The following is a 57,671-nucleotide window of genomic DNA, read 5'->3' as shown; positions in this document are numbered from 1 at the left end:
AGCCTGTGTTGCCACAGCCGGCATCATCAGCGGCAGGATGATTCGGTTAAATGTGAAGAATTCACCAGATCCGTCTACACGTGATGCTTCTACGATCTCTATCGATAGCGTAGCGAGCAGATATTGGCGCATGAAGAACACCACTGCCGGTGCTGCAATCGCTGGCAGAATCAGCGGCCAGAAGCTATTGGTCCAATGCAGCTTATACATGAACTGGTAGAAACCGATAGCACTTGCCTGAGATGGGATCATCATCACACACAGAATGAAGGTAAAGAATGGCTTTTGAAGTTTCCAGCTATAAGTCACAAGGCCATATGCTGCCAGGGAAGAGAAATAGACCGTGCATATTGTTGCAGAGCTGGAGATAATCAACGAATTCAGGAACCCTTGAAGGGGATCAAAGCTCTTGTCGAGCAGCACGTGCAGGTTGCTCATCATATGGGTTGAAGGAATCAATGAAAGACCACTTTGAATCTCCGGCGTAGAACGCGTAGCGTTGATAAACATGATCCAAAACGGAAGGATGCTAAGCAACGATAAAGAGATACAGATGACGTAGATAACCGTCTTGCTTACCTTTCGATTAAAGGTTCCACTTTCCTTAATTTTTTCCATAAGTTGCACCTCCCTGCACGTTTGCTGCTTGAGCAGCTTTCCTATTTTTCTTCTCTGCTTTTTTCAATCTTTCTGCGTCGCGGTCACGCATCAAGTAGAATACGCATGCAGACAATACTCCCGCGATTATGAACATGATCATACTCGCTGCTGCAGCACGATTATACAGATAGCTACCCTTGAACGCTTGACCATAGATAAACATGGACGTGGTAAGTGTGGAGTCGTCAGGTCCGCCTGCCAGGAACAGCTGCGGAATGTCGAACATGGTCAAACCGCCAATCATCGATGTAATCAGTGTGAACAACATAATTGTTCGAAGACTTGGTAGTGTAATGCGGAAGAACGTTTGAAATCCGTTTGCACCATCAATCGCCGCAGATTCGAAGAGAGCCGGATTGATGCCCATAACGCCTGCGATAAGAATGATCATAGTGTTGCCGTACCACATCCAGAACTGGATGAACGCCACAATGCCTCGCGCTGTCGTCTTATCCTGTAAAAAGAATATTGGGTGGTCGGTCCATCCTAGCGATTGAAACAAACTGTTAATGGGACCCATCGGATAGGCAAACAACGTGCTAAAAAGCACTGCGATTGTACTTGCAGTAATAATATTTGGCATATAGAGCAGAACCTTAAAAAATCCCTGCCCCTTGATGTTGAGACGCCGGTTCGTGAACCACGCAGTCAGCAAGAGCGCAAGAAGGATCTGAGGAACAAAGTTTACAATCCAGAGCCAGCCTGTGTTGATCAGAGATTTCCTAAAAGAATCGTTCTCAAAGATGAGTTGTTTAAAGTTTTGAAAAGGATTATCCAGAATGTGGATTGGTTTCGGTATTAATCCTTGCATATCGGTAAACCCAATCGCTGCAGTATAGAGAATGGGATACAGTGAAAAAATCAAAAATGCAAGGACAAACGGAAAGGTAAAAATATAGCCGTATTTCGAATAGTTCACACCTTTGCGGCGCATGCTCTCACCTCATTAATTGATAGGAAGAGGCGGGATAACTCACCCGCCCCTTCGATTTCTTCTTATTCGCTTTCGATATTCAGTTGATCTTTGACTTGTTGTTTGAAGGTTTCGATTGCTTTATCGCGGCTCTTTTTACCTGCTGTGTACTCGCGTACTTGGTCACGCCAGAGCTTATTGATGGTTTCGTCAAACTGGGTCAAGTTCTTACCTGAAGCGTTAGCATTGGCAGGAACGAATACATCGAACATATTCTGTCCACCAAGCAGTGGAACTTCACCATTTGATTTGGCCATAACAACGGATGATGCAACGCTGTCCTTCGTACCTTGCTCGCCTGCCTTCATTGTGCCATTAGCCCAGAAGGATTGAAGACCTGTATCGGAAGTATCAAGGGTAACCCACTTCACAAAGTCAGCAACGGCTTGTTTTTTAGCATCGTCTTTAACTACGTCTTTGTTGGCGAGCAACCAAGTTCCTCCCCAGAAGAAGCCAGTCGGCGGCTCAGTAACAGCCCAGTCGCCATTGGTGTCTTTCACTTGACCGTTCATTACATAGTTAATGAGCCAAGCGGGACCGAAGAAGCCGAAGATCGGTTGTTTGCCGGTACCGGACATGTCTGCGTACCATGCTTCAGTCCAGTCTGTTGTATCGTTGTGATAGCCGTTGTCTTTCAGCTTTTTGGAAAGATCAAGGAATGCTTCGCGCTTAGGATCGATGTGCAGCTTACCATCCACGATCCAGCCCTTGTCAGAACTGTTCTCGATCGGGTGCCAAATATCGCCGTCACCGGATACGATACCATATCCTTTAGCTTTCAGCTTTGCAGCTGCATCAAAGAACTTATCCCAGCCAGGTCCAACTTCGCTTTTGATAGCGGCTGGATCGTCGGTTCCAAATACATCCTTGGCAATTGAGCGGCGATAGATAAATGCTCCGCCGGTTGCTTGATAGCCGAGGCCTTTCAGTTGTCCATCTTTGCTACCGATATCTACGGAGTATTGAGCAATGCCTGCGTCCTTAACCATTTGATCATCAAGGCCTAGGTCCGCATAGTTAGCGGCATAGGTGGAAGCGTCGCCTTGGGTATATTTCAGTACGAAAGCTGATTCAGCTGCATAAATATCCGGTGCATCTTTCCCGCCGGCAGCCAGGGCTTGGTCAATAGCTGGCTGATAGGCCCCGTCAGTAGTTGCAATCACTGTAGTTTTGAACTCTACATTTGCGTCTGGATGAGTTTCAATATACTTTTTGGTCATGTTCGGAATCTCGTCCGTGAAGCTCCAGAGGTTAATGGTCACTTTCTCAGTGCTCTTAGCTGGAGCCTCTGTAGCGCTTGCTGCTGGGGCTGTAGTTGGGCTTGCTGCGTTAGAGTTTGAGTTGTTGTTGTTCCCTCCACATGCTGCCAGAGCTGTTGACATCATTAGCAATGTAGAGACCCCTACTAAAACACGTTTCATACTTTTCATACTTTGCCTCCCCTTTTATATTTCTTTCTCGGTTTCGTGTAACCGCATACATAATTATAGAACTGATGCCCCTCATGCATAAGGAACCACTCATTGGGAAAAATTCCACTTTTATTAGATTTTGATCTTTGTAGGCATAAAAAAGACAAATGGCCTCGTCCCTTATCTACAAAGGGCGAAGCCATTAGATCTATTATTCTCTTCCCACTGACATCTACAGCAATTTAATCAGCTCTTCAAGCTCATCAACCAAACCCTTTGCACGTTCAAAATCAGTATCTTTTAAAGCCAGTTCAATCTCCGTTTCAACTGCTTTTTTCTTTTGTTCCGTTTCTAAATAATCTCTGTCAAAATGACTGGCATATATCATTTTTCTGAATTTTCGTATGCTCATTTTCCGGATCGTCTTATCGTCAATAATTAAGACATAATCCATTCCATTTACCACTGAATAGAAATCATGAGAAATCATAAGAATCGCACCTTTATAGTCTTGGATGGCTTTCTCCAGTGCTATTTGTGTATAGGTGTCTAAATGACTTGTCGGTTCATCAAGAAGTAGTACGTTTGCTTTACTGGCAGAAACTTTAGCCAATTGAAGCATATTTTTTTCTCCGCCAGATAACGATCCTATCTTTTGATTAACAATTTCTCCTTCAAAGCCGTAGGTGGAAAGATAGGATCTAATCTCATCATAAGTTGTAAACCCGGCATCGATGAATTCTTCAAGTATTGTATTAGAATCCTTTAGCACTTCGCCCTGAAGCTGCGATAAATAAGCTACTTTAACGTCCGTATTTATTTCAATGGATTCGTGATTATTCTTAAAAATATCCCGGAGCAAAGTCGTTTTCCCGGTACCGTTTGAACCGATAAGGGCTACTTTATCCGTAGATTTTATCTCAAAGTTAACATTTTCTAAAAGTAGCTCATCAAAGGCAACACTATAATTATTAACATTTATAACAATGTCGTCTTCCATCTCATTATCCATACCGAAACTGATATCCGGTTGCTTAATATTTACGAATGGGGCTTTAATTCTACGCGCTTCCAATCTTTCTTGAAATTTAACCCTGGCTTTCAGCGCTTTTCCTCTGGAAGCTTCTGAATTATAAGTTGCGATAGCTCTAAGATTATTGATGATGTTCTCGTTTCTCGCAATTTCCTCATCCTCAGCGATTGTGAGTTCTTGCAACTCTATTTTAGTCTGAAGTAAGGAGAAATTATAATCAATATATCGTCCATCAAACTCTTGGATCTCCATGTTTTCAAGGTGAATAATTTTGTTGAAGCAGTGATTCAATAGATATCGGTTGTGCGTAACAACCAGCAGTATTCCTTTGTGGGAATTAATAAGATTTTTAAGTGCATTTAGGTTTTCAAAGTCTAAAAATACATCGGGTTCATCCATAATCATTAAGTCTGGATACTTGAGCATTTCCTTCATCACTTGAATAAGTTTGAATTCCCCGCCACTCAGGTCAGATACCCTAAGATCTTTTAGCTTCATGAGGTTTGCCAGATTTAGCTTCTTATTAATATTGCTTTCAAAATCATCCCCGCCCATTGAATCAAAGGCATCTAAAGCGAATTGATACTTCTCAAGTAACGATTCAATATCCGATGATGTCTCCATTTCAGTGCAAATGGCTGTTATTTCGTTTTGTATCTTAATAAATTCTTCTCCTATATATTCGAAAACCGTTGTTTCTTTAGTTTTGTCTGGTTGTGAGAACTGACTTACATACCCGATGCTGCAAGTGGGATCCATCTCTAACATGCCATCGAACAAGTATCTTTCTGGATCCATCAGTATATCGATCAGTGTGCTCTTCCCACTGCCACTTGTTCCTATAAAAGCGCAATGTTGTGTCTCATCAAGCGTAAACGAAATATTTTTATATAGTTCTTTTTGCGGAAAAGAGAAGGATAAGTTTTCAACTTTTATCATAGTATTACCTTTCTTTATAACCAAATTTGTGACTATTATCAGATGTACTGAAGAGCTTGAGCATAGATTTTAAGTTAACCGTGAGTTGATAGAATAACACTGTTTACAACCAACATCAATCATTTCAAATAAAGTATTGGTTTATAAGCGGATGCGTATGTTTTCGAGTTAAAAATAGGGCCATCCTAATGATAGATTAGGACAGCCCTTTTATTTCACTGGACATATATTGTCAGGTGTTAGAAACCACTTTTCAAAAACAATGGTCACTACTTCTTCGTATAGGCTTAAGAATACAAATATTTAAATGAAATTCATAAATCCTTTTTGCCCGCTACGCATCCTAAATTTAATAAAATCCGCTTCATTAGTAATATTAAGATAAATATTATTTTTTAGGACATACGAAAATTCCTGCCCTAGCTCAGCATGATACTTGTGACCAGGATAAATTTTTGTAGACAGTGGAATGATATCAACCAAACGTCTCATTGTAGCGAAAAGATCATGCGGACTAGAATTACTGTCAGTACACGTACCGCATCCTTCTATAAATAGACAATCACCAGTAAAAAGGTTGCCGTTAATTAAATACGAAATACACCCTTTTGTATGTCCAGGCGTCAAAAAAGGCTCAATTCTTAGCTTGTCTATTAATAAAGGTGTCTCATCTCTTACATAAATTATGCTTTTATCGGAAATACCAGCAATTTGTTTAGCCTCAGGAGAGATCAATATTGGAACATTGTAGTACACTGACATAAATTCGGCCAAATGGATATGATCAGAATGTCCATGTGTAATTAACACCGCTTTAATATCCAATTGCAATTTATCAGCGGCAATTAATATTTTTTCGCTTTCCCAAGCCGGATCAACTAGTACACCTATTCCATCATCGGTATAAATAATATAACTGTAGTTTATGAATTCTTTATAACAAACCCTGATTATTATTGCTTTACACTTCATATTTTCTCCTACTTACTTCAATAAGCTATGGTATTAAGGCTCTAAATCTAAATTACAACATGTTGCAAAGAGACTTTATATCTACCTTCCCATTTCCAGTAAGCGGTATTTCGGAAACCGAAATAATACGATTAGGAATCATATATAAAGGCAGTTTCTTCGATAATTCAGAACGGATTTGACGTTTAATGTCTTGAGCATTACTGCAAACTACGGCACAAATCAAGCGTGTACGACCATTTTGCATCTTATCGATAAATGCAACTGAATTCGAAATATCAGGGTGCATATTTATATATTTTTCTATTTCTCGCAAGTCAATTCTATAACTATTATGCTTAATTTCACTTGTAACTCTTCCTACTATATAAATGAGATTGTCCGAACCCAAGTAGCCTAAATCTCCTGTTTTGTATACGATCCCCCCCAATTCTTCATTCCAAACAAAGGAATCCTTTGTTTGTTCATCACTAAGGTAACCTTTTGCGAGACCTTCTCCCGCTATACAAATCTCTCCCAAAACCCGAAAGTCACACATATCTCCTTTTGAATCGATAACATATAGCCGCTGATTGGCAAGCGGTAGCCCGTATGGTATAGATGAAACATTCTCATAAGATGAACAATCATAGTAATTTGACCAGATAGAAGCTTCTGTTGCCCCTCCTAGAGCAAATAATTGAATGCGACCATATTTAGAAAACAATTCTTCAACCATTTTCTTAGGAACAAAATCCCCGCTAACTAATATCCCCCTCAATTTTTCAAACCTACATTTCAGTAAAAATTCTTTCGCTAAAGCAGGCGTTGAATTCCAGATGGTGATTTTATTGTAATAGTTATGTTCAAAAAACCAAACGTGGTCATAGATATCTACAAAAACAATAGACATTCCGCTAATGATTGCTCCAAAAATATCGAAAATAGAAAGGTCAAAATATAAGTTTGAGATATTCATTACAGTATCTTTTGGAGTAATCTTAAACTTATCAATAATATCGTAGACTGTATTTAGGGCTGCTTTTTCTGTAATGATAATACCTTTCGGTTGTCCTGTTGTTCCAGAGGTATGTATGATATAAGATTCTTCGGTATCAATGGGCGCATCTGTATCAGATACCTTGATTAATTCACCATCTTTAAAATAAATGTAGTTTTGTAAGCTCACAAGAATTTCTTCAGTCTTTTCTTCTCCAAATTTCTCATTTACCGCACAAAAAGAATCATTAGTTAAAATAGATGCCAAAATGCAAATAATAGAATGAATATTCTTCTTTCCATTGAAGGCAATGCGTACTTTATCTTTCAGATAGGTATTTTTAATTTCCTTGATTTCCATAGCTTTTTGAGTAGCCAGACCATATATTTGACCGAAAGTATACTCTGTATTGTTAATTATCGCAAAAATTTTCTCTGAACATTCTGCCGATATTTTTTCAAAGTGCCACCTTAATGTATCGAATTGAAAATTAGTTTTATATGTTTGAGCATTATAGTGCTCATATTTTGAAATTAATCCAGACTTCTTCGTATGATTATATATGGACACAATATCTTCAGTTGAGTTCAAAAATCCGCAAATCACAGAACAGTATTCAGAAAACATTGCATTAATGATAGTGGTCTCAAACATATCACTTCGATAGTCCCAAGAGATATTCAACCCCCCGCTTATATTTTTAGCCTGAAAATCGAGGTACACCTGAGGAGTTTGGGAAACAAAATAATCTAACTTAAATACATCGCCAAACAAATCATCATTCTCATTGAATAACATAGAGGTGAACACAATGGGCATAGCTGCAGAAACGGACTTCTTGTTCATTTCACGCATAATTTCCATTACTTCGAAGTGCTTATATTTTAAAGCATCAACAAGACTTAATTTTACTTTTTGAATATTCTCTTTGAAGCTTTTTTCAAAATCAAAACTTGTCTGCAACAAGAATGAAGATGTAAAATTTCCTATCGTTTTATAATAACTTTCGCCTTTTGGACGATTGAAAGAAGTGACATTAATTGATAAGTTTTGCTCTTTGGACCACTTAGAGAGAATTAGTGAATATGCGGTAAGCAGCAGATCAGTTACAGAAAAAGATAACTGATCTGCTTTGCTTTTAAGCCGAGCATATAGCTCATGATTGAGAGTGAATTCTTTACGCAATAACTCAATATCTGTTGTCTGCTCAATCTGATAATTTATTTGGGGTGCGGGGTAGATATGCTCAATGTTATTTATGTAGTGATCTCTTGATATTTCATAGAGCTTACTATCCCTTATTTCTTGATAAAAGTCCTGCATATGTAATAATTCATTTGAATAATCATAAATTGACATGAGCGGATTAGATAAAAACAACTTTAACTGTCTAATCAGCTCATATACACTCAAGCCATCAGCAATCAACTGATCTATACTGAAAGCAACCCTGAGAATACCATTACCTCTGATCGCTTCCATTGTAAAAAAAGGATAATCATACCCTTCATATTTTTTATGCGACAATTCCTTGCGTTTCAGCTCTATTAATGATTGCTCATCGAACTGACTATCAATAACCTTGATTTTATAATTTAGAGTTTCTTCGATCAAAAAATTTTCATTATCAAAAACTCTTGCTTTTAACATTGGTTGTGAAGCAATTACCTTATTAAAAGCTTCCTCCAAATCTCTTATCTGACCCTTATAGAGCAATTCAATGTAAAGATGTGTGCCTGTTCCTCCTTGGAAGTCATCCTCTTTAGACATCAAATAAGCTTTTTGTACTTCTGTCATTTTTATATACATACCTTATCATTCTCCTTGTTTTAGAGTGTTGCTTGGGTTTAACCGCAAAAGAAAGCGGCGACCTATACCGGAAAATGGATATACTTATCAGGTCTAAAGAGCGAAGGAAGATACGTTGGGGAGAAGAATTTTAACTCATCGCGTTATAATTCCAAGAGGATTGTAGCCTACTTTGTGTTACATGGGGAGCAACCATTAGATATGCTTCATCGCAAAATAGCATAACCTTCACTAACCAACAAACATTGCCCCGTTTACGTCAAGTATTGCGCCACAAATATAGGAGGCCTGCTCACTACACAGAAAACAGATCGTCGCAACCTGCTCTTGCACAGTCGACGGACGTCCGATCGGGATACGTTCTAGAATCGATGCTCGCTTCTCCTCACTGAATTCAGACCACATGACCTCCACACGTTCGGTAAGCGTCAATCCTGGGGCGACGGCGTTCACGGTGATCCCATAGGGTGCCAACTCAAATGCGCATTGTCGTGTAAATCCAATGAGGGCTGCTTTGGCAGCAGTGAAATCCGCCCCACCAAAGAAGGTATAGGTTCTCCCAGCCACGGCTGAGATATTGACCACTCGTCCCCAACCGCGCTTTTTCATTCCAGGAATTACAGCACGTGTACAATTAAACACGCTTCGTAAATTCAATTCAAACGTTGAGTTCCAGTCACTATCCTCAATCGTCTCGATCAATTTCGAATGCAGACTTCCTCCCACTGAGTTGACCAGAATATCCACCTGTCCAAATTCCTTATTTATAGACTGGAATGCCTGGTTAACCTGGTCAGCGTTGGTGACATCAACCTCGTAACACATCGAACCGTCTAGCGACCGAAGACTGTCGAAATTCTTGTCCAGTAGCACAACCTGACATCCGCTTGTCGCCAACTGTTCTGCGACAGCACGTCCGATCCCGTTTGCTGCACCAGTAACTATTGCTACACGTTCTTTCATTAGAACCCCTTTCCGGCAAAGAACTATCAAGCCCCAGCCTTACATTATTAATGCGTCACAAACAATAGTATGAACTGAATAATCAAGATAACAGTTAGTGCCTTCCATCGCACTCCACTAATCATTTCGTTTTTGGATGTATGTATCATTTCATTTGCTTGCATCATTTCATTTCAATATGAGGTATTTACATGATTCAGATCAGATCCACCGTCTGGAGCCTGTGGCCAGCCAGTGCCAGTGAGTTTCGTATCATTGTGATCCCGTGCTCCGTTCCGATGCTCTCGGGATGAAACTGCACACCTTCAATTGGTCTTGTACGATGACGCACTCCCATTACCACGCTATCTCCTTCAGCAATGGCGGAAGTAACTAGTTCGTTTCCCGTACCGGGATCAGCGATAGCCAGAGAGTGGTACCGAACTACAGCGACAGGTGATGGGACGTTACAAAAGATACCTTGTCCATCGTGCTGCACCTGCGCTTTCTTGCCGTGTTCGATAGTAGGTGCATGTATGAGCTTCCAGCCGAAAAACTCCCCAATGGCTTGGTGACCCAAACAGACACCGAACATAGCCTGATGTTCACCTGCTGCACGGATTATTTCTGGATAACCATGTTCCTGCGGTGTTCCTGGACCTGGCCCCAAGACAAGGAGTTGAGGCTTCCATAGCTGGTACTGATTAATTGGATCATCATTCACACGTACCACTTTCGTTTGTGCGCCTACCTTCTCGTAATACTGTGCAATGACGTATACAAAGCTATCAAAGGCATCTATCAATAATATTCTCATGTGCCCCTCCTATCGCTCTGGCAAAAGACTGTATCTTCGCACCCGCCTCGTCCCATTCAGCCGATGCCTGTGAGTCAGCTACAATACCCGCAGCAGCCTGCAACACGTAGTGACCCGAGTCGCCGACGATCGTTCGGATGGTCAGGGCGAGCACACCATTATCTTTCCCCGTAATATACCCAGAACACCCAGTATACACCCCGCGCGCCGTCTCTTCGAGATCGGCGATGATCTCCATCGCACGAACCTTGGGTGCACCCGTCATTGTCCCCGCAGGAAAATTTGCTGCAATCAAGTCCCAGATGTCGCAATTCGCGCGGACCGGGGTTTCAACAGTCGAGACTAAATGAAAAAGCGGACCATAGGCATCCAACTGCATAAACGAGGATACGTGCACACCTCCTGGAATAGCACAACGCGCTAAGTCATTGCGCGCCAGATCCACAAGCATCAGATGCTCGGCCACCTCCTTGGGAATGCAGTCCAGGCGATTGCCACGCTGATCTTCCTGCGCCATTGTTCCCGCAATGGGGCGAACCTGAACGACACCATCGCCACTACGGAGCATTAACTCTGGGCTGGATGACACTATATGCCGGTCTCCAAGGTCCAAGTAATACATATAGGGAGCCGGATTAGTTGACGCAAGTCGTTCATAGAGGTCCACTGGAGGAATCGTAGTACTCGATACTGCACGCCGACATAATTGCACTTGGTAGATATCACCAGCATGTATATGTTCTTTGGCCCGATTAACCATTGCGCAGAATGCACTCCGATCCGTCAAATCCCGCAGGACTCCCGAATCCCAGGGGCCACTCGGAGATGGATCCTTTCTGGGATCAATAAGTGCTGCGACTAAATTTGCGATGTCTGTGACCTCATCTTGTCTGGTCTTCAAAACATCAATTTCGGCCTCACTTTCAGCACCATTGTAGCGTACGACGTATCTGTAGACGCGCAATATCACCTCCGGTTCACCCTTCTCGATAGCCATCCCCGGTAAATGTTCAACAAAACGAGCTGCGCTATAGGCCATGACCAGCACGAGCGGGTAACCCTCTGGCAACGCGAGAATTTGCGTCACATGCCGCAGGCGTTCCAACAAGGGCTTAGTGTCGTCACTCACCACTGCTCTACATTCAGTGATTTTCATCTCAAAGGGTCCGCTGCCGTACACATGCCAATTGCCATCCACTAGCTTGATCTCAAACAGTAAATCGACCATAAACATTGTTTGTGATCCATCAACAGCTTGAAAACCAGCACCCGTCTCGAACAAGGCCGGTCGAGGGTACAAACCTAGTACACGCCGTCGTACATGCGCTACCTGCTCAGCACCAGGAACCACACATCGCTCGATGACCCATGAGCTTTTCGAATCTTGCTTGATCATGGTGTTAGCCTCCAATCTCGGATTCGGGCGTGTTTCCATGAGATATAGGCTCCTGTCTCCGTCTGCGGATCTAACTGATTTGACAACTGCAACCTAACCGAGACACCAAAATCACCCGCAAGCTGCTTTTCAATCTGATCAACTGACTGATTCCCGACCTGGGAGACCATCGCTATTTCTAATTCGTCAGTACCATTTTTCGCAACCCCTACATTAACTTGATATCCCCAAACCTGATCGACTGCCTTTAAAATAGCCGATTCAATTGACGCAGGATACATCTGGCGGCCACCGATTGTCATAACATCGTCAACCCGACCAAAGATCCGTATGCACCGGGACTGACTGCCACACTTGCAAACACTCGACGGGTAAATGCAAGCCAAATCGCCTGTGCGAAATCGGATTAATGGCTTAGCACCAGGCACAAGCATCGTAAGGCACAGTTCACCCACATCGCCATCAGCATCATTATTAGGTATAATTTCTGCAATATAATTAGTCTCGGAAAGATGTAGATTCCCTTCTGAACAGCCTGTAGCAACTGCATGTACCTCTTGCGACCCATATAGACCATGAGTACAATGCGCATCCCAGACTCGAGAAATGTTCGAAAGCATCTCAGGTGTGCACAACTCTCCAAGTACAAGGATCTGCCCCACCGAGGTCTTCTGCGGATCAATTCCAAGGCTCCTATAGAAACGAGCGAGAGCAAGAGCCACTGCAGGTGAGCAGATTAGTGACCGGACTCCAAGATCAGTAATGAGTTGAGCAGCTTTTTCAAGGCCTACCCGCGGGCTCTCGGGCCATAATCGTACAAATGGAATACCTAGATTCCGACATACCTCTCCATAGGTATCCCCGAATGCGTATAACTCCGATGGTCCCATGATCGCAGTAAGAGCACTCATCGTACCAAATGTGGACTGATACACCTCTTTCACCGCATTCTGAACGTAAGCCCCACTTGTCTCAATATCAATGGGTGCTCGTGGACAAGGTGTTGATTTCCCAGTCGTCCCCGTTGTCTCATAGTACGTCGCAATTTCATCGAACGGGACACAACAGACCGCAGTATTAACAGAACGGAGATCACTCTTAGTAGTGAAAGCGACCCCGTCGAGAACCTTGAATTGACTTGGAGAATCCACCTTAGTACGCAGATGATCACGGTAAAACGGGGATTGTGCCTGAACGTACCCCAATATTTCTTGCGTGCGCAACTCGCTCTTCTGTTGCAACTCTTGTAGCTTCGTTTGCCTATTCAGATATGCAGTGACGATTTCGAGCCATTCTTGATCTAATTGGTTTTTGGTCATGACTCTATTCTTTCTACAAGATCATTGGCGAACTCACCAATTGTCTCAGTCAGCATGATACTTTCAATTGAAACTGATGTCGATAATTGGGCCTCCAATTCATTTTTGATCTTCATAGCAGCCAGTGAGTCGCCACCCAAGTCAAAAAAATTGTCTTCTGGTAGAACTACTGATTGGGAGAGTTGGTCGGAAATCACACGTACGACCTGTCGCAAAATGGTTTGTTGACTCTTATTGTTTAATTCTGTCATATTAATCCTCCTTAATAGTATTTCTCTCAATATCCTTACATCCACCTTGCCATTATTCGATAATGGTAGTTGCGGTACTTGCTGGATAGTCTTTGGTACCATGTAGCTAGGTAAGCGGCGTGTGAGTTCCTTGATGATAATGGGATCAAGATCGGCTTCCCCAATATAAGCCAGTGCAATCTGCTCTGGTCTCCCATCTGGTCCGGGCAATGAAAAGGCACAGGCTTGCAATACCCCTGCGCAGGTTTGAGCCACGCTCTCTATCTCGTCAAGCTTAATTCTGATCCCTTTGAGCTTGATCTGGTTATCGATCCGTCCAAGGAATTCTATCTTCCCATTGGGGAGGTAGCGACCCAATTCGCCTGTCCGGTACATCCGGCGTCCAGTCCGAGGGTGGCAAACAAATGCACGCTGCGTAAGTTCTGGTTGTCCTATGTATCCACGTGCTAATGATATGTCACTTTCTACCAGTATTTCACCAGGCACCCAATCTGGGCGATCAACCCAATCTTCGGTGAGGATGTGATATTTGGAATTCCTCATCGGTGAGCCATAAATAACTGAACGACAGATGCTACCTTCGCTATCGTCGATTTCATGGATCACTGACCAGTTTGTGGTCTCAGTTGTGCCACCACACGAGAATATCCGGGCAGAGGGGAAAACAGTTCGAGCTCGTGGCAATAACGACAGCGGGATCCTGTCACCAGCCATAACAATGTTGGTTACAGACTCTATTAGATGTACATTAGTCTCTGCTTCAGCCACGCAGCATATGAGTTCCATGACGGCGGAGACACATGCCCAAAATGTCACCTTATATTGACGATGTAGTCGCAGCCAAGTTTCAGGATCCGGACCGGCGGTATATTCAGGTACAACGACGGAACCGCCATGTACTAAAGGACCAAAAATATCGAAAACTGACATGTCAGAGTGTAATGCTGATGTAGCAAGATGTCGGGTGGATTCATTCAAACCAAAATGCTCAACAACATCGAATATGTAGTTCACCACCGCAGTTTCCGGAATCTCAACGCCTATAGGTTCGCCAGTGGAAGCCGAGGTGAACATCACATATGGTGAATAGTCTTCTCGAATAGGTTCGATAATGAAATCCGTACTTTGTTGAGTCCAACTGCCAAGACTAGCAGTCGCGTGTTCGATCTTGTATACACCAGTAGGCACCGGAGTATCCGGTGGAGCAATCACAATGCGTACGCTAGCTTGTTCGAGCATCGTCCGTACCCGCTCAAGCGATAGATCGATGTCAATGGGGACATAACCAACCCCAGCTAACAAGCAACCATAAATCGCTGCATAGTGCACGGCACCTTTAGGTAGCAGAATCCCAACGAACAGGTCATTCGAGTCACAAACCTGCTGAACCAACATTTTGACATGTGCAGCTGCACGACCGATCTCACCCCAAGTATATGTGCCGTGGGCATCAATGACGGCTGTTTCATTCGCACAACCTACGAGGCGCTCTAGCAGAAGATCACGCAAGTGCACTTGGGGAACCAGTTCTTGCGTTGCGTTGACCGCGTTTCGTACAGCGATCTGTGTCGCTGGTCGAAGGTCGAGCCAAGTATGCTTCCAAATCTCGGGATCATCTGCAAGCTGTTGTAACAACCCACAGAATGAGTCAAACATCGCCTCAATCACATCAGGACGAATGACCCCCGTGAGGTAGTCCCATTTGAAATACAGCGTGCCCTCTGACTCTCGGATTTGGACATCAAGCGTCACCTGTGGAGTCTGTGAGACCCCAAATACCTCCCGACCCAACTGAGAAACATCATGCCGACCCGGATGCCCGAGAAGACTGGTCAACACTATTGGCATCAATGGCTCACGCCCAGTCCGGCGAATTCGAGACAGCTCACGCAAAACCTCAACCCCAGTAAACAGCCGATGGTCAAGTGCCTGCCAAATCGCATCCTGTAACCGCCGACCACGAACTTGGAGCGTATCGCCAATAGCATTTTCGTAGGGTACAAGCAATGTATTCGTGAAATCCCCAACCACTAAATCAATGTCATCACTGACCGGCATCCGATCTGAGATGGGGAAATTCAAGGTAAACTGATCTTCTTCGCTCCAGCAACGCAACACTTCACACAAGACCAAGGCTACAACCCCAGAGGGAGAGATTCTTCGTTCTTGAGCTTGGGCTTTGAGACGTTCCCAAGACTCCTTCCCAAGTGTTCCCTCATGTCTTTCGAACCTTACTAATGAGGTAGACTCCCCTTGTTCAAGTTGCGGCAACTTTGGGGCAGCCGGCAACTCATGGATTTTTTGTAACCAGTACTCACGGTGAGCACGGTATTGTGCACTCTGCTTTACTTTGTACCGATATACGACATAGTCTTGGAATGTGGTCTGAATCCTCGGTAATTCAGGGTTTTCTTTAATATACAGGTCAATCAAATCAGGGATAATTACTTGGAAGATCGACCATGCATCGGCGATTAGCAAGTCAATGCAGAAATGAATTCTGCTTGATTGTGCACTGATCCGGCTCACAACGAATCGAAATAGAGGCCATTTCGCTGTCCCAATTTCATCGTTTGCCATACGGCAACGTATCTTGTTAATCTCGTTGTTAATCTCGATCGGTAAAAGCTGACTTAGATCTATGAACTCCACTGCCTGCCTACCATCGACAGTTCCTACTCTTTGGCAACCTGCATCATCAATTGTCATTCGAAGTGTTGGGTGGCGGTCGACCAGCATGCCTATCGCACGGACAAACCGGTCACAATCCAGATCCTCCACCTCCCACTCGAAGTACCCTTGACAACCTACACCGCCATATTGGAAATCAGAGCCACGACCTATCCATAAAGCCTGTTGATTTTCATTCAGCTCGAAGGGCTCTAATTGCTGATCAGCCGGCAGGTTTTCAAATACTGGTAAATTGGTAGTATGTGAGGTGTTAGCTAGACGTATAAGGTTCGAAAATACCGGGTTTTCAAGAAAGGAGCTCATCTCAATGTGAATTCCATACTTGCAAGTCAATTCCCCCATCATACGCATAGCTCGCAAAGAATCTCCGCCAGATTGAAAGAAATCAGACTCAAGAGTTGCCTCATCACATCTAGTCCAAGTCAACCAGCAGTCACGCAACGCAATCTCGGTTTTTGTAGTCGGGAAAAAAGGTGTGTATGTTGTATCTCGCTCGACTGGACAAGCTCGTAACGCAGTGTAGTCCACCTTGCCATTGTGTCCTAGCGGTAACTCTATCGTATTAATCCGGCTAGGTTGAGCGGCAGGATGCAATTGTTCCCTAAGATACTTACGAACCGCATCCTTGACATCAATAGTATTAGGAGCCGGCTCAATGAAAAGTTCTAGTATTGCCCCAGCATTATCAGTGAAGCAAATGGCAGCAGCTTTTGCCACGCCTGGAACTTTGAGAGCAGTGATCTCTACTTCAGCTAAGTCAACCCTATGCCCGCGAATCTTCACAAGTGCGTCTGACCGGCCGAAAATCTCCACGGTTCCATCCAACCTCATTCGCGCTCGATCTCCGGAAATGTATTGCAACGTTGAAGTAGCGTCGAGTGTGTTTGGACGGAAAGATCTCTGAGTCTGATTGTAATCTACATAACCCATCGACAGCGTTTCACCAGTGATGATCAGTTCCCCAACGCAACACGCTGGTAACTCTTGTCCGGCACCATCAACCACGTACATGTTTGCACCAGGCACCGCACGTCCAACTGTTGGTAACAACGTGCGCCGCGGACCAGATAGATCCTCTATCGAGACAACAGCAGCTTCTGCAGAGCCATAGACGTTAAGCACTCGGTATTCAACGTTCGGCCACTGCTTGCACCGCTCACCTGCGATTAACATAGTGTGTAAATCAGTATGAAGTCCATTAGCCCAGAGCGCTTCAGCGATTGATGTCATAACCAGTGTGTGCGTAACATTGTTCTCGGTGAACCAGTGTGCCAACATCTGAACATCCCGCAAGACATCAGGTGAAGGAATGCAGACCGTGCCGCCGGCACATAGCACTGGTAGCGGATCCACTTCGATCATCCCGTATCCCGGCGATGACAGCCACGTTCCTCTAGAGTGTTCTCCTAACTTGGCAGCATCAATGATAGCGTCAACTGTAGTGGACATCCCGCGATAGGATAGACAGACTGCCTTGGGCCGTCCGGTAGTTCCGGAGGTTCCGGCGATGAAGCACACTTCATTGTCAGTTTCGATCCACTCTCCACGTTCCCAGTTGATCTGTGGTTGCTGAATGATCCTATTGTCAAAATCCAGCACGGGAAAGTCCACTAGACTACGTGCCCTTTCTGTCGCTGTGCCAACAGTAATTATGGCGTCAGGCCTGGATTCGTCCAGGAAATCTCGTATCCGATCATCGGGATGCGTCAAATCGATCAGCACACATGTACCACCCATACGTTGGACTGCGATTATGGAGACTAGATGTTTCCAACCCCGTTCCATGAAAAGGGCAAGTCTGGGATATGACTGATGGGTGGTTACTTGTTCGTGTACCAGCTGCATCACTGCTTCCGATGCATTCCAAAGTTCGTCGTAGGTCAAGGTTTGACCACTCGTATCATCTATGATCGCCAAATCCGATGGTTTCTTTTGTTTGTGACTGAAGATGCGTTCGACCATCGACTTACGCTGATGCAGTTCATATTTAGTACGTGTAGGTAGGGCGTCCACCGCAGGGACCACCCTAGGATTGAAGGCGCTCTCATATGCAAAGGCAGTGACTTTGCACAAATGTGCAAACATGTCCGACTCGATGCAGTCCCCCCTTACAGATAGCACACACCGACCATCTTGAACTAACAACCATACCGGTGACTCTTCAGGTGGAGTACTCTTCCCGTCCGTCACCTCAATATCCACGGGAACCATGATATTATGTCTTGATAGTTCTGCGGTCTGGCGTAGTTCAATAATGAATGTGCGGGCGTCACCCGCATCACGTAGCTTCGTTGTGTCGACCTCAAGGCAAGTTGCTGATCCACCGGTGTGTATCCCAATGTTTACCCGACCTTCGGGACTGAGTAACAAGCCCAGAATTGCAGCGACCACAATAAGTTCGTCAATGGATGCAACAAGCCCATCAGGTAAAATAATCCCCTCTTCGAATCGCTTAGACATTGTTGACTGGCTGGAGGCGTAGCGTCCGAATGCGTCCAAAATTGTCCGATTAATACTTGGAATTTCCTCCATCAGCCCATCAGTCCATTTTTGTTCGTTAGCAAACATTCGAATGATCCCCCATATAAATAGGTTAAAATTGCTATGTTTTCAGTTAAGATGTTGTCAACCAACATCAGTTAGTCCATTCTTTCCTACAAATCTATGACGGTGAAGAACACTGGTGCAATGCCTCTACAATATGTTAGAGCGACCACCGCTTTCGCTTCAGTACTTTATCAGTACATCTGCCAATGCATGAATCATTGTCCCTGTCCCTTCTCTTTATTTTGAAATAATTTCCTTAATATATTGAATATTACCATTGTAAAAAATTTTATCTTTTATGTAATTTTACATTTTTGTCATTTTACACCTTATTGTCATAGATTGCAAGTTTTGTAGTTCTTTGAGATAAATAAACGCCCAAAAAGCTGATTCGAGAGATTTATAGCTCATTTTTTAGATATTTTATATACTTTTTTGGTAGTTTATAACATTGTAATATATGATATTTTAATTCGTAATTACCATCTTGAAGTTGAACTCCCATGTACTTAAGAAATCAAAACTACGATATCAAAACTATGAAATGGTGTGTTTATCTTTCAATCGCTGACTCGTACCAAGATAAAGACACTGGACATGCCAGAACATTTACAATTCAGTCGTTAAGAAACTCAATTAGAGTTACATGCAGCAGGACTCAGACTCAGAGTATCAGAAGTTTGTGGGTTGACATGCGCTTGTGTAGATATGACTGAGCCCCTGAAGGCGCCACAGTGAAGCAGCTTGTAAGGAAACTTATATGGTATGAACGCTTTTTTTATTGGGAAATCTATACTTACAGTAAATTGTTTATCAGCATAACTTAGTTTTTGAAAAATGGTAATAATGAGGAATTGTATGCAATACACATTGATCGCTACTTCTGCGATAGGAATTGAGGCCTTACTGGCCAACGAGTTAGGAGGAAAATGGTGGATTTCTGGTCTCAGGATAATCAGTTAAATCAACACTGTTAGTGTCTCTGATTGCCAGATCATTGTGAAAAAGCCATTGTTAAGCGTTTGAAAAAGGTTCGTCATCAATCAGATATACTAGTAAAACCAGGCGCATTGTACAAATCTTGAATATATTTTTTTATTGTTTTTTCATTTGTTTCTACTGTACTCACATAGTATCCTCTTGCCCAAAATTCAAAAGGGGAATTTTTATCCGTCTACAGTCCTTTAAGTTCTCTTGCCACAGGCATAGCCTGTGTTTCTTAAAACCAAATGAAAAAGCGAAACACGGCAATGTCACATTCTACTTTTCCCATGCACTCTCGTGCCGTAAAAAATTTACAATTCCAGGCTTGTCACCCCTGTGAATTTATGATATATTTGTTAAATATAGGATCATATATTCGATTAACTTTTTTGCTAACCGAATTTTCAATGACCAACGCGCGCCTGTCGCTCACAGGTAAATAAAAATTATTGGAGTGAACTACCATGGTAAAAGCCTTAGTAATAATAGACATTCAAAATGATATAACAAAGAATTACAAGGAGATAATTGATAATATAAATAACGCCATTGACTGGGCAGTTAGTAATGACATACATGTTATTTATATAAGACATGAAAATTTATCAGCCGGCACAAGGATTCTTAAGCCCAATACATATGGTTCTGAATTAGCTATAGACTTGAAAATAGTATCAACAAATGTTTTTACAAAATATAAAGGGAACGCTTTAACCAGTGAAGAATTTGCCAACTTTATTAATACTAATGAAATAAGTGAGTTATACATTGCAGGAGCAGATGCTACTGCTTGTGTTAAATCAACTTGTTATAATTTACTTAAGTCAAATTATGAAGTTACTGTCTTATCAGATTGCATTACCAGTTGGGATAAAAAGAAAATTCCAGAAATGATACAATATTATGAAAGTAAAGGCAGTAAAATAATTAGTTTGAGTGACCTGGTAGAGTCTGTCAAATAATCCTGATAAAAAACGAGAGCATGACTCTCGTTTTTTTTTATGTCTTTCTTGCCATAGCAAGACGAAGAACTACTTAAAACAATCAAAGTGATCTATAAAAAAATAAATTCAGATTAATTAAATTAAATAAATTGCCCCCAGCTCCTTACCGAGAGCAATTCTGTACTGCATAAAGTTTTGGTTCTGTATCCCTTCTGATGGGCAGACTAAGTTCATCTACGTTTCTTTTGCGAATATAGGTGACTGTTTCGGGTATAAATTCTTTACTCAGCTTGAAATAGTAGATCTTTATATGCCATATTCACGTTCTAATTTGGGATACGAATAATTCTATACTCATAGTCAGTCATGTCTGTCGGGACTGGGCCATGAACAGCGCTCAGGTGCCGGTAATGCATGACGATCCAGTTTGCCATGAGAGGTTGTCGGTAACTTCGCGAGCCACACAATCGAAGCTGGCACCATCCACTCAGGTAGTTTCACTCTGAGATGCTCCTTCAGCTGAAGAGGTGAGACGTCGATGGTGTGATTTCTCATCACCACGTACGCAATCAATCGCTTATCGCCCCCGTCTTCGCGACATACCACTACGCACTGTTCAACAGCTGCGTGAGCGGCAAGCGTCATTTCGATTTCTCCAAGATCAATTCGATGCCCACGAAGTTTTAGCTGATGGTCCTTTCGGCCAATATACTCCAATTCACCATCAGGCCGGTAACGCACAAGATCACCCGTTCGGTACATTCGTGTTTTTGTGTTGGCACTGAAACGATTCGGCAGAAAGCGCTCCGCTGTCAAATCCGGTCGATTCATGTAGCCACGTGCTAATCCGTTTCCTGCGACATACAGCTCGCCAACCACACCGATAGGTACCCTCTGCTGATACTCATCAAGTACGTAAAGTTGACGATTTGCGATAGGTCGTCCTATAGTTACTGGATCTTCGAATCCCCTCTTAAACAGTGATACAGTAGTATAGGTGGTATCTTCAGATAAGCCATAGGCATTCCATATCTTTTCAAGCTTTGTAGCACCGAATATTCTCGTTGTTATCTGACGAGATAGAGGCTCTCCCGCTAATAGTGCTGCTCTCGTATTGGTCGAAACCCAACCTAATTCAGCGAGAGTACAAAGTGCCGAGGGTACCGTACTTAACAGCGATACTTCTGTAATCGCTTGAATGGACCGAAGTTGAAGAATATCGTCTACTATGATCACTGTGCCACCCCAACTCAACGGTACATACAACTCGAAAATCGACATATCAAAGCAGATCGACGACGAAGCCAGTACACCAGAGAGTGTATCAAGACCAAATTCATCTCTTGCCCAGTACATCAACTCGATCACACTTCGATGTTCAATCTCAGCAGCTTTCGGAAAACCAGTCGAGCCTGATGTGAAAACAAGATATGCCACATTGCTTGATATTGTCTGACACTCTATGTTGTTGCGCTCGAACGTGTCGATAAGAGTCCACTCATCATCCAATCGAATCACTCGCCTATCCTCGAAAGAAAGCTGCTCGCTAATGATGGTGTCGGTTAGTATTATTTCCACCTTTGCATCATCCAGCATAAAATAAAGTCGAGCCTTCGGATATTTGGGATCGAGTGGAACATAGCCTCCACCTGCTTTGAGAATTCCTAATAATCCTATCAACATTAGATTACTACGCTCCATGCAGATGCCGACAAGAACTTCGGGTCCAACTCCCAGTTTTCGCAAATACCGTGCAAGCTGATTACTGCGTTCATTCAATTGCTGATAGGTAAGCTGCTCGTTTTTGTTGATGCTTGCTATTCGCTCTGGTGTTCTCTGAGCCTGCTCCTCGAAGAGCTGCGACAGATTGTTCTTCAAGGGGAACTCTCGAGCCGTATCATTCCATTCATACAACAGCCGTTCATTCTCATCGGAGAGCCAGTGTGGGCTTGTGTGAACGGTTGTTAAGTCTCTCCCCATAGCTTGAAGTACGCTAGAATAGTAGCCGCCAAAAGCAATTACCTGCTCCTTGGTTACCAGGTCGTCACGATACTCTATCACACACTTAAGATCATTCATTCCGCCTATGTTCGAACCCGAAATGAATCGTACGATAAGTGAATTGTTATCGTAGCTGTCTTCAAAGATAACCGTTTCGTCATTATTATTGAGCAAGTAGCTCATATCAGCATATTCAGTGTAAGCAAAATCAACATCGAAGAGCTTCTTAGTATCATTCAACCCTGCGAGTGGGTGCTTCTCGAGTTCGTGTAGTATACCGAACGCCTCATGAACTCTTAAAGCGATATCATTCCATGTCTCCTGTGCACCCAATGTAAGCGCTAACGATAGAACTCGAACATAGTTTCCGATGTCTGCCTGCTGATTGTCTGATGAGTAACGTGCGTCTGTGCAAATACCAGTCGTAATCGTCACTTGACCACTTAACAGACTAACCACTTTACAATGTGCTACGAATGACAACGTCTCTAGACTTGTGCCGCTCTTTCGTGCTGCGTCTATCAGAGCATCGCGAGTTTCGGTTGGGATGGTTATTTCTACTTTTCGAAGTGCACCTCCAATAGGTGCATATAACTTATTAGAATTGTTCAACACTAGGGTCTCACTCATCAGGTGACGATTTTCGTTCCAAAATGCTTGAGCATTTGCAGATATTGTCATGCTACGTTCTGTGGCGACAAATGTTTGATAGGATATCACAGGCGCAAAATCTGGCAAAGATTGACCGTCGAGCAACATGCAATAGTACCTGCACAGCTCATTCATCAGTGTCAGAACGCTCTGCTGATCAAGAAACGTCTCGATCAGATTTAGTGTCCACTTATTAACATCGAATAACTGAACATGAATACGCCACAGCGGAGCATTCTGCCACTTCCATGTGACGACCTCATTTCCTATCAAATTAACTATCTCTTGTATGGAAGGCAAACCCTCGTGCATGTTATCGAGCGAGATAGAAATATCGACATCACGATGCACGAGTTGCAGAGGTTCACTATAGTTGCTTATATCGAAAAATGTCCGCAACATCGGATGACAACGCGTCAAGTAATGAACAGCTTCTGTTAGTTTCGTCATATCAAAGAACAGATCCATATGATGCGATGTAATTCGCATACGATCACGTGGTAATATCGTGTCGCACACGAATGTCTGACAAACCGAAAGTGGGTATGCGTGTTCTACGTCTGCTGGCAGACGCTCAATGTCAGCCGCACAGAGTAGAGAATAAGGTTTGCGACTAATCCTATCCATAAAGGTAATCTCCTATTCCAGACTAGTGTTTAAAATATCACAAAGCTCGTCCACCTGTTGAATGTGTAATGTGTACGGAAATGCGATTCGCATCCAGGGTGTCTCTGGATCAATGGATAGCAATAATAGATACACTGAGTGCTGCTCTAAAAACTTACCTAGATCTTCAATTCCCCATCTCCAGCGATATCCCGAGTCCGGACGCACTGCTACAAACGAGGTCATTTCCATCCCGTTGCTATATCCAATTACAGATAATCGAGATTGCATGCGTTGGATGAAATGATCCCGTAAGCGTATGGAGTGTGCACGCCAGTTTTCCAAACCAACTCTGTCTATGGCTCTGAGACTACTTACAAGACTGGCGAAGACGCGCACATTCGTAGTGGTGGCAGGAAAAGAACGGCTCCACGCATCATAGGAAACCTCTTCATCACTCACTGGTCTCGGTGTAATAATGATGCCGCATGGCTCAGGCGACAAAAGCCATTTGTGAACACTTATTACATAAGCCCAACATTTATGTATATCCATATCATAAATGTAGTTACCCGCTGCATGGGCACCGTCCAGTATGACATATAAAGATGAATCATCTATCCCCCGTAAACGGCTAATAATTTCCTCCGTTCGAATAGCTAGCCCAGTGGCATAGCTGACCACACTCAGGATGAGTGCGGTAGGTTCACCGCTATTTTGCAGCTTGTCTTGAATCATATTGACCAGTTTTTTTTCCTGTTCACTACGTGATAAGAGATAATCCGTCGCTTCAAAATGCAACTGACATACATCAGCTTTTATGATGTTAGCCAACCAACGTGCAACAGCCAGCACAGACGGGTGCTCGAACGGTGACAATATGATACGAGACAATCCTTTAATTCTGCACAACGCAATTTCCAAACCTCTACACATGTTTGGAACAAATTCAATATTACAATGATCACGATCAGCGGACGAAAGAAGCGTATTGCGAATTCGTTCACGACATTCCAGCACGAGTGATAACAGAAACTTGCTACTTTCGTCGCTTCCAGGTATGTACTGTGCATATCGACGCATCAGTTCATTCGCACAATCAGCAATCTCGCCATGTTGTGGTGCGACCGCAAACTTCCAAAAGTTCAGAGATTTTCTGTGCTCACTCTCGAGCGGTGTCGCTGCTGTAATACCGCCGAACCACGCTGTAGGTGAATCAACAACTTCTCCATTATGCGAGATTAATTCGTCAGATATCATTATTTTCTCCTGTTATTAAGATTATAAATAGCGAAAACTATTTTTCATTTTCTCATTTCATTTCCTATATCACAGTATTAGTTCTGCATCCATACCGAGAAATTTACCTACATTCTGTACTTCGATGCTGATTTCGTTCTGAACGGGTTCAACTATCTCTCGTAATGCATTTATTCTTACTTCTATACGGCGCTGATACCTCTTTATCTCCCACGAACCGACAATGTATCCGTCTATTAGAATCGCCGGTCTTAAAAGTCCTCCACCTCGGTATACATCCTTTGCTGCATATGCTGCCAGAATTAGCTCTCGATCGTGATACCCTAACAGATAGGAATCATATGCTGGCACGAGAAGCACAGTAGGATCTTCAACTTTTGATTCGTTAGAGAAAACATGTGTCTCAAGCAAAGACAACCGTCGATCCGCGACTCTCACTTCGATCATCTCATGAGATATGCTCTCCCACCCCTGACGCAACGCTTTCATTGGAAGACCCGACCAGTTGGCGAGATCCGCCAAACTGGCAGGTCCATATGCTTCAAGATAGCGTCTTGCAAGTTTAGCTAAGGCCTCCTCCTTAGATAAGGGTTGAGATACAACGTTCAGCCAGTTCTCTACCAGCACATATGTTGGGTCGCCATCCCGATCGGGCCCAAAGCATATCAAACCATCGAGTGCGGCACGTCGTAAAAGATGATATGATGCCTGACCCTCAAGATTGATGCCTTGTGTCATAAGACAGTCTATCACTTCATCGCGTGTAAGCGGTTCGCTCTGTGCGAGTACCGCATAGAGCTTTTCGATGCTCTTAGAATACAACTTTTCGTTTAATCCCAGCTCTTCATAGCGTCGTTGGCTTTTCTGAATAAATGTCTTTCCATGAAGACCAATGAGCCAGTGAAAGTCCTCTGCTGCAAGAAGATGCAATGTCCCTCGCATGCACCAAGTGCGCACGATAGTTCTCTCCTCAATCTGAGTCTGCTTCAATTCGTTTGAGGTTAAATTGTTCATGCGCACGCGAAGTGCGAGTGCCGCGTCAAATGGATACTGTGCCTGTACTCCACAAATCGTCTGTAGAAGTTGCGCAATATTTGAGATTTCTGACTTAGTATCTATCAACAAATGTTGAGCACGTAGTCGTAGACGCCGTATCTCTTGTTCCGAAAGCTCAATCGTTCCCAACATGAATATCCCTTTCGTATTTCCATCGATTTTAGCCAAACCTTTTATTTAACATGTATCCTATGCCTCTTTTCTCAAGTCAGCAACGACACGATTCAGCTCATTAATGCCTATTTCAGAAAACATTTCAGTAAACGCGTCGAGTCGATCTACATTGTCTCCGCGCTTCATAAAATGACAAATTTCTTCAACCGTCGGCTTAGTAAACAGTGTCGAAAGAGGCATACTTACGCCTAACATCTCCTCGATACGATTATTCAGTCGCGTTGCGCTTATTGAATCACCTCCCAGATCGAAGAAATTGTCCATTACACCGACTTGGTTTAAATTAAGCACGTCGGCCATTAAAGATGCAACAATGGCCTCTAATGTTGTTCGAGGAGCGACATATCCGACTATCAAATCGTTGCTGGTATACTCTTCCGCCATCTTCATTAATCGTCGCCGATCAATCTTCCCATTGACGCTGAGCGGCAACGATTCAAGTATCACGATGTGTGATGGAATCATATAATTGGGTAGTTTCATTTCGAGAGCTGCCTTAAGTACACTTGGTTCAAGTGATTGCTCGGCATCAGCTATTGCTACGACAAACGCCACAATCCATTTATGTTCGGATTGTCCTTCCACAACAACCGTTACTGCTGAAAGAACTCCTTCCAGCATTTTCAGACTGGCCTCTATTTCGCATAGCTCTATCCGTTGTCCATGTATTTTCACTTGAAAATCGTTACGACCAAGAATCTCAATGTTTCCGTCTGGCAGATATCGCCCAACATCACCTGTGGCATATATTCGTTCGCCAGTTCCTGGCAACGTGATAAAACGCTGATCACTCAGAGAATCATTGCGCCAATACCCCTTAGCAAGACCAATCTTGCTCCCGTCATACATATCCCCTGGCACCCATACTGGCTGATTTGAAAGATGCTTATCTAATATGAAGTAGTGATGATTTGTTGTTGGCCGTCCGTAAGGAATACTAACCCCTTTCGGATCGACGGTACCGACCGGATAACTAATAGACCAGACGATGGTTTCTGTTGGGCCGCCAGCACTAAGAATATTCACCTCAGGCGCTACGCTTCGTAAGCGATCGGGCATTGACATAGGAATGAAATCTCCTGACAGCACTACCTGCCGAAGCGTTTTTAATTGATACCTATTCTTACCCTCAATATACGATATCAATATGTCCATGAACGCTGGAACCGAGTTCCAAAACGTTACATTCTCTGCGGAGATCATTTCCATCCAATGTGCTGGTTCCGGATTAGGAAGGGCATCAGGAACGACATTACCTACACCCAGACCTATTGCAAAGACATCAAAGACAGAAGCATCATGCTGCAGAGACGAAATTGCGAATGCCCGATCTCCTTTTCTCAGACTGCATCGCTTTTGAATGTCAAACAGCATGTTAATCACACCGCGATGCGCGACCATTACACCCTTCGGCATACCAGTAGATCCTGATGTGTAGATCACATATGCCAGATCATCCGACGTTTGGATACTTTCTAAAGGACTGTCATCCACTCCATCGAAGTCGTGATCAACACAGAATCGTTGCAATCCTTCGGGCCATTGGAGCCGCTGATTCACTACTGATTGTGTGAGTACTATCGACACTTCGCCTTCCTTCAGCATAAAATCTAATCGCTCTTGCGGTACATTCGGATCGATGGGTAGATAAGCTGCCCCAGCAACGAGCACGCCGTAAACCGCCGCATATTGCTCCCACCCCTTCTCCATTACTATCGCTACCAGCTCGTTCGGCCGAGCACCAAGCTCTCGCAGCTTTCGACCGATCTGATTAGCACGATGACTAAGCTCGGAATAAGTAAGTCGTCTCGAACTCGTAATCACCGCCATAGAGTTTGGCTCATTTCGTGTCACTTCCGCCAGCATCTCGTGAAGAAGCATGTCGGGCACTTCTGCATCGGTTGCGTTAATTTCATCGCGTTGCTTGATCTGCCACTCAGGAAGCATCTCGAATTTTTCTTGGACCCAGCTCTCATTCTGAGCAAGTTGGTGCAATATAGTGCAGTAAACCTCGAACATATCATCGAGCATTCCCTTTGGAAAACAGGCATCTAGAGAGTCCCAGTTGAAACGCAGCTCTCCCTCAAACTCAGAAATTTGAAAGTCCAGTAACACCTGTGGCGTCTGAGTGATAGCGTGTACCTCGCGACCGAAGCTTGCCATCTCATATCGTGTTGGATGTCCTAACAAGCTTGTAATGACGATAGGCGCCATTGCTCTTACGCCCTTCTGTAACCGCATTAACTCACGCAAAACGCGAACGCCACTGAACTGACGATATTCTAAATCCTTAACCACTTGCGCCTGTATCGACTTGGCACGCTCGGCAAAAGTACCATCACTTTTTTCGATAGCCACTAGCAGATTATTGGTGAAGTCCCCAAGGACCTTACTGATCTGCGGATGCACAGGTTTGCGGTCATAAATAGGAAAGTTGATGGTGAATGCGTCACAGTCGCTCCATTTCCTTATGACTTCGGCAAAGACGGCCACCATGATGACTGATGGCGTCACTCCCAAGCGTTGTCCATGTAACTTGATTTCAGACCACTCTTTCTCATTAACTACATATCCACGCGAGTTGAACTTGATTTCTGTATTCGGATCGATTGTCGACACCTGCGGAAGATTGGCAGCTGGTGGCAGTGTCGGTAGCCGTTTCATCCAGTAATCTTTCGCCAATTGATACTCTTCTGAATTCTCGAGTACTGACTCAACCTTTGTTATGTAATCTCTAAAAGTAACCTCAATTTCTGGAAATTCATGGTCTGGATTATTGTAAAACTCGATCAACTCCGGCAGAATGATTTGAAAGTAACTCCAGGCATCCATAATCAGTAGATCGATACTGGTGAACAAGCGAAAGCCATTATCTTTTAGAAGAGCTACATCTACCTCAAATAATGGCCACTTGTCCGCAGGCAGCACTTGATGAGACATGCGTTCGCGAATTTCGCTTAACTTTTCTTCAACTTTATCCGCTGATTCCTCCCGAAGATCAATAACTTGAATTTGAAAAGGTGGAACCTCACGAAGAATCTGCTGTGTTTCATTTGAATAAAAGACTGCTCTCAACATATCATGTCTTTCGATGAGCCGTGACCATGCCTTCTCATATGCTTTCAGATCCAAATTATTAGATTCGTGTTCAAAGTACGCGTGACATCCCACATCACCGAATTCCACTACACTGCCGCGTCCGATCAGTAAAGCCTGTTGCATGTCGCTAAGTGGGAATGGTTCGAATCGTTCTTGCTCATCGTGCTTCAATATGTCAATATTCATATACTATTTCCTCCTCTTAAAAATAATAAAATGGGTCTTTACTTGACTAACATGCCTACAAGAAGTACCCGATGACATTTAGCGAGTTCACAACCCGGTTGATGATCGAAGGTATGCGATGGTCAACCCGACACGAGCAACACTGACCGGCATTATTGAAGTTGACGAATGTCAAATCGGCGATGCAAGATCAATGGTTTGACCACAAGGACTGGTAGATGTGTTAGTCAAGTAAATACCCATTTTTAATAAAAATAGTGAGTTCATATTATTCATTCACAGCTTAGATTCATTCTTCATCTGTGTCATGATCAGTGCCAACTCCGATAGTACGCTAGTACGCAACATAAGTTCAAAATTCATGTACATTCCCATATCACGTTCGATCGCAAAGTGCATCTGCGCTACAAGCAGTGAGTGTCCGCCTAGCGCGAAAAAGTCATCTGTAACACTGATTCTTCCCACTGGGAGCAACTCTCCCCATAGTTTTACGAGGTACGCCTCGATAGCATTGCATGGTTTAACGTAGACAGATTCCTGTTTGAAGATTTCTTCATACATATTGAGCAGTTCACGTGACGAGATATTCTTGCCGATCGAATCGACTATAATCAACTCTTCAGGTACTGGCACCTCTGACGATACCTCATGCAGTTGCCGCCGTAACAAAGAGAAAGCTATAGTATCATTCACAGGAACCAGTAACGCAACCAATCGTGCACTAGAGTCACTTCCAACCTGAAACACTTGTGCTTCGCGCACATCATCTAAAGCTTCAAGCGCAGAGACGACATGCTGATACTGTGATATCTCTCTGTTCGCTATAACCTTTTCGCTGTCATCCTTCATGTTATTCTCCAATTTAATATTATATTTTGTTTAAATCTTTATTCTGAGACTGTCACTGTGTATCTGCGCAAGTCAGCATCAATAATTGGCAGTAGCGTGCTCGATGCGTTCTGTACTGCGAAGTGATCTCCGTCTACCAGGTACTCCGATACATCGCTATACGCACGCCAGCCTTGCAACTCCTCGAATGGCATCCCTTGATCATCCCGCCACGCGAAGGTCGTGATCGGACAGGATATTACGCAAGGCGTAGGTTGATAACGATCACACATTGCGAGATCCTTGCGAAGAAGCTGGATGGTATGTGGCAGAAGTATTGACGACAGCTTCGGATCAATAAGTGCCAAAGTAGTGTCCTGCAAGATGCTCGCTAACTCGGCATCCGACAAAGTCAAATGTACAGGCCCGCGATGACTCGAATGTGGTGCGCGCGATGCAGAGACGTAGAGATGTTCAGGCATACGAACATTTTGCTGCATAAGCTTTAAAATGAGATCATATGCCAATAGTGCCCCCATGCAGTGCCCAAATAGAGCGTACGGCCGATCAAGAAAGGGAAGAAGTTCAGGAAGCAGATCGTTCGTTAAGTCTTCTATATCTTTGTATGTGAATTCACTAGCTCTGTTCTCACGTCCAGGAAGTTGCACTGAACATACCTCATATTTTTCTGATAATATCGGCCAGAGGCGATATGCCGAGGCGCCAATTCCAGCGAACGGAAAACAAAATAATCTTGCCTCAGCATGAGGATTGGGTTCTCGAAGTAACCAGTTTGTCGACTTTGTCATCATCATTACCGTCCCTCCGGTATATCTGATACACTGAATCGATTTTTTTTCATATTCTCCGATAGCTGCTGATCAGTATCTTCGATACTGTATGCCTTCTCATTCTGCAAGAAAGCCGACTCTATCCTCTCATGCTGCTTAATCAAATCGGCAACTTCAGCCTCTGACAACTGTTCAACGCGATCGAGCAGAGATAGTATATGCTCTTGATCTAATGTTTGAATTGTCAATCGCTCGATTACATTAGCAAGCGAACATACCGTTGTATTTTCTAAAAAAAGCTGTAGCGTCAGATCAATGTCGAATTGTTCCCGAAACTGCGCCACCATCTGTGCCGCCATAACCGAGTGTCCTCCTACAGCAAAGAATTCGTCCGTTCTTTGTATACCATCGACACCGAGCGCGCTTGACCACGCCTTAGCAATGGCGGATTCAGTAGTGGTCATTTCTGCTTCTGCAGATACATTAGTAAATAATGCCGATTGATGTATGTTTGCGCTTTCGTTCGACGTATTATTATTGACTCTTGTTACCTTTTTATAAATCATCGGGCAAAGATCAGACAGTCGTAATTCGGGTTGCTGAGCGATCGCCTCTACAATCTGCACATAGTCGTTGCAGAAAGCCTCCGCAGTTTCCTTTTGGAAAAGATCAATGCCATAATCAAATCGTCCCGATAGCCCATTAGGTTGTTCGTCAATAGCTAGTTCAAAATCGAATTTCACGGTCGACGTCGAAACACCATCCCAGCTTAAACCAAGATCAGACGTCAGTTGTATATCTTTATCCAGTAGAGGAGTGCTGCCATACAGAAACATCGTTTGACACAACGGCGGTCGTCTATGATCTCGCTCTGGAGCAAGCTCCTGAATCAGTTTGCCAAACGGGAGATCCTGATGTGCAATGGCATCCAGTGTCACATGCCGAACCCGATCCACTAGTTCAATGAAAGTTGGATCTCCCGACATATCCGTACGAATTACGATGATGTTTACGAAAGATCCGATCAGAGCTTCTAGTTCCGATTTCGTTCGTCCAGTAATTCCTGTGCCTAGAACACATTCATTTTGTCCTGTACGACTTACGAGCAGCAACTGATAGGCTGCAAGCAGTATGGTAAACGGTGTGACCCCACAACGCTTGCTGATCTTCGCTATACTATTTGCTGTCTGTTGCGGAATAAAAAAACGACACGTGCTACCCCTCATACTCTGAATAGATGGTCGCGGAAAATCAGTTTCTACGCAGAGCGATTCACAGCCTTTAAGTTGCTCTCTCCAGTAATTTAAGATACGATCATACGCCTCACCGGTGAGACTTTCCCGCTGCCAGATAGCAAAGTCACCGAACTGAATGGGAAGCTCATCAAGATTAGGTTCCTCTCCTCGAGAGAAGGAGCCATATAGCGAGATTAACTCGCGAATTATTATCCCTAGCGACCATCCATCTGCGACTCCATGACTACCGACCCAAAGTAGAACATGCTTGAGCCGAGCCTTGTCAAGCTGTAAGAGATGCACGCGATAAAGCGGCCCCTCAGCAAGGTTTAAAGAGATCTGCATGAATTTCTCCGCAAACTCGGTGGCTGAATGATTAGGATCCTTCTCTTCACTCAGATCAGTCACAGATAGTTCCATAGAACGTACTGGGCCAATGACCTGAACAATCTTTCCCTGACGAAGTTGTAATGTCGTTCTTAACGATTCATGTCGTCGTTCAATTTCGCTAAGCGCCGCAGTTAGCGCCGTCACATTAAGCGGTCCTTGTAAATTGAAACGAAACGGGACATTGTAAGTCGGTAAGCCAGGTGAGAGCTGTTCCAAATACCACATCTGCTCCTGCCAGAAAGAAGCAATTGGTTCTGGAGAAGCCACGCGTCGAAGCGTCGATTCATCGCTAGATAAAGTCGCGAAATCACGCGCTTTCTCGGTACGCAAACGAGCAAAAACTCGCGCGCGTTCCTGTGAGGAGAGATGACCGAGTGCCTTAATAAGATTATCGATATTTGTTGTATTGTTCATGCAAATACCTTCTTTCTTTAAGTGGTCGGTTAGATTAATGCCTTACGACATTAATCCCCAACAGATCCGACGTGTGGATTTCACGCATCCGGCTCCTTATAAAGTTACTCGTTCGACAATTATCCAGCGTATAGATTGACATATACCTTGGGTTTTACGAGAGGATAGACTTTTATCTCTTTGTTACAGTATCCAACGGATGTTCGACAGCCAATAGATTCGCTAGTTGCATGGCTTCATGCTTGACGAAATAGTGATTTCCTTGCGAGATCTTTGAACTCCTAACGTCTAATGCAAAGGACTTCCAATCCGCAGCACGATCTTCCTGTTCGTTGGTTATGATGTCACATTCGCCTAATATACAATGAAGTGGAGTACGCAGCTTGAAAAGTGCTTCGCGATAGCTTTTTTCGAAAAAACGTGCATGCTCCAACATATCATGTCTTACTGCTGCGATAATTTCCTTCATCTCTCCGCCATCGAGCGCGCCATCGAATCCACCTATCATCTTAAGATACACCTGTAACTCGTCGTCTGATGTCGAATTGCCACGTTCTGCGGTGCCTGCTGGATCGATATCAGGTAAGGCGGCACCTACATATACCGCGCGAACATCACGTCCACGCTCCTCCAATAAATGCGCGAGATAAACTGCTATGGATGATCCTGAACATTGACCATAAATGGCTATTGGACCATCGATCTTCTCCATAATCTCGCGGCAACAGTTATCAGCTATATCTTCCCAGGATGCAAACGCTTCACCAATACGACCTGGATCATGCCCCGGCAGAGCAACTGACCACAGTGCTATGTGTGATGGAATCACATCGGCTAGCGATTGATAGACAGAAACATTTCCACCGCCATACGGGACACACACCAACGAAATAGTGTTCTGACCTGATGTTGGCGTCAACAGATGCAGCAACTCCACCTCACATGAACTTGAGCTTCTTAAATAGTTCGCTAACATACGAACTGTGCGATGCTTAAATAGTTCTACAACAGGCAGACCACCCTCGATGCTGCGCGATAGTCGAATTGCAGAGAACGAATCGCCACCTATTTCGAAAAAGTCGTCATCGATTCCAACATCATCGATTCCGAGAATCTCTTTCCACGAAGTTAAGATCATAGCCTCGAGAGTGTCAGTCGGTTCCTGTCGGGTCGCTTCATTTGAGTGAGGTGTAAGTTTTGCCAGAGCGAGTCGATCCAATTTTCCGTTTCTATTCTTTGGAAGGCTGTCTATCTTTTGGAATGAAGAAGGTATCATGTATATCGGTAAAATCTGTGTGAGATTCTGACGCAACTCTGTCCCAATGACTTCTCTACCCGATATTGGTACATAATACGCCGTCAATGACGCGCCACGTTTATCATTGCTGTTCGCGATGACGACAGCTTCTTTGATGCCTTCACAAGAGCACAGTACAGATTCAATATCACTCAAATCTACACGCAGCCCATGAATCTTTGCCTGAAAATCTATACGTCCAATAAGCTCGAGAACACCATCTCGGTTCCATCGCGCAAGATCACCTGTTCTAAAGAGCTTCTCTGGTTGCTGATCCAACAAGGTACACTCGACGAAGCGCTTTGCCGTGAGTTCTGGTAGACCGATGTATCCACGTGCCAGGCCAATACCTCCGATGTACAGTTCTCCGGGAACCCCTACAGGAGTTGGCTGCATCCATTGGTCAAGAACATAAACACGTTGATTGGCCATCGGCTTTCCGTACGGAATACTGGTCCAGCTTTCCTCAGTTTTTTCCACTGGATAGATTGTTGAATGAATCGATACTTCTGTAGCACCGCCAAGAGCAATGACTCTCACATCAGGTGCATACACCCGTAAACGATCGGGCAATGACACCGGGATCCAGTCGCCGCCCAGCAGAACCAAACGCAGTTTTGGGAGAAAAATATTTTTAGCTCGCTCCAGTTCCGCGACTAGTAACTCAAGCAATGCCGGTGCTGAATTCCAGATGGTCACTTCGTTTTTAATCAGTAGATCCAACCAGTGTGTAGGTTCTTTCAACGAGGCGGATTCTGGAATTACCAGCGCCCCTCCCGCAATAAGTATTCCCAGCGTTTCATAGACAGACATATCGAAGCTGGGTGATGATAGAAAGAGTACTCGATCACCGTAACCCACTTCGAATCGTTGATTTAGGTCGAGAAGGTTATTAAGAACACCACGATGTCTAATTGCTATTGCTTTAGCTCTTCCGGTAGAGCCGGAACTGCAGATAACATAGGATAGCGACTCGCTATTGATATATTCATGTTGTTTATCGCTTGATCGTGATTTATCGTGTGCCTCTGCTAAAGCGAAGTTATTTAAGCTATCAGTCGAATCGCCGTATCTTTGAAGATTCATTTCTTCTCCGATGAAGTCATCTATGTATATCGTCCGAATAGATTCGTTGGGTATTGCACCGAGCGCGTTCTTACGTCGACAGACAAGAGTCTGAGCACCAACCTGTCGTATTGTATTAATAAGATGCTCATCAGTGTAGTGTGCAGGATCAAGTGGTACATAAGCACGTCCAGATTTAAGTACAGCAAGAATCGCTATAACAAATTCCGGTGATCGTTCCAGCGAGATTGCTATCAATGATTCTGGTTTTGTACATACAACACGAAAGTACGACGATAATCTCTCTGCAGCTGCGTTAAGATCTGCATAACAATAGGTCTGATTGCCAAATATAATTGCTGTAGCATTACTCTGCTTTTTTACTCTGCGCGTAAACGTCTCATGCAGCGTTGTATCGGATAAGAGGTTAACCGCTGTGTCGTTCCATTTTACTAGAATTGTGTTTCTTTCCTTCTCACTCAATAACGGTAACCTGGAAAGGCATGTCGTTGGATCATTGGCGATCGCTTCGAGAACATTCATATAATGCTCGATCAATCGCTCGATCGTGTCTGGCTCGAAAAGATCTGTGCTATATTGCACATGACCGTATATACCATCTGAGGACGGGCGAGCACTCAACAATATATCAAACTTCGTTGTTATAAAGCTTGGCTCCATCCACGTAGCATTGAGGTCATGAAATTCGGCAACCTCCGACGGTGTCTCGTCCAACATGAACATTACAGAAACCAACGGGTTGCGGTCTGCCGATCGATGTGGATTCAGCGCCTGTACAAGTAGATCGAATGGGTACTCCGAATGAGCATATGCTTCTAGTGTGTTCGAACGCACTCGTTGCAACAATTCACCAAAACTCGGATCATCGTTGAATTGCGTACGCAGAATGATGGTATTGACAAAAAAACCTATCAATCCTTCGAGTTCTGCTCGATCTCGTCCCGTTATCGAGCACCCCAGCGAGATATCAGTCTGACCAGTGTAACGTGCCAATACAACTTTAAAAGCGGCCAGCAGCACCATAAATAGCGATGCTCTCTCCTTTTTAGCGAGTTCTTGCAAACGTAATACCAACTCTTTTTTTAGCTGAAAATATTTCTGTTCGCCCCGATGTGATATAGTCGCAGGTCGTGGATGATCTGTCGGGAGATCGATAACCTGAAGATCTTGCAACTTATCCTTCCAGAAGTTAAGAAGCTCTACACCCATTGAACCTTTTAACCGCTCATGCTGCCATAATGAGTAATCGGCATATTGAATCGGTAACTCTAATAGACTTTGACTCCCTACTCCTAAACGCGCATTGTATATAGTAGCGAGTTCGCGAAAGAGTACACCAATTGACCAATGATCATTGGCGATATGATGAATGTCTACCACTAGAACGTGTTCCTCTGAATTCAGGCAAATGAGTATCGAGCGCATAATAGGTCCTTGCCGCAGATTAAAAGGCGTTGTAGCGTCTTGCAATATCACCTGATCTATGGCGTTTTGCTGCTCCGACGGCTGTAATTTCGAGAAGTCATACTGCTGCAGCTGCAAAGGAATATCATCATTAATTATCTGAACGGGACGACCATCGTGCATATCATATATTGTCCTGAGCACTTCATGTCGTCTGACCACTGCACATAGACTATCGATTAGAGATTGCTTATTTAGTTGTCCTCGAAGACGTAACGGCACAGGACAAGTATAGGCTGGATTCCCCGGATCTAGCTCATCGATAAACCATAGCCTTTGCTGTGCATGCGACATAGGAATATTTCCAGATCGTGTATATCTTGAAATTCGATTTACATTTGTTTTACTCTTCGATAGTAAAGAATTGAAAAGTGTCTGCCGATCTTCTGATAATTTTGATAAACGGTCTGATATCTCACTCATAAACTTCTCCCCCTCTCAAAGAGAACTACTAATACAACAACTCTACATACTTCTTATTCGCAATGTAGCCTCGTCGTTTGTCACAGCTAATCAAACGTCGTCCACTGCGGATATTGCGGAATTGGATAACGTCTGCATAATGCCATGATTTCAGTCTGCACGTCATCGACGATACAAGAGTCGATTCTATATTCTGTGTCATCGATTGGCTCGACTTTAGAAAGCACCTTGTCAATAAGTGCCACACAGTCTTTCATAATCGTAGCATCCATGCCTCGCAAAGCTAGCGTGTTTGTTCCAAATCGAATACCACTCGTTATCAACGAGCCTCTTTTGTCATTGGGTATTTTGTTCCTGTTTACAATGATTCCACACTCTTCAAGTGCGCGTTCGGCGATTGCGCCTGACAATCCGCGTTCACCAATATCTACTAACACCATATGATTATCAGTACCACCAGTCAGCACACTATAGCCTAAAGCTGACAGCTCTTCTGCCAATACACGAGCGTTAGTTACAATGTTCTTTGCGAGCAGACGAAATTGTGATGTATTAACCATTGCCAAGGCGCGTGCCTTAGCTGCTATCTCGCTTAACATCGGTGTGCCCTGCATTCGCGGAAACACACCACGCTGAATGATCTCGGCTAATGTATCCGAACGCTCAGATGTTCGATTATCCCAGTCGCGACCACTCATAATAAGGCCACCCCTTGGACCAAATAGTTGCTTATAAGTACTAGTTGTAGTAAAATGGGCATGATCAATTGGGCTCGGATGAACTCCACTAGCAACCAGTCCAGCGATATGCGATATATCGGCAAGAAGCAATGCCCCAACCTCGTCGGCAATTCGCCGAAAACGTTCAAAGTCGATAATTCGAGGATAGGCACTCGCACCGCAGATTATCAGACGAGGTTGATGACGTTTCGCTTTATCGAGTACTTCATCATAATCAATACGTCCTGTTTCGTCGAGGCCGTAGGCGAACGACTCAAAGACCTGGCCAGAGAAAGATGCACGTGAACCATGTGTGAGATGGCCACCACTATCGAGGCCGAGACCGAGCACACGATCACCCGGCCGAAGTATACTGAACATAACGATCTGATTAGCGCTCGATCCCGAGTGCGGCTGAACATTCGCGTAGCGCGCATTGAACGCTAACTTGGCGCGTTCGATTGCTATCCGCTCTACTTCATCTACATATTTGCAGCCACCGTGAAAACGCTGTCCAGGATAACCCTCTGTCGTGACATTAGTCAACACTGTTCCCTCGCAGGCAAGAACTGAGGGATCCGCGATGCTGGATGAAGCAATCATAGATAGCGTATTTACCTGCCGTCGATACTCCAGATTGAGTAAATCGAATAGCTCCGGATCCTCACTCGCTAATAGATGAACCCCATCACTTGCGAAATCCCCCATAAACCTTTCTGCATTTCTATATACTTTCAATTTCATCAACTCTTTCATTAGCTAAGAATTAAACAGTAGTCCGCGTATAATTCACTAAACGTATACTTCCTGCTCAACTTCACTATTATTAGACTTCTTCCGCATTCGACTGAAACGAAGATAACCTAGCAGGAGACATACGATCTGTAAAAATGCACATATAAAGAACACAACGCCCAAACGCATGTCACTACGCGGCAGATTCCCCACTTGATGCGCCACCAAACCAAGAAGCGGGACGGCCATCAACGGCCCGATCACAACCATCAACATACGCACAGACATTAAAGCACCTATGATTGCACCCTGTTCTGTCGGCTTTGTTGTTTTTGACACTATCGCGAGCAATGCAGGTCCTGTTGCATACATTATTAATGATACGAAAATTATCGGAAACATCATCCATCCCTGAGGCGCAAGACCATACAATGTATATCCGACAACTGCCATGAATAAACCGATAAGTACTGTACGCTCCTCACCATAACGCTTAACTAGCGCTCCCATCAGACCTCCCTGAACAATAGCGGTGGCCAATCCAACACTGCACATTGCTAGGCCATTCATGCTCGCACTCCAGCCAAAGCGAAAGGTTGTGTAGAGTACCCAAGTCTCGATCATCATGGCGAATGCTAACTGAAAGAAAACCCACACAACTACCAGAACACCGATATCACGCCGACGCATCAATACCACAGGAGCGGAAAACGGGTTGATGTTACGCAGAGAGAATGAAGAGCGCTTATCCGCAGGAAGTGACTCTGGCAGCATGAATAGACCGTAGAGCCCATTAAGACATGCTAAACCTCCGACAACATAGAACGGTAAATGCATATCGATATTCGCTAAAAATCCACCTAATAATGGCCCAAGGATAAACCCCATTCCGAACGCTATACCGAATTGACCAAATGCCTTAGCGCGGCCTTCGGGCGGTGTTATGTCGGCGGCATAGGAATTGGAAGCGGTATCACTCGCTGCTGTGGCACCAGCTACGATGCGAGCAAGTAGCAATATCCATAGCGACGATGCACTTCCAATTACAAAGTTGCTAATTGCGAGACCAAAGATCGACAACAACAGAATGGGTCTGCGTCCAAAGCGATCACTAAGCGCCCCCAACAAAGGAGCAACGAGAAATTGCATTAACCCATAGCTTACCACCAGAGCCCCATACCAGAATGCCTGTAACTTCGGATCTGACGTTTGTGTACCAACCAGAATTGGCAATACCGGAACAATGATTCCCAAACATAACATGTCGATAAACACCATAGTTAGAACAAAAGACATACCTGGCTTTCGTTTTGAAGAATTAGCAAATAAAGTCACATGTATACCTCCTACAATATAATTACGAAAGAATAATAGTTTGATAATTGCACCAATATCGCGACAAGAAAACATTAACATATGCATAGCTAAATTGGCAATAAAAATTAATAATGTTATTTTTTGTTCTTCTGGTATAAATTATATAAATTTTGAATAATACGACATTACGCTGTGGTAAGAAAGAAATCCTATAATAAATATATAAAATGCTACTATTTTTAATACTATTAAGAAAAAGTAGTAGAAACATTGCTCTTTCAGATTGCAGGATTTTTCATGCTACAAATTGCTAGAGCTGAAGATGTATAATTTCAGCACATTAATGCAATTTATTTTATATAGGTTTTGAATAGCTCCAACATACCTTCACAATGTACCTGTAATTTCATTATGTGCAGTGAGAAAAAGGAAGTCTTTAAAACTTCTTTTTCTTATATTCCAAATATCTAATCGCTAGATTCCGAATATAATCAAAAAGTGAATTGTGATTAATATTAAAGGCAGCTGCTATTGCTGTTTTTGTCGCGCTATGTGCACGTAGTTTTCCGCATACGAAATACAAAATTGGAAAATATGATAAATAAATGTCGAAAAATACATTAGTGCACATATATGTTGACTTTTGTAATTTGTGTGGACTATTATAAACTCAGAAAATATAACATATACAATCTAAAGAAAATTATATTAGTACAAATTAAGTGTTTTTTACTGTTAGATTAGTGGATTTATTTAGTTACAGAAAGGTGGGAGATGAAATAGTTATCGAAAAGCGTGGAAGTAAACTTCGTTTTTGGCGATCACATGATAAATGGCTGTAAGCAACATTGTGGCGACCGCAATAATTGCACGTTTACAATCTCTACGTCATTTGGATGACTAAGAAACGATTACGAATTCCATGGTGTTTACTCCCTCCCTTTAATCGCAGCGTTGGCACATGAACAAGAAGAGGTTTAATGTAGATGCCGGCACGAGAGCTGCAGACACTTTTCTTTTATTCAGGAACACAGTCTATCAGTGCCAATTTGGCGCGAATAGTAATTACCAAAAATCTCCGATATCTGGGATTGTATCATCAAACCAAGTTCTTTCTGAAAAGCTCAGAATAGTCACCGGTTTCGAGGCATCCCTAAGCCCTACCAAAAATGCCTTCGAATGTTTACACATCCTAGTAATCCAGTACTTACCAGTAGATTCCATGAACCCATCGATACAGCCATTTTCACTAAGCCAAGATTAACATCCCGCAATTTGTAGTGAATCTGTTCACTTAGTATATTTATCATAAAAAATAAGCTTCAAAGCAATAGACGGTTTCATTCCGTTTTATGCCTTGAGCGTAGCGAAAGGCCTGGTTATAAAAATGTTCAAATGGGAATTCTCACCGAACATAGAGAAAACATTCATTGACTACCATATGGTTTCGTTGAATGAACCGGAGTTTGCCTTTTCACAGATGTATCAGCATCAACATAGAAAAAGGATGCCAAACGATAATTACCCTTTAGTCAGATTAGATTATTCACTGGATTTAGATAATTCTTTTGAAAAAGTATTATACGAAAGAAAAACTTGCGTTAGTTATTTTAAGAATAAGCAAATAATCAATCAAAAATTCATTTCAAAATTTTGTAACTTGGCTTTTATAGGTGGTAATCGTAAAGGACGTACTTATCCTTCAGGAGGAGCAGAATATAATGTAAGAATTCATATTCTATTCAATGAAAAAAATGTACATCAAGAATTGGTTGAGTTCGGTAACATTGGAGAAGTAAATTGTGATACTGGTGATTTAATGATAAAGAAATATCAGCCATGGAAAGAAGTTAAAACTGCTTTTCTTCAGGGATATTTAGCTGATACAACACAGTTTTCTATTGTTCTTAGTATTGATATACAGTCTATCTCAAAAAAATATTATGATATCGCTTACAAACTAATTCAACAAGAAGCCGGTCACATTGGACAAAATATACAATTGGTATCTCAATATTTAGGGATTCAAAGTGTTCCCTTGGGTGGTTTTTATGATACTGCACTAAGTAATATGATCAATGAAAAACAGACTGTACTTTATGCATTCTTAATGGGGTAGGTGTAAAATGTACTATTTAAATCACAAATTTCAAATCATAAAAGAAGCCAATATTATCATTATAAAAAATTGTATTTCGAATAAAGCATTAGTTACATTTGAGGATAAAGGGATTGATTTAGATAAATTCAAACAAATCATGTATTATGGTCAGAATAAAGATATGGATCATTCTATAGAGTCTTCAGAGATGAATCAATTAATCGACTCCTTACCGTCTAGTTTTACTTTTTGTTCTGATGATAGAACAAAATCACTGTTTGTCCTTATAAGACAGTATACAGAGTTTTTATTACCATCTATCATCTCAGTGGATCGACTGGAAATGTATTTAAACGATGTCGAAGAAATTATTAAAGAAAAGAAAACTTGCGAAGTGTATTTATCACTAGATAACTCTTTACCTTATATATCAAAATTCCTTTCGGAAATTCCTTTTATTAATATCACTAACGAGGAAGATGATGATATTAAGAAAAATTACGATATTGTAATTACAAAAGTAAGGGAGTATGAACAAGATAAGTTATGGATAGATAAGAGTGAGCATATTTTGTTTTTAAATCTAAATCAGAGCAATATTGAAATCGGTCCGCTTGTGTTTGCATCCAAGTTCAAAATTCCAAATATTGAAATTGAATCAGTCAAAGCAACCACCCATGTATTAAAGCATGAGGAATTATTGATCTATTTCTTTTTAGAAAGAATATTATATATTTATTTCTTTAAACTCTACGATAAAACAAATAAAATCGATTTTTTCCCAACACGCAGTAGAATATGTATTGATAGGATGAATTTGCATGGCCATAGCGAACTAGTTACTATGTATCCAAATTATCTTGAGGTCTAGTTGCTCAAGAAATTTTGATTTGGCGAAAGAAAGCGAGAAGAAAAAATGAATATTTGTGTGATACACGGCAGTATGCGTAAAGGGAATACGTATAAGCTGACGCAAGAAGTCATTAGTCGCCTTAAACTTCACGATGTTGAAATAACTGAAATTAACGTAAGCGAACTTGATCTACCATTTTGTATGTCCTGCCATGTATGTTTTGTAAGAGGTGAACTCAAGTGCCCGCACTATAAAACCATGAAATCGGTTACGGAAAAGATTGAATCCTGCAATGCGCTGATTCTAAGCGGTGTTGTTTATTCTCTGCATTTGAATGCTTCTATGAAGAACTTGGTTGATCATTTGTCATATTATTTCCATCGGCCTCGGCTATTTGATAAAAAGGGGCTGGTTATTACCACAACTGCTGGTGCTGGGGAAAAAACAGTTGCCAAGTATTTGAAGTCAACTATGTCTCAATGGGGTATCTCTAATGTTCAAACTTTAAGCTACAAAATACAAACGAGACCATTTTCACTTACTGAAAAGCAGAAAAAAATAGTAGATAGAGTATCGGAAAATTTTTATAACATCATTTTGCATGATAAAACAAAAGAGCCGAGCATGAATGTCTTTATCACCCATAATACCTTTCGCGCCATGAGTGCCGTGGATACCCCCTTTGTACAGTATGATAAGTCCTACTGGAAGGAAACCGGGCTTGTTTCAAAAGTTTATCCGCGTAAAGTGAACATTTTCAAGGCTGCATTTGGTGTGATGGTATTTACAATTAAGAAAAAAGTTATGAACAAAAACTATACAACTAAAAAGTAAAATTAATATCTACACCACTTCAATAAGGTAATCCCCCTCGAGGGGGATTTTCGAGCCACCCGCGTAAGTGATTGCCAATCCAGTCGGGGAACATTAGATCTATATTTAGAAGCTATGGACCATCCTCCTTAAAATTCTTGGATAACGAAGCTCTACTCTGAGCTCTCCCCCGTTAAAAAATTCCATTCTAAAGTTTCGAACAAATCTTCCGATCTTCCAGAAGTTCATTATCATCTAAACCCTCTACTCCCACTCTTATCGCTTTTTACCGAATAAAGACTTTTCTGATCGACTGGGAATTTTGCTCATTTGATCAAATGTACTGCTGTTGCAAGCAATTGCTTAGTGATTACGTGATACTATTTAAAGCGATGCCTCAGTTGGAGGCTTCGTCTTTCCTTGCTCAAACTTTGAATAGCTTTACTTTATCTCCTAGTTTATTCATTTTTATCTTCCCATCTATAATAATAAAGCCGCCCTAAATTCTTAGGACGGCTCATGATAATTAACATATTTTTCAGAACAACACTTTAATGTGATTAGTCAAATATCTATATCCTCTTCTCCACCCTACTCCACAGTAACGCTCTTCGCCAAGTTGCGTGGTTTATCCACATCGTGACCCAGGGCCAGTGAGGCGTAGTAAGCCAGCAATTGCAGCGTCACTACGGATAATGCAGAGGTCAGCAACTGCAGTGTCTGAGGAATCACGAACACCTGGTCAACAGATCTAAGCAGATCGTTTGCATTCTCTTCATGAGTGATGGCCAGCACGTGTGCACCGCGAGCTTTGACTTCCTTGATATTACTGACGGTTTTCTCTAGAACGGATTCCTGAGTTGCCAGGGCAATGACTGGAACGCCTTCTTCGATCAGTGCCAGTGTACCATGCTTCAGTTCACCCGCAGCGTAAGCTTCGGAATGAATATAGGAGATTTCTTTCAGTTTCAGCGATCCCTCCTGGGCTACAGCGTAATCTACGCCACGGCCGATGAAGAATAGGTGCTCATGCTTAGCAATTTGTTCAGCATAAGTCTTGATCGCTTCTTTTTGCGACAGGATTACTTCTACTTGCTCCGGCAATGACTGCATAGCTGCCAGAATCTTGGCAACTTCAGCTTCAGACTGAGTACCGCGAACTTCAGCCAGATACAGACCGAGCAAAGTGAACGCGATCAGCTGTGAAGTGTATGCTTTGGTTGAAGCTACAGCGATTTCCGGACCAGCTAGAGTTACAAGCACACTGTTTGCCTCGCGGGCAATAGAGCTGCCAACTACGTTAGTGATAGCCAGAACATGGGCTCCGTTTGCTTGACCTTCACGAAGAGCTGCAAGTGTATCTGCAGTTTCACCGGATTGGCTGACTACGATGACCAGGGTTTCTGGTGTAACGATCGGCGAACGGTAACGATATTCCGAAGCAATATCATTTTCTACAGGAATACGTACCAAGGATTCAATCAGGTTGCGTCCAACAAGACCCGCATTATAGGCGGTACCGCAAGCAACGATTTGTACGTTGCGAATATTCTTGATCTGCTCTTCGGTCAGGTTCAGCTCAGGCAGAATTACTTTGTTGCCTTCAGCATTCATTCTTCCGCGCATAGTATCACGATATGCTTTTGGCTGCTCGTGGATTTCTTTCAACATGAAATGCTCATACCCGCCTTTTTCCGCAGTAACAGCATCCCAATCGACAGTAATCATTTCCCGAGAAATAAAATTGCCTTCAATCGTCATCAATTCGACAGCATCCCGTGTCAATACAGCCATTTCGCCGTCGTTCAAAATATATACGTTACGAGTGTATTCCAGCAGAGCAGGAATATCCGACCCGATAAAGTTTTCCCCTTCACCCAAGCCAATGATCAGTGGACTTGCTTGACGTACAGCCACAAGTTTGTCGGGCTCATATTCGGTCAGAACTCCAAGTGCAAATGCACCACGCATGAAGGTGATTGCTTTCTGTACAGCTTTCACGATATCCCCTTCATATTCACGGGCGATCAGGTGCGAAATAACCTCCGTATCCGTTTCGGAAGTAAAGTGGCATCCTCCGGCGATCAATTCCTCTTTAAGATCCAGATAGTTCTCCACAATCCCGTTGTGTACGACTGAGAACTTATGGCTCTCATCCGTATGCGGGTGCGAGTTCTCATCAGAAGGTTTGCCGTGGGTTGCCCAGCGGGTGTGCCCGATTCCGGCACTACCTGTCAGTGGAGTAGCTTCAAGTCTAGCTTCGAGATTCGCCATGCGGCCCTGTGCTTTTACAACCTGAAGACCATCCTTGGTAAAAACCGCAATCCCGGCCGAATCATACCCACGATATTCAAGCTTCTTCAAACCCTCTACCAAGATCCCTTGCGAGTTCTGATTACCGATATATCCTACAATACCACACATAATAATTTCCTCCGTCCAATTTATAGTGTGGGCGGCATAAGGAAAGAAACGTGCCGTGCGGCAAGTTTTTGAGAAAAAGCAAATATTCTGTTGTATTTCAGACCCAGACAAGTGGACACGGCTATAGAGCCCTAAAGAGGGCAATATCCGTTACAATAATCATCACTTGCAATTATGTTCATGAAATGTACAGTCTTCTCCTCTGCCGTGGCAGAACACTCAGTGTTTCTTTCCGTTACTGCACTAACCCATGAATTTATACTTTTTCCGATAGCACCCACAGAAACGTTGTGTGAAAGGTCGCCCTCGCATTTTCCGTTTCCATTTACGGCTCTGGTGCATCACCGGGAGGTCCCCGCCGAACATTTCGAACACCTCCACCTCGTCAGCTTACATCTGCCGTGATCCGTTCAAGCCCCGCCGACATCCGGCAAACTTAAAGGCTGTCCCTTCTCCCCCGCGCAAGATCAAGCTCTGGCGCTTGCTGTTGCCTACCTTACTATCCCCGCTTTCCTTCTGGAATGACACTTTATCTATTATATGCACCTTACATCGTTTTGGCAATGCTGAAAGGCATGAATACTTTTGGTGCTGTTACAAGATAGTGGGCTATATACAGAATCAGCCGGTGAAGAAGCCTTAAACCTTTTTCTTCACCGGCTGAATTACTTATACATTAATATCGTTAATTACACCAATTCACGCTGAACGACATCAACAATTTGACCTACATATAGATCCAGCTCCGCCTTATCGGGGCCTTCAGCCATGACCCGAATTAACGGTTCAGTCCCTGAAGGACGTACCAGAACTCGGCCGTTATCGCCAAGCTTGCCTTCAACATCTTGAATAGCCGCTTCAATAGCCGGATTGTTGGGATAATTAGTCTTATCCTGAACACGAACATTCACAAGTACCTGGGGGTATTTGGTCATCATTGATTTCAGCGTACTGAGCTTCTTACCAGATGACTTCATTGTGTCCACCAGTTGGATTGCCGTTAGGATGCCATCACCTGTTGTATTGTAATCCAGGAAAATAACATGACCGGACTGCTCACCACCCAGATTGTATCCGCCCCGGCGCATTTCTTCCATCACATAACGGTCACCGACTGCAGTCTTGGCTGTATTCAGCTCCAGTTGTTCTGTTGCTTTGTAGAAACCAATGTTACTCATAACTGTGGATACAATGGTGCCATCCTTAAGCTTACCGGCGCGATTCATCGCATCTCCGCAGATACAGAGGATAAAGTCACCGTCAACTTCGTCGCCCTTCTCATCAATAGCAATCAACCGGTCAGCATCTCCGTCAAAAGCAAGTCCCAGATCGGCGCCTTGGCGTAGCACCTCTTGACGTAAAGTTTCCGGATGCGTGGAGCCGAAGCCGTCATTAATATTCAGCCCATCCGGTTCTGAACCGATAGCGATCACTTCTGCACCAAGCTCTCTGAACAAGCGTGGAGCCAGTTCATAAGCCGCTCCATGGGCACAGTCCAGTACGACCTTAAGTCCTGTGAAGTTTTGGGAAATTGTTGTTTTGAGATAGTTCAAATATAAATATTTCGCCTCATTATCTATACTTACTGTTCCCAGACCAGCACCCACAGGGCGTGGCAATTCATCAATTTCTGCATCCATCAGTTCTTCAATCCGCAGCTCGGTTTCATCTGTCAGCTTAAACCCATCTCCGCCAAAGAACTTAATGCCGTTATCTTCAACCGGATTATGCGAAGCAGATATCATTACTCCTGCATCTGCCTTAAGTAATCTTGTAATATAAGCCACAGCAGGCGTACTCACGACACCTAGCCGGATAACCTGAGCACCAATGGACAACATTCCTGCTACAAGAGCGGATTCCAGAAGAGGACCCGAAATTCGCGTATCCATGCCTATAACCACCTTAGGCTTTTCTACATTACCAGCCAATACATACCCACCACAACGGCCGATACTGTAGGCCATCTCTGCTGTTAATTCACGGTTTGCGACTCCGCGCACACCATCTGTTCCAAAATACTTACCCATCTTTTTTCTCCTTTTGAATACGCTGCATTAGCTTAATGAATTATTGTATGAACGAAATATTATTTCGGGTACCTAAGTCACATATTATAGACGATTACTAAAAGAAAAAGTTACGTTGCGCCGGGACTTCCACTGTTGTTTGCAGTCCCCTCAGTACCTGAAGTGCCATTGTTCTCTACCGTCCCCTCAGAAGGAGTAGGTGTCGCGGTAGGGCTAATCCCTCCTTCGCTCTGAGCAGGTTCCGTTGGGCTCTCCACGCCAGAGGCAGGCTCAGCGCTCGGCTCGGAGGTTACCGTGCCTGAATGGGTGCTATCGGGAGCCTTCGTAGCTTCAGGCGTTGCCGGAGTCTGCATCTCCACCGTTGCCCTTAAGCGTTGTGATGCATTCTCTAGAGCAATAAACCTGGGCAGCGAAACATGAAGCGTTACCACATGAGTTCCGGCTGTGATGCCCACAACGTCTGCAACCACGCTGATATTGTTCTTATCCACCTGTTCGAGCAGATTTGGGGCTCCCGATACAATGAGCGAAATCGTTTTGCTAGCGGGATCTGTAATCCGTGCGGTAAGTCCGGTATCTACTCCCTCCAGCTTGATGGGAATGTTATCGATGGTCTTCTGGGCAATTTCCGAGGTCATCACAGAAACATTTAATACCGTAGGCTCAATCTTAGCGACATTCTTCGGAGCGGCCAGTTCCAGCTTTAGCTCCTTTGTTCCTACAGAATCAATCGAACTTAAGTTCAATGTCGCTTCATAGGATGATAAAGAAGCCAAAGCTTCTTCGGTTCCATATACAGTTACCGTATCTTGTTCCGGTATCACCTTCGATAAAGCCAAGCCCCCCGGTAGTTGACCGCTAAAGCTGATGTCCAGCGGCAGACTTTTGAACGGAAGGGTAATTGGCAGCTCCACAGTTACGGCCGACGGTTCAATGACTGCATCCTTTATCTCGTTACCGCTACTGTCATATGCATACAGCTTCAACTTTTTCTCTTTAAGCGTCTCACTTTCACCATCCAGCTCAATGGTTCCTTGCACTTTGACAACCTTACTGAGTTCACTGGCAGCAAGCGTAACCTGCGCCTCCACTGCTGCTGGATCTAAAGCCGGTGTACCGACCTGGTAGCCGGGTGCAGGCTCTCCCTTAGTAACGATGGATACTGGAAAAGACTTAGTATTTCTAAGTTCCACATGCACATTCACTTCATTTGGCTTAATATCTTCCAATATTACACCGCTGGGTAAGGAGTAATGCAGTGGGAGCGTCGAGTCTCCTGGTTGAATATTGCTCAGATCAATCCATACTTTATAGGCATCAGAAAACTTGTAGGTGAGATCCGATTTTTTGCCCATGACTTCAAGCCTGACACTATCAGCATCCCTTGATGTGATTACGTATTTATCCTCATCAAAGCCGGTATCCTCAATCTTCACATTTTCTATGGTTTTAGACTCTGTGCTTACTGTTGTCTGGTTCGCAGGTGCAGTATCCACATGGACAATAATCCAAAGGATGATAGCGAAGGCAAGCGCGAGAATTTTGTTGAAATTATTATTCTTCATCCACTTATCCATTGCTCTTATCCCCCCTCCGTTTCCAAAAGGCGGAGCTTTTCTCCTTCAGCGGCGAAGTGGCGCGAAGCTCCTCATAAAGCTTGGAGATCAGAGATTCTTCCTTAATATCACGTACGATCTGACCGTTAATTGCTAATGAGATCTGTCCGGTTTCTTCCGAAACCACAACAGAGACAGAATCTGCAACTTCACTAATCCCGATGGCTGCCCGGTGACGGGTACCGAGCTCCTTACTGATAAACGGATTCTCCGACAGCGGCAAATAACAAGCAGCGGCCGCAATCTGCCCATCTTGCATAATGAGAGCACCGTCATGCAGCGGAGTATTGGGAATAAAAATATTAATTAACAGCTCAGAGCTGACTACAGATCGCATAGGAATCCCAGACTCGGTATATTCATTGAGTCCCGTCGCTCGTTCAAAAACAATTAATGCACCAATCTTTCGCTGTGCCAAGTAATTGAGTGCTTTAATGACTTCACCGATCAGCTTGCTGATTTCCTCATCATTCTCGGCAGCCCGTCCAAAGAACTTGCCCCGTCCAAGCTGCTCCAGCCCCCTCCGCAATTCCGGCTGAAAGATGATAAATATCGCAAATATCCCGAACGTAAATATCTGGTTCATCAGCCACTTGAGCGTATATAAATCAAGCAGAGTACTAAGCGCCCAGATAACCACCAGTACCAGGATTCCTTTTAGCAACTGTATCGCCCGGGTTCCACGCACCATATTGAGCACTTTATAGATGATATAGCTGACAATCAGAATATCGATTATATCTTTAATGGACTCTTTCCATGTTAGGTCTGTAAAATAACTCATGCCAAAACCCCCGTCATTTCATATTAGCTGGGTTTATGTAAACTGTCTGTATGTTCTGTATCATATCTAGGTTATAACGTTCCAGCCCAGGTTGCAAGTTTCAGACGTCTGGGAAACGCATCACCGAATACCCACACAACAAAAAAGCGCCATCTTTCCGGAAAAAGAGGCGCAAATAATATTCCTTCTAAAAGCAACCAGGTGTCATTACCGGTAGGCAACTTCAGAGAACATGTTCGTCACTTTATACCAGAGCCAACTTACCGCTTGGTCTATGCTTTTGACTTGCCCGGAGATATGAGCTGTTGAAGCCTGGTACAAGGAACCGTCGATCACAGTCACATTACCGTTTACTTCCCCATATACCTGCGTTTTACCGTTCTCCACCGTTAGATCGCCGGATATCGTCTTACCAGAAGGTACAATGACCGTATCCCCTTGAATGACAACCTGTTCCAGGTCAGTTCCTCTGACTACAAGCTGTCGATCCTGATTCCAAAAAGTAACAGAGCTCATCAGCATAACGAGAATGAACACGGACGCCGCTGTAAGTGCGGGATGCCGTTTTATCCAGGTCACAAATGCCCGTTCCTTCTTGACTTGAGGGAGTGAGTTCATAATCCGGTCTACAAGATCCTCCGAAGCCACAGGACTGTGGTGTATCAGGGAAAACATCAGCATATCGGTCTGTTCCAATTCTTTGAACTTTGCACGGCAATCTGTACAGGATAGAAGATGCTCCTTCAATTCCCTCTGTTGCAGCTCGGGCAAGTCGTCATCCAAGTAGTCGTGCATCATAGAGACGGCCAGTTTGCATTCCATAGGAGCCAATCCTTTCATGAGTGCTATTTAATTATAACATGACAAAGGGGCAGGGCGCATAAGACTTGCTTAACTTACATACGTCGCTGCCAATCATACGTTTCATAAAAAATAATCTATTTTACATTTTAGGGCCTAATTTTTTACGTAAAAATTCACGTCCGCGATGTACACGGGTCTTGATCGTTGTTACAGGCATATCCAGCACATCGCTAATCTCCTGAAGTGACAAATCCTGTAGATAGCGCAATATCATCACTGATCGATATTTCACAGGCAAACTGTCAATGGCCTCATAGATCAGCCTCTGCGTCTCTGAGAGCAGCAGCTCGGTTTCCGGTGTCACATTATCACTGGGAATCATGGAATAACCGTCAATACCTTCCTGATCGTTCATCTCGGCATCCAGTGAATACGTCGGGCGCCGTTTGCGAAGACGGTCAATACAGAGGTTCGTGCCAATCCGGTAGATCCAGGTTGAGAACTTCTGTTTATCATCATAACGGTCCAAATTGCGATACACGCGCAAAAAAGTTTCCTGAACAATATCCTCCGCTTCATGGCGGTTGTTCAGCATCCGGTAAGCCAGATGATATATTTTGTCTTTATATAGTTCCACAAGCTCGGCAAATGCCCTTTGGTCGCCCTTCAAGGCGAGCTTTGTCAATCTGCCTTCCAAATTCTCCACCTGTTAACTCCCCCAGACTTGCCGCCCTTGGTCTTTCATCCCTTGAATGTCCACGGTACAAGCTCTTAAATGGTAATTCATGTTTGGTCAAAAATCAAGGATAGTATTGTTACTTTCTATGTAGGCTGGGCAAACACAAGTGCACTGAGGGGAAGATGAATATAACGGGACTCCTAAGAATGTTCGGCCCTCAGGGTGCTGTTGTCTCCAGTTTTTTGAATGATACCGCTTTTAGCGGATCAAATCCGAAGACAAAGACGGACACTCAGGTTCCTTACAGTTCCACAACTCTTCTTCATGCCTTCTCCTCACCTGTCCCCTATGCATGCACTCTTCCCGAAGTCCATATCGACAACATTGGAATGAGAATAGGGAGGGAAGTAGTTTGGTCGTGACAGCTTTTTCATCCAGTCCAGTGTCATAACAGATTCTGCTATCCAGGTTATTGACTCAAACTAAAAAAAAATCCCCGTCCGGCCCCTATAAAGAGGCAGACGGAGATTTGGAAGAGGCTTTACCGGCTTCCAGGTCCAAGATCGTGAAGAGCGAGACCAGTAAGTTCTATACATCCAAACAAAATCAACCTCTTCCAGATCAACCTGAAAGACAAGTCGATCATGATTAAAGTCATATAACTAACCTTGATATAGAAGATCAGCCGGTATTCCGTAAGCCTGCAGCAATGCCGTTGATCGTAAGCAGCACTTCGCGGAGCAGGTCGGCATCATCACCGTCTACTTCACGTAAGGCTCTAAGCTCCGACAATAGCTGGACCTGTAAATAGCTGAGCGGATCAACGTATGGATTACGCAGACGAATGGACTCCTGAATAACAGGTACATTATCCAAGATGTCCTGCTGTCCGGTGATTTTGAGAATCAGCTCGGAGGTCAGCTTGAATTCCGTTTCTATCTGTCCAAAGATACGCTGACGCGCCTCATCATTTTTGCCCATGCTGGCATATTCCTTGGCGATAATCAGATCAGCCTTGGCAATCGCCATCTGCAGCGTATCAATTAATGTAGTGAAGAACGAGAAGTTTGCATACATATCCTGCATCACCTTCAAGTTCTCCTCATTGTTGTCATAGAAACTTTGTAGTCCCGTACCAGCAGCATACCAAGCAGGAAGCAGATAACGGCTCTGTGTCCAGGCAAATACCCAAGGGATCGCTCGCAAGTCTTCAAACCGGTCGCTATTCTTTCGCTTGGAGGGACGCGAACCAATGTTAAGCTCTCCAACCTCAGGAAGCGGTGTTGACTCCTTGAAGTAGGTCAGGAAATCCGGATCACGGAAGATCAGGTCCTGATACTTGTCTAATGAAACCTCGGAGATCCTAGCCACAATTTCTTCCCATTTCGGCTCATATAGATCCGTATGGGGAGATCTGGCGTTAATTGCAGCTGTGACCAGTGCGGAGGTTGCCTGCTCCAAGCTACGGTAAGCTATTCCCTGCATGGAATACCGTGAGGAGATGACTTCTCCCTGTTCCGTAATCTTGATACCTCCACCGATTGTAGAAGCCGGTTGCGCCAATATACTTCGGTTTAGCGGCATGCCTCCACGTCCCAGTGCTCCTCCGCGGCCATGGAAAAATTTCAGTTTTATGCCGAATTCATCTGCCGTTGCCGTAATTTCCTTCAGAGCTACACGCAACTCGTAATTGGCTGTAACTACGCCGCCATCCTTATTGCTGTCTGAGTAACCCAGCATGATCTCCTGCAGATCGTTCATTGCCCTAACTGCATCCCGATAAATCGGCAGGTTAAGCAGCGTACGCATAATTTGTGGAGCATCATGAAGATCGTCAATGGTCTCGAACAGGGGTACAGCCTGTAATGTACAAACTACAGTACCATCATTGTCTTTTCGGAATAATCCCACTTCTTTGGCGAAAACCATGACCTCAAGAATGTCACTTGCAGCTTCAGCCATGCTGATCAGATAGCTGGTGATACACTGTTTACCGTACTCTTCTTGTGCCGTATAAATAGCGCGGTACACTGCAAGGCATTCTTCAGTGCTCTCACTGTAGGACTGATACGGTGAAGTCAACGGTCGTGGATCATTCAACAGCTTTTCTAGAAGATCAATTTTCTCGTTCTCCTGGAGCTTGGCGTAATCCTGTGTAACGTTCATTTTGGCCAGAATTTCGGCCATCGCATTCTCATGCTCCTGACTATGCTGGCGTACATCAAGCGTCGCCGTATGGAACCCAAACAACTCCACCTGGCGAATCAGCTTCTTAATATAAGTATCTGCTACATAATCTGCATAGTGATGACGCAGACTCCGGTCTATCACGTTCAAATCATCTATAAATTCCTCAGGTGAAGAATAACGCTCCAGCGAGCCCTTCTTCTCATCATCCATAACGTTCTGGGTCTTGGCAATCATATATGCAAGCTTAATACGGTAAGGCTCATTATCATTATGCCAGGACTTGGACTTATCCAGATTAATAAGGCTTCTATTCACCTCAATGGATTGCAGTAACTCCGGTGTAACATTTACGATACTGGTGCTAAAGCTCAAATACTGCATCAGATCCCGCATAATGCGCTGGTACTCCCGTATAGCCAGCTTACGCTGAAGTCTTAGTGTCTGCAGAGTCACAGCCGCAGTCACCGATGGATTACCATCCCGGTCGCCACCGATCCACGAACCAAAACGCAGATACGTAGGCACGTGCCAATTCTGGCCCGGATAGTATTTGCTTAGACATCGTTCAAGTTCTTGATACACATCCGGTAGTACCTGGAATATCGTCTCATGGAAATAATACATTCCATTACGTACTTCATCCAGCACCGTTGGCTTGCGATCGCGCAGCTCATCTGTCTGCCACAAAGTAATAACTTCATTCAGCAGTTTCTCGCGAAGCTGTTCACGTTCCCGGAAGGTAAGGGTTGGGTTATCCAGACCCATGACATCATCGGAAATACGTTTATGAATATCAAGAATCGCCCGCCGCATGGCTTCTGTAGGGTGAGCGGTCATGACCAGCTCCAGAGAAAGACCATTCATAATCTCATGAACATCCTCGTGTGAGAAATCCCGCTCACGGAGCTCCTGAATCGCACTTTCGATAGAACCAGGTTGTACGGTCTCTCCTGCTGAACGTTCGTAGTCGCGTTTACGGCGAATCCGATGATTCTGCTCAGCGATGTTCACCAATTGAAAATAAATAGCAAACGCCCGTATCACCTGGTGACGATTCTCCGGATCAAGTGAATTAATTAGCTCCTTAAATTCATTGTGCAGTTCAGGCAAAAACAATGAGCGTAGTGATTTGCTGGTTTCGCGGATCTTCTCCACGATTTCCAACAGTTCGTTACCGCCTTGGTGAACCAAGACTTCGCCCAAAATATTCCCCAAGAACCGTACGTCACGCCGCAGCAGATTGTTAGAATTGCTTTTGCTGACGGCAGTCGTAAGTTCGGTCATGCTGCTCCCCCCATCCTCTTCCGGATCAATGTTTTTAACATTGTCTATTTGAAGCTTTCCTCATATCATACAATAAAACTGCCCGGAAATCTTCAACTTTATTGCGCTGTAAAGCGATACAGCAATTAAGATTATACACCAATACGGCTATTTATACAGTTATAAATATATTGTGTATTTCTTCCTATTATTATTTCCATTCTGCGTTGGGTATATGATGCTTTGATGTTAACATTCATAACAAAACCATCGAAAAATAACCCATTGATCTATCGATTTGTGAATTTTAGTCACACAACAAAACGTGTTTTTATTAAGAATTTTTAAGATATCCATATCAAGGAGCAGTTTCTATTTACTTTGTAAATATGAATTTTCTTAAAATCATTCAAACGAAGTTTCATTTTTTGACTCTCTTGTAGCTCAGTCAGGAAAACCGTGGTCTCCTGAAACAATGAAATACTTTCTATTAACAAAAAAACTCTTACCAAAAGTAAGAGTTCATGTCAGCTTAGCAGCTGAGATATCGGGATGACACGATTTGAACATGCGACCCCCTGGTCCCAAACCAGGTGCTCTACCAAGCTGAGCTACATCCCGAAAAATATAAAGTTATGGAGCGGGTGATGGGAATCGAACCCACGCTATCAGCTTGGAAGGCTGAAGTTCTACCATTGAACTACACCCGCATAGATGTAAAATCGGGATGACACGATTTGAACATGCGACCCCCTGGTCCCAAACCAGGTGCTCTACCAAGCTGAGCTACATCCCGTTATTAAATAAATGGCGCGCCCTGAGAGATTCGAACTCCCGACCTTTTGATTCGTAGTCAAACGCTCTATCCAGCTGAGCTAAGGGCGCAAAATATGGAGCGGACGACGGGAATCGAACCCGCGACCCTCGCCTTGGCAAGGCGATGCTCTACCGCTGAGCCACGTCCGCAAATAAAGTGGTGCGCGTGAAGGGACTTGAACCCCCACGTCGTAAGACGCCAGATCCTAAGTCTGGTGCGTCTGCCATTCCGCCACACGCGCATGATACTAATAAAAGTGAGCCATGAAGGACTCGAACCTTCGACACCCTGATTAAAAGTCAGGTGCTCTACCAACTGAGCTAATGGCTCCCATTTGGCAGGGGATATAGGATTCGAACCTATGATGACGGAGTCAGAGTCCGTTGCCTTACCGCTTGGCTAATCCCCTAAGATGGATACCTATAGTGTGTCCACAATCTCTTCCAGTATGAGAACGATTATGGTGGAGGCTGAGGGGTTCGAACCCCCGACCCTCTGCTTGTAAGGCAGATGCTCTCCCAGCTGAGCTAAGCCTCCATATGTATGGTTGTCCTCAAGGGAAAATAAAAATTGGTGACCCGTATGGGATTCGAACCCATGTTACCTCCGTGAAAGGGAGGTGTCTTAACCCCTTGACCAACGGGCCTAAAAATTTGTGGAGCTCTCAACCGGATTCGAACCGGTGACCTCTTCCTTACCATGGAAGCACTCTACCTACTGAGCTATGAGAGCATGGCTCCCCGAACAGGACTCGAACCTGTGACAACTCGATTAACAGTCGAGTGCTCTACCAACTGAGCTATCAGGGAATATCCGCTTGGCGGCGTCCTACTCTCCCAGGACCCTTCGGTCCAAGTACCATCGGCGCTGGAGGGCTTAACGGTCGTGTTCGGGATG

The 57,671-nt window shown here is 43.8% G+C and carries 32 protein-coding genes, 12 tRNA genes and 1 rRNA gene (1 of these 45 running past the window's edge); 4 read left to right on the top strand and 41 right to left on the bottom strand.

What is annotated here, in order from left to right:
- From ACAN54_RS26380 to ACAN54_RS26330, 11 genes are all read right to left on the bottom strand, one after another.
- Positions 1 to 618, bottom strand: the 5' portion of a protein-coding gene (locus ACAN54_RS26380; protein WP_379162667.1) for a carbohydrate ABC transporter permease. It extends 237 nt beyond the left edge of the window; 618 of the gene's 855 nt are visible here — the first part of the coding sequence; the start codon lies at positions 616 to 618; its stop codon lies beyond the left edge, outside the window.
- Positions 605 to 1,594, bottom strand: a complete 990-nt coding sequence (locus ACAN54_RS26375) for a carbohydrate ABC transporter permease (RefSeq protein WP_379162664.1) — start codon at positions 1,592 to 1,594, stop codon at positions 605 to 607. The genes ACAN54_RS26380 and ACAN54_RS26375 overlap by 14 nt, the downstream gene beginning before the upstream one ends.
- Before the next feature lie 62 nt (positions 1,595 to 1,656).
- Positions 1,657 to 3,063, bottom strand: coding sequence for an ABC transporter substrate-binding protein (locus tag ACAN54_RS26370; protein ID WP_379162661.1), 1,407 nt, complete (start codon positions 3,061 to 3,063; stop codon positions 1,657 to 1,659).
- Positions 3,064 to 3,277: 214 nt separating this feature from the next.
- A complete protein-coding gene (locus ACAN54_RS26365; protein WP_379162658.1) occupies positions 3,278 to 5,017 on the bottom strand; it encodes an ABC-F family ATP-binding cassette domain-containing protein in 1,740 nt (579 codons plus the stop codon).
- Positions 5,018 to 5,320: 303 nt separating this feature from the next.
- Positions 5,321 to 5,989 carry an MBL fold metallo-hydrolase gene (locus ACAN54_RS26360; RefSeq protein WP_379162655.1) on the bottom strand — a complete coding sequence of 223 codons (669 nt, stop codon included), beginning with the start codon at positions 5,987 to 5,989 and terminating at the stop codon, positions 5,321 to 5,323.
- 52 nt (positions 5,990 to 6,041) lie between these two features.
- The gene (locus tag ACAN54_RS26355; RefSeq protein WP_379162652.1) at positions 6,042 to 8,777 is read right to left on the bottom strand and encodes an AMP-binding protein; all 2,736 of its coding nucleotides are present in this window, start codon (positions 8,775 to 8,777) and stop codon (positions 6,042 to 6,044) included.
- Between the two features lie 231 nt (positions 8,778 to 9,008).
- Positions 9,009 to 9,770 (bottom strand): SDR family NAD(P)-dependent oxidoreductase, encoded by a 762-nt coding sequence (locus tag ACAN54_RS26350; protein WP_379162650.1) that lies wholly within the window; start codon positions 9,768 to 9,770, stop codon positions 9,009 to 9,011.
- Between the two features lie 166 nt (positions 9,771 to 9,936).
- The gene (locus tag ACAN54_RS26345) at positions 9,937 to 10,536 is read right to left on the bottom strand and encodes an anthranilate synthase component II (RefSeq protein WP_379162647.1); all 600 of its coding nucleotides are present in this window, start codon (positions 10,534 to 10,536) and stop codon (positions 9,937 to 9,939) included.
- Positions 10,508 to 11,932 carry an anthranilate synthase component I family protein gene (locus ACAN54_RS26340; RefSeq protein ID WP_379162644.1) on the bottom strand — a complete coding sequence of 475 codons (1,425 nt, stop codon included), beginning with the start codon at positions 11,930 to 11,932 and terminating at the stop codon, positions 10,508 to 10,510. Before ACAN54_RS26340 ends, ACAN54_RS26345 begins: the two co-directional genes overlap by 29 nt.
- Positions 11,929 to 13,251 (bottom strand): phenylacetate--CoA ligase family protein, encoded by a 1,323-nt coding sequence (locus ACAN54_RS26335; protein ID WP_379162641.1) that lies wholly within the window; start codon positions 13,249 to 13,251, stop codon positions 11,929 to 11,931. Before ACAN54_RS26335 ends, ACAN54_RS26340 begins: the two co-directional genes overlap by 4 nt.
- Positions 13,248 to 18,761, bottom strand: coding sequence for an AMP-binding protein (locus tag ACAN54_RS26330; protein ID WP_379162638.1), 5,514 nt, complete (start codon positions 18,759 to 18,761; stop codon positions 13,248 to 13,250). The genes ACAN54_RS26335 and ACAN54_RS26330 overlap by 4 nt, the downstream gene beginning before the upstream one ends.
- 1,427 nt (positions 18,762 to 20,188) lie before the next feature.
- Here ACAN54_RS26330 and ACAN54_RS26325 point away from each other — a divergent pair.
- Entirely contained in the window at positions 20,189 to 20,686 is a 498-nt protein-coding gene (locus ACAN54_RS26325) for a cysteine hydrolase family protein (protein WP_379162635.1), read from the top strand.
- Between the two features lie 342 nt (positions 20,687 to 21,028).
- On the opposite strand, the gene ACAN54_RS26320 is transcribed toward ACAN54_RS26325, so the two are convergent.
- The 10 genes from ACAN54_RS26320 to ACAN54_RS26275 form a co-directional block, all read right to left on the bottom strand.
- Positions 21,029 to 23,947 (bottom strand): non-ribosomal peptide synthetase, encoded by a 2,919-nt coding sequence (locus tag ACAN54_RS26320; RefSeq protein WP_379162632.1) that lies wholly within the window; start codon positions 23,945 to 23,947, stop codon positions 21,029 to 21,031.
- A 12-nt stretch (positions 23,948 to 23,959) separates the two neighbouring features.
- Positions 23,960 to 25,186 (bottom strand): aminotransferase class V-fold PLP-dependent enzyme, encoded by a 1,227-nt coding sequence (locus ACAN54_RS26315; RefSeq protein ID WP_379162629.1) that lies wholly within the window; start codon positions 25,184 to 25,186, stop codon positions 23,960 to 23,962.
- A 69-nt stretch (positions 25,187 to 25,255) separates the two neighbouring features.
- Complete coding sequence (locus ACAN54_RS26310; protein ID WP_379162626.1) at positions 25,256 to 26,410, bottom strand: winged helix DNA-binding domain-containing protein; 1,155 nt, start codon at positions 26,408 to 26,410, stop codon at positions 25,256 to 25,258.
- A 21-nt stretch (positions 26,411 to 26,431) separates the two neighbouring features.
- Positions 26,432 to 29,701: a non-ribosomal peptide synthetase gene (locus ACAN54_RS26305; RefSeq protein WP_379162623.1), complete on the bottom strand. Its 3,270-nt coding sequence runs from the start codon at positions 29,699 to 29,701 to the stop codon at positions 26,432 to 26,434.
- Positions 29,702 to 29,977: 276 nt separating this feature from the next.
- The gene (locus tag ACAN54_RS26300; protein ID WP_379162621.1) at positions 29,978 to 30,334 is read right to left on the bottom strand and encodes a phosphopantetheine-binding protein; all 357 of its coding nucleotides are present in this window, start codon (positions 30,332 to 30,334) and stop codon (positions 29,978 to 29,980) included.
- Positions 30,335 to 30,588: 254 nt separating this feature from the next.
- Positions 30,589 to 31,344: a thioesterase II family protein gene (locus ACAN54_RS26295; RefSeq protein WP_379162618.1), complete on the bottom strand. Its 756-nt coding sequence runs from the start codon at positions 31,342 to 31,344 to the stop codon at positions 30,589 to 30,591.
- Positions 31,344 to 33,359 (bottom strand): condensation domain-containing protein, encoded by a 2,016-nt coding sequence (locus tag ACAN54_RS26290; protein WP_379162615.1) that lies wholly within the window; start codon positions 33,357 to 33,359, stop codon positions 31,344 to 31,346. The genes ACAN54_RS26295 and ACAN54_RS26290 overlap by 1 nt, the downstream gene beginning before the upstream one ends.
- A gap of 172 nt (positions 33,360 to 33,531) precedes the next feature.
- Positions 33,532 to 37,629, bottom strand: a complete 4,098-nt coding sequence (locus ACAN54_RS26285) for an amino acid adenylation domain-containing protein (RefSeq protein ID WP_379162610.1) — start codon at positions 37,627 to 37,629, stop codon at positions 33,532 to 33,534.
- 86 nt (positions 37,630 to 37,715) lie between these two features.
- Positions 37,716 to 39,104 carry a serine hydroxymethyltransferase gene (gene glyA, locus ACAN54_RS26280; RefSeq protein WP_379162607.1) on the bottom strand — a complete coding sequence of 463 codons (1,389 nt, stop codon included), beginning with the start codon at positions 39,102 to 39,104 and terminating at the stop codon, positions 37,716 to 37,718.
- A gap of 36 nt (positions 39,105 to 39,140) precedes the next feature.
- Positions 39,141 to 40,418 (bottom strand): MFS transporter, encoded by a 1,278-nt coding sequence (locus tag ACAN54_RS26275; protein WP_379162604.1) that lies wholly within the window; start codon positions 40,416 to 40,418, stop codon positions 39,141 to 39,143.
- Between the two features lie 1,423 nt (positions 40,419 to 41,841).
- On the opposite strand from ACAN54_RS26275, the gene ACAN54_RS26270 reads away from it, so the two are divergent.
- Genes ACAN54_RS26270 through ACAN54_RS26260 form a run of 3 tightly spaced genes read left to right on the top strand, consistent with a single transcriptional unit; the run spans position 41,842 to position 44,188 of the window.
- Positions 41,842 to 42,519 carry a nitroreductase family protein gene (locus ACAN54_RS26270; protein WP_379163023.1) on the top strand — a complete coding sequence of 226 codons (678 nt, stop codon included), beginning with the start codon at positions 41,842 to 41,844 and terminating at the stop codon, positions 42,517 to 42,519.
- Positions 42,520 to 42,526: 7 nt separating this feature from the next.
- Positions 42,527 to 43,372, top strand: coding sequence for a hypothetical protein (locus ACAN54_RS26265; protein ID WP_379162601.1), 846 nt, complete (start codon positions 42,527 to 42,529; stop codon positions 43,370 to 43,372).
- Positions 43,373 to 43,429: 57 nt separating this feature from the next.
- Positions 43,430 to 44,188 carry a flavodoxin family protein gene (locus tag ACAN54_RS26260; protein ID WP_379162598.1) on the top strand — a complete coding sequence of 253 codons (759 nt, stop codon included), beginning with the start codon at positions 43,430 to 43,432 and terminating at the stop codon, positions 44,186 to 44,188.
- Between the two features lie 570 nt (positions 44,189 to 44,758).
- On the opposite strand, the gene glmS is transcribed toward ACAN54_RS26260, so the two are convergent.
- From glmS to rrf, 20 genes are all read right to left on the bottom strand, one after another.
- The gene (glmS, locus tag ACAN54_RS26255; protein ID WP_379162595.1) at positions 44,759 to 46,591 is read right to left on the bottom strand and encodes a glutamine--fructose-6-phosphate transaminase (isomerizing); all 1,833 of its coding nucleotides are present in this window, start codon (positions 46,589 to 46,591) and stop codon (positions 44,759 to 44,761) included.
- Positions 46,592 to 47,280: 689 nt separating this feature from the next.
- The gene (glmM, locus tag ACAN54_RS26250) at positions 47,281 to 48,621 is read right to left on the bottom strand and encodes a phosphoglucosamine mutase (protein WP_379162592.1); all 1,341 of its coding nucleotides are present in this window, start codon (positions 48,619 to 48,621) and stop codon (positions 47,281 to 47,283) included.
- A gap of 110 nt (positions 48,622 to 48,731) precedes the next feature.
- The gene (locus ACAN54_RS26245) at positions 48,732 to 50,198 is read right to left on the bottom strand and encodes a CdaR family protein (RefSeq protein ID WP_379162589.1); all 1,467 of its coding nucleotides are present in this window, start codon (positions 50,196 to 50,198) and stop codon (positions 48,732 to 48,734) included.
- On the bottom strand, positions 50,191 to 51,021 hold the full coding sequence (cdaA, locus tag ACAN54_RS26240; protein ID WP_379162586.1) for a diadenylate cyclase CdaA: 831 nt from the start codon (positions 51,019 to 51,021) through the stop codon (positions 50,191 to 50,193). The genes ACAN54_RS26245 and cdaA overlap by 8 nt, the downstream gene beginning before the upstream one ends.
- Positions 51,022 to 51,228: 207 nt before the next feature.
- Positions 51,229 to 51,843, bottom strand: coding sequence for a zf-HC2 domain-containing protein (locus ACAN54_RS26235; protein ID WP_379162583.1), 615 nt, complete (start codon positions 51,841 to 51,843; stop codon positions 51,229 to 51,231).
- Positions 51,844 to 51,964: 121 nt separating this feature from the next.
- The gene (sigW, locus tag ACAN54_RS26230) at positions 51,965 to 52,531 is read right to left on the bottom strand and encodes an RNA polymerase sigma factor SigW (protein ID WP_379162580.1); all 567 of its coding nucleotides are present in this window, start codon (positions 52,529 to 52,531) and stop codon (positions 51,965 to 51,967) included.
- A gap of 654 nt (positions 52,532 to 53,185) precedes the next feature.
- A complete protein-coding gene (gene ppc / locus ACAN54_RS26225) occupies positions 53,186 to 55,978 on the bottom strand; it encodes a phosphoenolpyruvate carboxylase (RefSeq protein ID WP_379162577.1) in 2,793 nt (930 codons plus the stop codon).
- 526 nt (positions 55,979 to 56,504) lie between these two features.
- Positions 56,505 to 56,578, bottom strand: a tRNA-Pro gene (locus ACAN54_RS26220).
- Positions 56,579 to 56,593: 15 nt separating this feature from the next.
- Positions 56,594 to 56,667 (bottom strand) — tRNA-Gly (locus ACAN54_RS26215).
- Between the two features lie 12 nt (positions 56,668 to 56,679).
- Positions 56,680 to 56,753, bottom strand: a tRNA-Pro gene (locus tag ACAN54_RS26210).
- A 12-nt stretch (positions 56,754 to 56,765) separates the two neighbouring features.
- A tRNA-Arg gene (locus ACAN54_RS26205) sits at positions 56,766 to 56,842 on the bottom strand.
- Between the two features lie 6 nt (positions 56,843 to 56,848).
- Positions 56,849 to 56,923 (bottom strand) — tRNA-Gly (locus tag ACAN54_RS26200).
- An 8-nt stretch (positions 56,924 to 56,931) separates the two neighbouring features.
- Positions 56,932 to 57,015 (bottom strand) — tRNA-Leu (locus ACAN54_RS26195).
- Positions 57,016 to 57,031: 16 nt separating this feature from the next.
- Positions 57,032 to 57,104: transfer RNA gene (locus ACAN54_RS26190), tRNA-Lys, on the bottom strand.
- 5 nt (positions 57,105 to 57,109) lie between these two features.
- Positions 57,110 to 57,183 (bottom strand) — tRNA-Gln (locus ACAN54_RS26185).
- Between the two features lie 52 nt (positions 57,184 to 57,235).
- Positions 57,236 to 57,311 (bottom strand) — tRNA-Val (locus ACAN54_RS26180).
- A gap of 34 nt (positions 57,312 to 57,345) precedes the next feature.
- A tRNA-Glu gene (locus tag ACAN54_RS26175) sits at positions 57,346 to 57,420 on the bottom strand.
- Between the two features lie 10 nt (positions 57,421 to 57,430).
- A tRNA-Thr gene (locus ACAN54_RS26170) sits at positions 57,431 to 57,506 on the bottom strand.
- 1 nt (position 57,507) lies between these two features.
- Positions 57,508 to 57,583: transfer RNA gene (locus ACAN54_RS26165), tRNA-Asn, on the bottom strand.
- A 6-nt stretch (positions 57,584 to 57,589) separates the two neighbouring features.
- A 5S ribosomal RNA gene (gene rrf, locus ACAN54_RS26160) occupies positions 57,590 to 57,671 on the bottom strand; the annotation flags it as partial.

The sequence above is a fragment of the Paenibacillus diazotrophicus genome (assembly GCF_042610465.1).
The sequence above is the reverse complement of the archived record's forward strand: the minus strand, read 5'-3'. Positions and strand labels throughout refer to the sequence as shown.

What these genes read in the sequence shown, in the direction of transcription:
- ACAN54_RS26320 (WP_379162632.1), bottom strand. Translation starts at nt 23,947, where the DNA reads ATGGATAGGATTAGTCGCAAACCTTATTCTCTACTCTGTGCGGCTGAC.
- ACAN54_RS26330 (WP_379162638.1), bottom strand. Translation starts at nt 18,761, where the DNA reads ATGTTTGCTAACGAACAAAAATGGACTGATGGGCTGATGGAGGAAATT.
- ACAN54_RS26365 (WP_379162658.1), bottom strand. Translation starts at nt 5,017, where the DNA reads ATGATAAAAGTTGAAAACTTATCCTTCTCTTTTCCGCAAAAAGAACTA.
- ACAN54_RS26265 (WP_379162601.1), top strand. Translation starts at nt 42,527, where the DNA reads ATGTACTATTTAAATCACAAATTTCAAATCATAAAAGAAGCCAATATT.
- ACAN54_RS26285 (WP_379162610.1), bottom strand. Translation starts at nt 37,629, where the DNA reads ATGAGTGAGATATCAGACCGTTTATCAAAATTATCAGAAGATCGGCAG.
- ACAN54_RS26375 (WP_379162664.1), bottom strand. Translation starts at nt 1,594, where the DNA reads ATGCGCCGCAAAGGTGTGAACTATTCGAAATACGGCTATATTTTTACC.
- ACAN54_RS26235 (WP_379162583.1), bottom strand. Translation starts at nt 51,843, where the DNA reads ATGGAATGCAAACTGGCCGTCTCTATGATGCACGACTACTTGGATGAC.
- ACAN54_RS26295 (WP_379162618.1), bottom strand. Translation starts at nt 31,344, where the DNA reads ATGATGATGACAAAGTCGACAAACTGGTTACTTCGAGAACCCAATCCT.
- glmS (WP_379162595.1), bottom strand. Translation starts at nt 46,591, where the DNA reads ATGTGTGGTATTGTAGGATATATCGGTAATCAGAACTCGCAAGGGATC.
- ACAN54_RS26270 (WP_379163023.1), top strand. Translation starts at nt 41,842, where the DNA reads ATGGTTTCGTTGAATGAACCGGAGTTTGCCTTTTCACAGATGTATCAG.
- ACAN54_RS26355 (WP_379162652.1), bottom strand. Translation starts at nt 8,777, where the DNA reads ATGTATATAAAAATGACAGAAGTACAAAAAGCTTATTTGATGTCTAAA.
- ACAN54_RS26305 (WP_379162623.1), bottom strand. Translation starts at nt 29,701, where the DNA reads ATGAATATTGACATATTGAAGCACGATGAGCAAGAACGATTCGAACCA.
- ACAN54_RS26370 (WP_379162661.1), bottom strand. Translation starts at nt 3,063, where the DNA reads ATGAAAAGTATGAAACGTGTTTTAGTAGGGGTCTCTACATTGCTAATG.
- ACAN54_RS26290 (WP_379162615.1), bottom strand. Translation starts at nt 33,359, where the DNA reads ATGAACAATACAACAAATATCGATAATCTTATTAAGGCACTCGGTCAT.
- ACAN54_RS26345 (WP_379162647.1), bottom strand. Translation starts at nt 10,536, where the DNA reads ATGAGAATATTATTGATAGATGCCTTTGATAGCTTTGTATACGTCATT.
- glyA (WP_379162607.1), bottom strand. Translation starts at nt 39,104, where the DNA reads ATGAAAGAGTTGATGAAATTGAAAGTATATAGAAATGCAGAAAGGTTT.
- ACAN54_RS26340 (WP_379162644.1), bottom strand. Translation starts at nt 11,932, where the DNA reads ATGATCAAGCAAGATTCGAAAAGCTCATGGGTCATCGAGCGATGTGTG.
- glmM (WP_379162592.1), bottom strand. Translation starts at nt 48,621, where the DNA reads ATGGGTAAGTATTTTGGAACAGATGGTGTGCGCGGAGTCGCAAACCGT.
- ACAN54_RS26335 (WP_379162641.1), bottom strand. Translation starts at nt 13,251, where the DNA reads ATGACCAAAAACCAATTAGATCAAGAATGGCTCGAAATCGTCACTGCA.
- ACAN54_RS26315 (WP_379162629.1), bottom strand. Translation starts at nt 25,186, where the DNA reads ATGATATCTGACGAATTAATCTCGCATAATGGAGAAGTTGTTGATTCA.
- ACAN54_RS26360 (WP_379162655.1), bottom strand. Translation starts at nt 5,989, where the DNA reads ATGAAGTGTAAAGCAATAATAATCAGGGTTTGTTATAAAGAATTCATA.
- cdaA (WP_379162586.1), bottom strand. Translation starts at nt 51,021, where the DNA reads ATGAGTTATTTTACAGACCTAACATGGAAAGAGTCCATTAAAGATATA.
- ppc (WP_379162577.1), bottom strand. Translation starts at nt 55,978, where the DNA reads ATGACCGAACTTACGACTGCCGTCAGCAAAAGCAATTCTAACAATCTG.
- ACAN54_RS26325 (WP_379162635.1), top strand. Translation starts at nt 20,189, where the DNA reads ATGGTAAAAGCCTTAGTAATAATAGACATTCAAAATGATATAACAAAG.
- ACAN54_RS26245 (WP_379162589.1), bottom strand. Translation starts at nt 50,198, where the DNA reads ATGGATAAGTGGATGAAGAATAATAATTTCAACAAAATTCTCGCGCTT.